This is a genomic window from Pseudomonas sp. KD5, assembly GCF_012932895.1.
Taxonomy (GTDB): Bacteria; Pseudomonadota; Gammaproteobacteria; order Pseudomonadales; family Pseudomonadaceae; genus Aquipseudomonas.
This window is the reverse complement of record NZ_JDWJ01000010.1, coordinates 230128-287140: the sequence shown is the minus strand read 5'-3', so window position 1 is coordinate 287140 and position 57013 is coordinate 230128. Positions and strand designations below refer to the sequence as shown.

Sequence of the window (57013 nt, the reverse complement as noted above, 5' to 3'; positions counted from 1 at the left end):
GCTGCGCTGGTGGGGCACACCGCGTTGCGCAGCAATCACCTGGATGATCTGTATCGCACCGCGACCGACGCTGAAATCAGCGCGATGCGCGAGCAACTGCGCGACAGTCTTGAGGTCGGTGCCTTGGGTTTATCCACAGGCCTGGCTTATGCCAGCGCCTTCTCGGCATCCACTGATGAGGTAATGCAGTTGACCGAAGAGTTGACGGCATTCGGCGCGGTCTACACCACCCATTTACGCAGTGAGTTCGAACCGGTGCTGGAGGCCATGGACGAGGCGTTCCGCATCGGACGCCACGCACAGTCGCCGGTGATCATTTCCCACCTCAAATGTGCCGGAGCCGGTAACTGGGGCCGTAGTCCGCAATTGCTGGCGTCCCTCGAACACGCCGCGAAAACCCACCCGGTGGCGTGCGATTGTTATCCCTACGCGGCGAGTTCTTCGACGCTGGACCTCAAGCAAGTCACCGACGCCCATCGCATCACCATCACCTGGTCCACGCCGCACCCGGAAATGGGGGGGCGGGATCTGATGGACATTGCTGCCGAGTGGGGCACTGCGCTGCTCGAAGCCGCCCGCCGACTGCAGCCGGCGGGGGCGGTGTATTACGGCATGGACGAGGCCGATGTACGAAGCATCCTCGCGCATCCGCTGTCGATGATCGGCTCCGACGGTTTGCCGGAAGACCCGTTTCCGCATCCACGCTTGTGGGGCGCCTTCCCACGAGTGCTCGGACATTTCAGTCGCGACGTCGGCCTGTTTCCGCTGCACACCGCCGTGCACAAGATGACTGGGTTGTCGGCGGCACGCTTTGGCTTGAAGGAACGTGGCGAGATTCGTGAAGGATATTGGGCGGATCTGGTGTTGTTCGATCCGGCGACGATTCGCGATGTGGCCGACTTCAACGATCCGCAACGGGCGGCGCAAGGGATTGATGGCGTATGGATCAATGGTGCCTTGAGTTATCGCGACGGGCAGGCGAACGGCAGAAGGGAAGGGCGATTTCTGGCGCGAGAGGGGGATTTGCGTAAAGGGTTTCATTGATCGCGCCTTCGTAGAAGCTGCCGAAGGTTCGGGCCGCGTTCGGACGATCTTTTGATCCAGGTCTCATGGTGGCACATTGCAGTTAAAGAAAGCCGTCGCCAAGCCGAAGCGCTGACATCCAGCCCAGCTACACTGGGCTCATTCAGTCAGGGAGTTACCCCATGAGTTTCGGCAAAACCACCCCGATCCTGCGGATTTTCGATGAAACCAAGGCTTTGGAGTTCTACGTCGAGTTCCTGGGGTTCAAGATTGATTGGCAGCACCGCTTCGAGGCGAACCTCCCGCTGTACCTGCAAATCTCCCGTGGCGAGTGCGTGCTGCACCTCTCCGAACACCATGGCGACGCGACACCGGGCTCGGCCCTGCGCATCGAGACCGATGAGCTGGAGGCGTTCCAGCAGCAATTGCTGGCCAAGGAATATAAGTTTGCGCACCCACAAATCCAGGCGATGCCGTGGGGCAGTCAGGACATGACCGTGGCCGATCCGTTTGGCAATCGGTTGGTGTTTACCAATGCGATTAGTGTCTAAGCGTTAGATAGCCTTCGCGGGCAAGCCTCGCTCCTTGTACAGGTTACTCACTGAACCTGTAGAAGCGAGGCTTGCCCGAGAAGGCGATTTATCATTCACCGCAAAGTGAATATCAAACCCGGAAGTGACTCACCATCATCTGTAACTGATTGCCCAACCGCGCCAGTTCAACACTGGACGCAGCGGTTTCGTCGCTGGCGGTGGCGGTCTGTTCGGACACGTCGCGTACGTTGATGATGCTGCGGCTGATCTCTTCGGCCACGGCGCTTTGTTGCTCGGCGGCGGCAGCGATCTGCTGGTTCATTGACTGAATGTTGGACACCGTGCGGGTGATGTTTTCCAGTGATACGCCGGCCTTGCGAGTCAGCGCCACGCTGCTGTCGGTCAGGGTACGGCTGTTGTTCATCACCGCCGCCACTTGTTGAGTGCCGTTCTGCAAGCCGGCCACCAGGCCTTCGATTTCCTCGGTGGATTTTTGCGTGCGCTGGGCCAGGCCACGAACTTCGTCAGCCACCACCGCAAAACCACGACCAGCCTCACCGGCACGGGCCGCTTCGATGGCAGCGTTGAGGGCCAGCAGGTTGGTCTGCTCTGCCACGGCCTTGATCACATCCATGACGCTGCCGATCTTGTCGCTTTCCTGCTGCAGTACGCTCATCGCTTCAGTGGAGCGCACCACTTCGCTGGCCAGCCGCTCGATCTGGGCGATGGCTTCGTTGACCACTTTGTCACCTTCGCGAGCTTCACCGTCAGCGGCGGCTGCGGCTTGGGAAGCTTCTTCGGCGTTGCGCGCGACTTCCTGCACGGTGGCCGTCATTTCGTGCATGGCGGTGGCGACCTGATCGGTTTCCACTTTTTGGCTGTTCACACCGGCGCTGGTCTGCTCGGTCACGGCCGACAGTTCTTCGGCGGCGCTGGCGATCTGAGTGACGCCGTCACGGATGCCACTGATCAAGTCCCGCAGGGTCACGCCCATGCGCGCAATGCCTTGCTGCAACACGCCGAGCTCGTCGCGGCGGGTGACTTTGATGTCTTGAGACAAGTCACCACCGGCGATGCGTTCGACCACTTTAAGGGTATCGCGCAACGGACCGGTGATCTGACGGGTGATGACCACGGCGGCGATGATGCCCACCAGCAACGCCAGCAAGGTGCTGATCAATTGCAGTGTGCGGGCCTGGGCGCTTTCGGCATCACGGCGGTCGAGCTGGAATTGATACAGCTTATCGCTCAGGGTCACGATGGCGGCGCCTTGATCGGTCATTTCCTTACGCGCCTGCACCGCATCGGTGTTGGCGGCTTTATAGGCTTGCAAGGCACTGCGGTAGTTGCTCAGGGCGGCTTCCAACTGACGCAGCGCGTCTTGTTGGGTTTCGGCGAAATGTGTGTTCAGTGATTTCAGGCTGGCGATGGCCGCATCCAGTTGGGAAACGGCTTTCTGCTCGGTCTCGGCATTGGTGTTGGCGGTGTAGCCGCGCACTTCATAGCGGGCAAGAATGAACGCTTCCTTGGCGGCGGTGATGGCCAGGAACTGTTCGAAGCGCTGATCGCTCAAGGGCATTTGCTGCACACGGATATTGATCGCATCGATCAGCTTGCTAGCGGTTTCGGCGTTGGCTGCCATGGCTTCGCGGGCGCTGTTGCCGGTGCGGTAGGCGCTGCGCATTTTGTTCAGCGACGTCTGATAAGCGGCGATGGTCGCGGCCTGCTCTTTGAGCATTTTGACGTTTTCAGGGTTTTTGAAGCTGCCCAGCAGAGCGGTTTGCTGAGCAACAAAACTGTCCAGGGTGGTTTGCACATTCTGTGCGGCGGTTTCGTCGCCGTTGGTCAGCATGTATTGCAGGCGAACCACGCGCAGCTTGGTCAGGCCGGCATTGAGCTGAGTGATGTCGCTCATCCAGTTGCTGCGGTCAATCAACCCGCCCAGGCTGGTCCAGCCGGTCAGGGCGAGGATGCAGGTCAGTGCCAGGACCAGGCCGAATCCCAGGCCCAGTTTCAGGTTCACGCTGATGTTGCCGAACCAGCTATTCATCAAATTCCTCCAGGAACGTTGCGCTTTTGATCGTCGGTTGGCTGGAAGATTTTTGTTTTTGGGAGCCAGCAAGGTGTGTAGCAGGTATGTATCGGCCGCAATCCCGGGAGCTGAAAGGATTTTGTCGGATGGATTCTGTAACAAGATTTTTACGCAGGTCTTAAGCTTTTTTTCACATGGGTTTCACCAGCAGCCGACGCAAGACTCTCTACTCTGGTGGCTTTGTATGATTGTGATGCATGCCGGCGAGGCGGCTAAACGTGGAATTGAGACTGAGTCTGTTCGGGATAAAACGCTCGATCGATCTGAGCCGTTTGGCCCGTTATCGAAACACCGCGGTCATCGTGGCCTCGCTGCTGCTGGTGATCCCGCTGACCGTGTGGCTGTTGCGGCCTGCGGCTGTGCCCGATCTGGCCCATGGCAATGTGGCGGGTGCCCGTGCGCTGGCTGCGGGTTGGGCCAAGGGCGACATGATCGTGCTGGTGCGTCACGTTGAGCGTTGCGATCACTCCACCGCCGCCTGTCTGATTGGCAATGATGGCATTACGGATCGCTCGCGTAGCGTGGCGGTGGGGGTCGGTGCACAGTTTGAACATCTGGGCCTGAACAAGGCCGATATCTACAACAGTCCGATCATCCGTGCGGTACAGACCTCCAGTTATATGTTCAACAAGGTCGGCGTCGGCGAAGACTGGTTGATCAACTGCAGAGGCAGCATGTTGCGCGATGCCCTGGCGCACAAAGTAGCCGGGCGCAACCTGATTCTGGTGACTCACAGCGAGTGCATGGATCAACTGGAAAAAGATCTCAAGCTGCCGACTGTTACTCTAGGCTATGGTGCTTCTCTGTTTATCTCCGCTGAAAAACCTCAGGAACCTCGCATGCTTGGTTCCATCGAAGCCTCTGACTGGCACTCGGTAACCACCGAGTGAGCTTCTTCTTCATCCCTCTGGATCTGGACGTACGATGCTGACTTCTTCCCGTTACCGCTTTTACTGGGTGAACTTTGGTATTCCGCTGGCCTGCGCGGTCGCGGTGTTCCTGATGTTTGACATGACCAAAATCGACATCGCTTTCAGCGATCTTTTTTATGACCCGGCAACCCGGCTGTTTCCGTTGGACCATGTCCGTCTCTTCGAGAAAATCACCCATAAATGGGCGCGAATCATCCCGAACTGGACCGGTGAGGTCGCGATCATCGGCGCCTTGCTGTCGTTTCTCTGGCCGCGATTGAAGGCTGAGAAACATTCGAAGATCATCGCCTTCCTGGAAAAAATCAAAGTCGCGCCCGTGCTTCGGTTCGCCAGTAAACACCGCCGGGACTTCCTGTATGTGGTGTTCGCGTTTTCCATCAGCACCGGTGTTATCCACTACCTCAAGAGCCACACCAGTGTGTATTGCCCGGTTGAAACCACTCAGTACGCCGGGAAAATCGAGCACAAGGAGTGGTACCAGAATTTTGACCTGCTGAAAGAAGCCGGTGACGGTCGCTGCTGGCCGGGTGGGCATGCGTCGGGTGGCTTCACCATGCTCGCGCTGTACTTCGTGGCTCGCCGCTACCGCTGGCGGCACGCCAAAGCGGTGATGTACGGCTCGCTGCTGCTCGGTTTCGTCTATGGCACGACACGAGTCCTGCAAGGCTGGCACTACATGTCCCACACCTTCTGGTCCGGGATCTTCGTGTGGCTGACGTGTTTGCTGACGGCATTGGCGTTCTATGGGCGGGCGCGGCTGGAACTGCCGTTGCTGCAGAAGGCTGCGGTACCCGTCGCCGAGCCGTTTACAGGGTCACAAAGTAGTAAGCCTGACGCCCCACCTTCATTGTCTTGATCACCTTTAAGGGCGCGGCGGGTTCATTTACACCAGACATGAGTGCCACATTAGCCGGTGAGGCACTCAAAAAGTCATGCAATTGCGCCTCGGTATCCAGGCCTTTGAGTACGCGCCGGGTGTAGAACACACTGGCGCCGCCCACCCGCTCGTTGGCCTGAAACAACGCGACCTGCTGCCCGCTGTCCTGAAATGCCTGAATCTGTTCAGTCAGCGGCAGGAAGGACAGTGTGCGATCAGAGTGAGGCAATGCCCATTGAGCCGCAGCGACGTAGCTGCCGATCACCAAGGCTAGTACACCAACACCTACACCACGACGATGCCGGACAATCAGCCCCGGCAAGGTCGACGCACCGGTGTAGGCTTGAAGTCGCTCGAACAGCACGCTCGCATATTCTGCGGCAATCACCGCCGCTGCCGGCGTCATGGACATCATGTATACCGTGCGTTTGCTCGACGCCAGGGTCAGCATGACGAACTGCGCCAGCAGCCACACCGTGAAAAACAACAGGTAACGATTGGCCATCAGGCTTTTGCGAAAGTGCCACAGCCCCAGGTACACCAGAATGTTCCAGGGCGCGAAGGCCTCCGGCAGCTTGGCCAGATAGTAGTAGAACGGCTCGTAATGGCCGGCCTCGACGAAGGAGCCGCTGAAGCGCCCGACGCTATTGGTCAGCAACACTTCTCCCACGGCATGCACACCATCGCGCTGATACAGCACCGCGAGCCAGATCATCAGCGGCACCAATCCCAACAGTGTCAACAGGCCGGGGCGCAGCCAGTCCGAGGGCTTCAGGCGCTTGTCCATCAAGGTTTCGGCCAGCAGATACGCGAAGATCACCACCCCCGGCATCGCCAGCCCCAGCACGCCTTTGCTCAAGGTCGCGATAGCGATTCCTGAAGCAAACAGCAGGGCATTGCCGACGGTCGAGTGCCGTTGACCATGAAAAAACGCCAGCAGCGCCATACTCACGCCGAAGGCCAGTAATGCGTCTTCGCCGACGCTGCGCGTATTACTCCAATAACTGGCCATGGTCGCCAGCAAAATCCCCGCCGTCCAGGCAACAACCTTGGGCCGGTTGAATCGCCGCAGCATCGTGTACAACAGCATCACACTGAACAGCCCGGCAAACGCGGACGTCAGTCGCACCGCCCACGGCGTACCACCGAATGTGCGAATCGCCCCGGCGTCGAGCCACAAGCTCAAGGGCGGTTTTTCAAGAAATGGCTCGCCGAACAAATGCGGGGTCACCCAGTCGTTATCCAGGTGCATCTCCATGGCAATTCCGGCGACCCGGGCCTCCGTGGAACCTTGTAATTGGTGATTGCTTAGCGCGAAGAAAAACAGCAGGACGGCGAGCAGAAACAGTGAAGAGACGGGGCGTGACATGAGTTTCTGGCTAACCGAGCAGGGGACCGGGAACCCCAAGCATACGAGTTGAATGCTTAACGAAACATGAACGGCCAGCGAGAGGTGACGGGTGACGTTGGGGCAGCATTGACGGGGGTGATCTGAGTAGCAGCGTCCTTCCAGGCGCTGTTATTGTCTGACGTCGTGGAGTTTGTCGTTAAGGATGATGCAATGGAGCTTGCGCTGACAGTTGGCACTCACACATTGAGATTGAGCGCCCTCGACCCCGAATGGTGTAAAGCGTTGCAGCATGCGCTGAACGCCAGTTTTACAGTCCACTCCAAATTTCTGCCCTGGGCCAAACCCTACACCACCGAGGACGAGGCTCGATCGTTCCTCGCGCGGGCAGTCGATGAATTCAAAAGCGAAACCGGTGAGCGGCGGCTGTTTATCGTCGACGATACCGCGCACGCGATCATCGGTTGCATTGGCTTGAAGCCCCGGCACCGTAACCGGTATGTGGTCGGCTATTGGGTCAATACCGAGTATTCGGGCAAAGGCTATATGCGCACGGCGCTTGAAGCGTTGATCAAAAGCATGCCCGGATTCACGTTTTACCTGACCATTGCCTCGGCCAATGTGGCGAGCCAGCGGCTGGCCGAAGCGGCCGGGTTTGGCTTGATCAGACGGTGTTATCAGAGGCCTTGTTTGCAGCCGCATGAGGCGCAGGATACGTATTTGTATCGGTTGAAATGATGGTGGGAGCAGTCGCTGGAACCGACCGCTAACCAAATCGCAGGCAAAAAAAAGCCCGCGGGAGGGCGGGCAAACCGTAGTTTCTTGAATGAGCGAGGGAAATGTACAGGTTGGAGGGAGGCGGTGGGGTGAAGAAAAATTCATGTGGATGGCTTCAGTCGTTCGTAGCTTCACCAAAGGTATGAAATGAAACTGCATTGTCTCGTATAAGTAACATTTAGCTTCAATTGTCACGCATACAGAACATCTCTACCCATTCAAAGCCCAAAAAGGCACCTGCGATATTCTCGTCAGGTACCTTTTTGTGTTGGGGGAGCGGTAAAGACTCCATTCGATCAACGAGCGCGATCACTCAGTGAAGAACGGGAGGCTCTCCCGCGGCCACCGACGCGTTCGGATCAAGGTTATCCTTCGCTCGGTTGACCAAAAGCTCGGTCAGCATCGTCAACTGCTGAAGCGCCAGTGCCACATTGCGTTGTGGGCCTTCGAGTCGGTCGGCAAAGTCCAGCGTCATGACGTTGAGGGACGCCAGGGTTTCGCTGGCGTGAGCGAGCAGGGTGGGCATGTCGACGTCGGGGCGGACGCTGAAGATGTTCCTGTTCACGTTGCGCCGGCGGGCGCTGACAGCGCGCTCGGTGGTTTTGGGCTGTTGGGTTGGGTCGAGAGTTTCAGGCTGTGAAGTGGCCGTATTTTTCAGTGGGATTCGGGTGATCTTTTTCATAAGGGCGTTCCATTGGTTTGGGGATCCTTACGTGATTTCGGCTTGTTAAAACCATCCGCAGGGTCGCAGCGAAGGGTGAAGACTATCTTTCAGAAATGTTGTTCACCAGTTCATGGCAGTCGCTACGGGTTGCAGGAAAATTCCCAGGATGACGTGGTTCTAATCTGTCAGAGAAATCCTTTTTCACTACTGTTGGCCCTGAGCAACTGCCGCGCCGTCTCAGTCGCTCAGTGTTGGTGCCTGTGATGGATATCGGGAAAGTGCGGATGACTGTGTTTAATGGGCGCGTGGTCGTGTAAATGGCTATGAGGTTCAGTGCCGTCCCACTCAAAGGCATGTTCATGTTGATGGTGCGCATCGTGAATATGCGGATGGTCATGTGTTTGCGGATCGTGTTGGTGCTCGTGAGAATGGCTCTCGGTCAGGTGTATCCAGACGCCAACCCCCATCAGGCCGGCAGCCACCCAAAACACCCACGTCACCGCTTCGCCTAACAACAGGATCGAAATAGCGGCCCCCAGGAACGGTGCAGTAGAGAAGTACGCACCTGTGCGCGCGGTGCCAAGCCCCCGCAAAGCCAAAACGAATAGCACCAGGCTAACGCCGTAGCCCAAAAAGCCTACGAGTAGCGTTGGCCCCAATAGAGATAACTCGGGGAGATGCATGCCAAGAGCAATCCCTATAGCGCAGTTGACGACCCCGGCGACCAATCCTTTGATGCCAGCGATGAACAATGCATCCGATGCGGAAACCTTCCGGGTAAGGTTGTTATCGATGGCCCAACAAAAACAGGCAATCACCACGGCGACCGGGCCAACCCAACCATGGATCTGTGCGGAAGTTTGAGGCCAACCCAAGAGCACACCACCGGCAACGATTGCGATCATTCCAGCGACGATCCGCCGGTCGGCGTTCTCCTTGAACACCATCCAGGCAAGCAGCGCGGTCAACACCGCCTCAAGGTTTAGCAACAGCGAAGCAGTGGTAGCTGATGTGAGGGTAAGGCCGAACATTAAAGACACCGGCCCCAGCACGCCGCCGAACGCGATAGCACCAATGAGCCATGGCCATTCGGAAAGGGTTAAACCGACAGGCTGCCAGCCGCGATCACGGATCAGCCGGGTGACCGTGAGACCCAAGCCACTTCCCAGGTAAAGCAAACCGGCGAGCAAGACGGGTGAAACGTTCAGCCCCAGGACCTTGGCAAGCGGTGTACTGGCACCAAACAGCGCTGCAGCACCCAAGGCGTATAAAACGCTTTTGTTCATCATCTGTTCCGTAGCAAAAGGCAATGTTGAGAAACACGATACTCGTCATGCATCGACAGCGCATTGAATCGAATCCACAAAAAAGGCACCTGCGATATTCTCGTCAGATGCCTTTCTGCGTTGGGCGCGCGGCAACGATGTCCTGTGCCGGATTCGTTAAGACGCAGAAACCTGCCTCTGCAACCGCCGCCCCACCACATCCAGCAAATCGCAACCATCGCGCAACGAAGTCACCAACACCCGCGCCAGCTCGCTGTGAACGCCTTCGTTCACAGCGAAACTCTCCAGCAACTGAGTCGCCGTGCGGATGCGGTAAGCCGCCGTTTCATGCAGAACATCCAGCGGCGCTTCGGTGTCGATCAGCAGCGACGCGATAGTGCAGTCGATGCCGGTGATCGGCATGTATCGATCCATGACAAAACCTCCATTCGATCAACGAGCGCGATTGCTCAGTGGCAGACGGGCTCGATCGTCGGCATGGGTGAATCGAGGTTATCCAGCGCTCGATTGATCAACATCTCGGCCAGCACCGCCAGTTGTTGCATCGCCAAGGCCACGTTGCGATGCGAGCCTTCGAGATGGTCAGCCAGATCGGTGGTCAGTTCATGGAAGCCGCTACGGGTTGCGGGAAATTTCCTAGGACGGTGAGTACGAATCTGTCAGGCAAAGAACTTCTCTCTATTACTTGCCCGTCAACTCACAACAATAATCTTCGAAACCAGCTCCGCGCTGTTCTTGGCCTGTAGCTTTCTCATTAGGCGTGCGCGATGGACTTCCACGGTTCTGTGGGAAATCGCCAGTTTTTTTGCCACTTCCTTGCAGGTCAGTCCATTGACGATGTGCATCGAGATTTCTCGTTCGCGGGGCGTGAGGTTTACCGTCGCGTAGTGCGGTCGGTCCATGCGTTCGAAGTGCCAGACCATCAGTTTGAACGGATCGTCCAGAGTCAGGGTATAGCCGTGGGACCTGGCCCAGAACACCTCGCCGTTTTTATGTTGCATGAAGCGTTCATCGGAGTAGGAGCCGCTCTGGCTGTTGAGCAACCAGTTCTGGCTGCGGTTGCCAATGGCCTTGTAGTCCGCCTGGGAGGGGTAGATCAGCAGGGTCAGATGACCCAGAAGCTCCTCGCGAGCGTAACCGAACAGCTCCAGAAATGCCTCGTTGCAGTCGAGCATCACGCGGTTGCCGGTGATGAGCTGCGGGGCGGGTGACACCTGGAACGCCAGACGTTCAAGGTCTTTGAGTTGCTTTGCGAAGACGGTCATTGGGCATCCTGCCTTGACTAACAATCCCTTACTAACGATACCGTGGGTCAGTGCGGTTACTTATGCGAGTACGTAGTTGTACGAACTAGCGAGTGATCCGGGCGGTAGGTCATTGTAATGAATACCTGATCCACGCACAGAAGAAAATCACCATGCCCCATTCCGTTTCCATCGTCGCTGCCGCTCACTCCCGTTTTGGTCGTCTGGACGGTTCTACGCTGGAAGACCTTATCGTGCAGGTTACCCGCGAAGCCCTGGCGGATGCCGCCATCGACGCCTCAGAAATTGACGCCCTGTTCCTCGGGCATTTCAATTCGGGGATGGTTGCGGATGGTTTTCCCGCTTCATTGATGCTGCAAGCCGACGAAGGCTTGCGCTTCAAGCCTGCCACACGCTGTGAAAACGCCTGCGCCTCGGGCTCGGCGGCGATTCACGCGGGGATCAACGCGATTCTCTCAGGCTCTGCTGAGCTGGTGTTGATCGTGGGCGCCGAGAAGATGACTTCCAACTCTACAGCCGAGGTCACCAAGGCCCTGGCCGGTGCCGGTTATCAGAACGACGCCCAAGAGGCCGGGCTCAGTTTTCCGCAGTTGTTCGGCCTGGCTGCGCAACAGTACCGTGACCGCTACCAGTGCCCGATGGCATCAATGGCCGCCATCGCCACCAAAAACCACTCCAACGCCATGGCCAATCCCTTGGCGCAGATGCACCGGGTCATGGATTTCGAACATTGCAACAATGTGTCCAAAACCAATCCGTATGTGGCGCAGGCGCTGCGTCTGACCGACTGTTCGCTGATCAGCGATGGGGCTGCCGCCATTGTGCTTGCCTCGTCCAGGCGAGCCAGCCAGTTTCGCCGTGAGGTGCTGATTCGCTCGGTGGCTCAAGTCAACGATTTCCTGCCGATTGCCCAGCGTGACATCATCGCGTTTGAAGGTCCTCGGCGTGCGATCCATTCGGCTTTGCGCGGGGCTAATGTCACCTTGGGCGATCTGAGTTTTGCCGAGGTCCATGACTGTTTCACCATTGCCGAACTGCTGATCTACGAAGCCATGGGTCTGGCCCCCAAAGGCGAGGGGCACCGAGCTCTGGATGACGGTACTGTGCGGGCGGGCGGGCGTTTGCCGGTGAACCTGTCTGGCGGGCTCAAGGCCAAGGGGCATCCAGTGGGCGCCACGGGGGTATCGATGCACGCTATGGCCTTTTGGCAGTTGACGGGCGAGCCTGTCGGCCTGGCCGTGCCGAACCCCGAGTTCGGTCTGTTGTTCAATATGGGTGGCATGGCGGTCGCCAATTATGCCTCGGTGCTTCAGGCTCACAGGGCTTGAGCATGAACATTGCCAACTGGCTGAACGACGCCGGCCGACGCTGGCCAGAACGTCCAGCGTTATTTGAGGGGCAGCGGCAAGTCGCCGACTACGCCACGTTTGCCGCTCATGTTCGTAGTCGTGCCGCGCAGCTCATAGGCGAGCACGGCATTGCGCCCGGCGACCGTGTGGCGCTGTTCATGAAGAACAGTTGCGAATACCTCGAATTACTCTATTGCATCTGGTGGATTGGCGCGGTCGCGGTGCCGATCAACTGCAAGCTGCACCCTGTTGAAGCTGGCTGGATCGCCAACGATGCGCAAGCCCGTCTGATCTTCACCGAGGGCGGTAAGGTGTTCCCGCCCGAGATGTTGCCGCAGGGCTGTTGTGAACTGAATGAAGCGGACAGTGTGGTGTGTGCTTCGTTCGATGCGACGACGTTGGAAGATCCTTGCTCTCGTGATGCCGATGACCTTGCCTGGCTGTTCTACACCTCCGGCACCACCGGGCGATCCAAGGGGGTGATGCTATCCCACGGCAACCTGACGGCCATGTCGCTGTGTTATCCGCTCGACGTTGATCCGGTCAGTCCGGATGATGCAGTGGTGTACGCGGCCCCGATGTCCCATGGCGCCGGCCTCTACAACTTTATCCATGTGCGTTGCGGGGCTCGTCATGTTGTCCCCGAATCCCGTGGTTTCAAGGCCGACGAGCTGTTCGAGCTGGCGAGCGGGCTGGGCGATCTCATGTTGTTCGCCGCGCCAACCATGGTCAAGCGCATGGTTGAACAGGCTCGGCGCCAAGGCTACGGCGGCGACGGGATCAAAACCATTGTCTACGGCGGCGCGCCGATGTACCTGAAGGATCTGCAAGAAGCGGTCGAGACCTTTGGCGCGCGGCTGGTGCAGATCTATGGTCAGGGGGAGAGCCCGATGACGATCAGCGCGTTGTCGCGTGAGTTGATCGCGGATCGAAACCGTCCCGACTGGGCGTCTCTGGCAGCTTCCGTGGGGCGGGCACATTCGTGCATGGAGATCAGGATTCTGGACCCTGAGCACCGGCCGTTGCCTCCCGGCCAGTCAGGGGAAATCGCCGTGCGTGGTCCCACCGTCATGCAAGGCTACTGGCGCAACGACGCGGCGACTCGCCAGACCTTGGTGGATGGCTGGCTGTTAACCGGCGACATTGGCTTTCTTGATCACGCGGGTTATCTGACGCTCACCGATCGCTCCAAGGATGTGATCATTTCCGGCGGCTGCAATGTGTACCCTCGGGAAGTAGAAGAAGTGTTGTCGCAGCACCCGGAAGTATTTGAAGTCTGTGTGGTTGGCGAGCCTGATGTGCAGTGGGGGGAAATGGTGGTAGCGTTCGTCGTTCCCCGTACAGCAGGATCGCTCGATGAATCTTTGCTCAACGCATGGTTCGTCGAACGCATGGCGTCATTCAAAAAACCGAAGAAGTACGTATTTTGCACGGAGCTGCCCAAGAACAGTTACGGCAAGATCCTCAAGACCGAGCTGCGCCTCTGGTTGAAGGAGGTCGCGAACGGCACTGCAGTTCCCTGAGTTGTGTTTCCCATGGATAAAATCAGACAGGAGTCCCTCACGTGGGCATTCAACAGAAAAACCCGGCCCGGCAACGGCGTCGGGCGTTTATCGGTGCAACGTCCGGCCACCTGATCGAGTGGTACGACTACGGCGTCTATGGTTTTCTCGCCGTCTATATCGGCAAGGCGTTCTTCGTCTCTGATGACCCGACTACCAGCCTGCTCGCCAGTTTTGCGGCTTTTGCCTTGAGCTTTTTCATCCGGCCTCTGGGAGGGCTGTTCTTCGGTCCGCTGGCGGACAAGATCGGTCGGCGCAAAACCCTGATCACCGTACTGGTGATGATGGCCGGTTCAACCTTCTTGCTGGGGTTGCTGCCGACCTATGCCTCGATAGGGATTGCAGCGCCGATCATTCTGGTGTTGATCCGCTGTGTACAGGGCTTCTCGGCCGGCGGCGAAATCGGCACCATCACCAGCTTCATCTCCGAGTACGCCGGGCCTGGGCGACGCGGCTTCGCCACATGCTGGTTGATGGTAACGGCGGTGCTCGGACTGTTACTGGGCGGTGCCGTGGCCAACGGCATGACTTGGGTCATGGGCGCTGACCTGATGCAAGCCTGGGGTTGGCGCATTCCGTTTTTGATTGCGGCGCCTCTGGGCCTGATCTCGATGTACATTCGCCTGAAGCTTGAAGACAGTCCCGAGTTCCTGGCATTGCAGCGCGCGGGGGAAACCTCCAAGGCGCCTCTGCGAGAAGTCTGGCAGTGGAAACGGGCGATTGCCCTGGTGTTCTTCATCATTACTCTGCACAGCTCGATCTTCTATCTGGTGCTGACCTTTGTCTCGACCTACATGTCGAGCATTCTCAAGTTCGACAGCGGCACGACCTTGCTCTACGTCTTCGTTGCCAGCTTATCGGCCGCAGTCGTCATGCCATTTGGCGGTGCGTTCACGGATAGAAACGGGCGTAAGCCGTTTCTGTTGGTGGTCGGCACCCTGGCCACCCTGGCGATGTACTGGCTCTTCAAATCGGCCCCCACGGCGACGCCTGCTTCGTTTATCTACCCGTTGATGTCGGTGGCCATCCTGTTCGGCCTGTATGCCTCGTCGACTTATGCATTAATGAGTGAGTTGTTGCCCACCCGAATCCGCTCCACCGGTATCGCGGTGGCGTACAACATTCCGGTGGCGGTATTCGGTGGTAGCGCACCGTTGATTTCTACCTGGCTGATCAAGGTGACCGGAGACATTACGTCGCCCTGGTACTTTTACATAGGCACGGGGGTGGTGTCGTTGATTGCGCTGGTGCTGTTACGCAAGGAGGATTTTGTCGCCTGTGCAAGTCCCGTCGAGGTGCCGGGCGTTGGGCGAGCTGATATGGCGTTGGCCCCCGCGCCTTGAGCATGCACGCGATAGACAAAATCCCAGATGCAACAAGGCCCGCGCAAGACGGGCTTTGTTAATGCTTGAGGATAGGCTCGCACAAGAGGGGCGAACCAGATTTCATTGATGGATTTCAGGCACAAAAAAAGACGTCCGTGGACGTCTTTTTTCGTTGAAGTGGTGGAGCCGGGGGGAATTGAACCCCCGTCCGCCAGTACTCCGCTGTCGGTACTACATGCGTAGCCGTGTCTATTAAGTTAACCCTCAGCGACCCGACGGGCAGGGTGCTTTGGGCGAGTTGTGTAAGTTTTAGCCGCTTCGTCCACAACGTACTGCACGGCGATTCTGTTCTATATGACAATCACTTTGGGTTTACAGACATCCCCTGATGATTGCTGGACCCGAAGGTACCAGGAGGGAAGGGCTAAGGCTGCTTACGCAGCGAGAGCGTATTCCCCGTAGGTTTCGTCATTGGCAACTATAGGAAGTTGCAACAGTGGATTTACGACTTCTGTTACCAAGTCGGCATGCACCTAAAGTTTCGCAACCGGCGTCGAATCCAAAGCGGCCCCGAACCTGCTGTGTGTAACCAGCAGGTAAGCGAAGTGTACGCCAATACGCGCGGCGAGTCGACCTTCTGTCCTTACCTGCATGTTATCTGGCCTGGCCCTAATGGCTATTCATGTGGCTTTGAATGTCCTGAAGCGCTTGCTGCGCCAGGGAAACACACTCTCTGTCGTTGTTGGAGGCGTGGGCGGCCTTGGCTTGTTCGGCTTTGGTGACGACGACACCTTTGGTGGCGGCGTCCAGCGTGGCTGCGCTGGACAGCTTACTGTTGACCTCCTGGAGCTTCATTACGCATTGATCGCTATCGTTTGAGGCGTATGCGGAGGAGGCCAGCATTGTTGCAGCGATGAGCAGTCCAGCCAGGGCGGAACGCTTCATGGGTATCTCCTGGAACGGGGGTGGGGATTGGGCCACGCTGATTGGGGCTTAACAAATGGACTGTGATGGCGTGCAAGGGTTCTGTTTTCGCTTGCGAGGGAGTGAAAGATTTTCCGGGAGGAGGGTGCGAAACAGGGGCAATGACGCCTAACGCACAATCCCTGTGGGAGCGGGTTTGTGCATTAGGCGTTAATGCCCCTTCTTTTTGTGCTTCGGTGTCAGACCGCTCTAGCCCGGGTCACTCGATCCACCAGATAAACCAGCCCGTGGTAGTCAATTCCACCGTGTCGTGTCAGACCAATCTCACAGGTGCGGCTGGTGGAGATCCCTTCGCTGCATTGCTGTACCGCGTCTTTCAGCGTGCGTAACGAATGAGCGTTCAGCTCTGGGTTAGTGAAACCCTTGTCACCGGCAAAACCACAGCAGTGAATGCCTTCCGGAATGACCACGTTTTTACTGCATTTGCGCGCCAGATCGATCAACGCCTGGCTCTCGCCTAGATGCTGCGTGCTGCACGTGACGTGCACCGCGATCGGCGCTTCCTGCGGGGTGAAGTCCAGTCGATCCATCAAGTGAGTGCGGATGAAACGCACCGGGTCGTACAGGTCCAGTCGTACGTCGCCCAGGTCCTGAACCAGCCGCAGCGTGCAGGGGCTGGTGTCGCAGTAGATCGGGTCGAGCCCGCCGCGGCTGGCGTGCAGCAGCGCGCCGATCAGTTCCTGACGTTTGTGTTCGGCCTGTTCGGCATAGCCCTTGGACGCGAATGGCTGGCCACAGCAGAGGTTGTCCTGATTGTCTGGGAAGACGACCTGGTAGCCGGCTTTTTCCAGCAGGCCACGGGTTTTGTCGTACAGCGACATTTGCTCTTTATCACCCGCCGCGGGGCCCATGACCCGCGACACGCAGGCCGCGAGGTACACCACCCGAGGGCGTTTGTCCGACACGCTCGGGCTGAAGCGAATGGCCTTTTCCGGTTGTGGCATGGCGTTGGTCCATTGCGGAACCTGGCCTTTGGACAAGCGGGTCAATGTTGCCGAAAGCTTCGCCAAACGTGGTGCCCCCAGCAGCATTCGTGCACCGTTGGCGACGTGCAGGGTGAAGCGCGCGCCTTGTAACGCAGTGGCGAAATTGCCTTCAATCCAGTTGGCGGTTTTCGTATGGCTCGCGTTACGGCTACGGAGCTTTTTCACCAGCTCGCCGGTGTTGATGCCTACAGGGCAACGTTGTGCACACAGGCCCGTGGCGGCGCAGGTATCGATGCCCTGATATTCGTAGGCTTGTTCCAGTTCGGCGGTGTCCATGCCGGCGCGTTTCTTCGCCTGGATGTCACGCCAGATCACGATGCGCTGGCGTGGGCTCAGCGTCAGGCCTTTCGACGGGCACACTGGTTCGCAGAAACCGCATTCGATGCACTTATCCACAATCTCATCGGCGGCGGGCAGCGGCTTCAGGTGTTTGAGGTGGATCTGCGGATCGTCGCTGAGCACCACGTCCGGGTTGAGGATGCCGTTGGGGTCGAGCAGGCGTTTGAGCTGCCACATCAACTGGTAGGCGTCGCTGCCCCATTCCAGTTCGACGAAGGGCGCCATGTTGCGCCCCGTGCCGTGTTCGGCTTTCAGCGAACCGCCGAATTCCACGGCCACCAACTGCGCTACGTCGTCCATGAACGCCTGGTAACGTGCGATTTCTTCCGCGCTGTTGAAGCCTTGGGTGAAGACGAAGTGCAGATTGCCTTCCAGAGCGTGTCCGAAAAGGATCGCTTCGTCGTAGTGATGTGTGTCGAACAGCTCGATCAAGCGGTTCACGCCGATGGCCAGTTGTTCGACCGGGAAGGTCACGTCTTCGATGATCACCGTGGTGCCGGTTTTGCGCACCGCGCCGACGGCGGGGAAGGTGTCCTTGCGGATCGCCCAGAGCCGGGCGTTTTCCACAGGGTCTTCGGTGAAGTCGACTTGTTTCTCTACCGGAAAGCCGGTCAACGACGCCATGATTTGCGCCAGTTGTTCCTGCAGCAACGTGGAAGAGGCGGCGCGGGATTCGATCAGCAGAGCGCAGGCATTAGACGACAGTTGTTGTACGAAAGCCGGCATGCCGGGTTTGTCCTGCACTGAGCGCAGGCTGCGACGGTCCAGCAGTTCCACGGCCGACACCGGTTGGCTTTTCAGGACGGTGACGGCGTTGCAGCAGGTTTCCACGTCCGGGAACACAATCAGCGCCGACGCCTTGTTCGGGTGGTCGATCACCGTGTCGTAGGTCACCGCGCTGATGAACCCCAGCGTGCCTTCGGAACCCACCAGCAAGTGGCTCAAGATATCCACAGGCTCGTCGAAATCCACCAGGGCATTGAGTGACAGCCCGGTGGTATTTTTCAGGCGGTATTTGTGGCGAATTTTCGCAGCCAGTTCGGCATTGGCGCGGGTCTCGCGGCCCAACGTCGCCAGGCGCTCCAGCAATTCGGCGTGACTCTTTCGGAACGCCGCAATACTGCTGGCGTCTTCGGTATCGAGTCGGCTGCCATCGGCCAGCACCAGACGAATCCCGGCCAGGGTGTGATAGGTATTTTGCGCTGTGCCGCAGCACATGCCGCTGGCATTGTTGGCGACGATGCCGCCGATTTTGCAGGCATTGATCGACGCCGGATCCGGGCCGATCTTGCGTCCGAACGGTGCCAGCCACGCATTGGCCTGCGCGCCGATCACGCCGGGTTGCAGGCGGATTTGCGTGCCCTGGCCACGGATCTCGCGACCGTTCCAGTTATCCCCCAGCACGATCAGCACCGAGTCACTGATGGCCTGGCCAGACAGGCTGGTGCCGGCGGCGCGGAAGGTCACCGGGACGTGGTCCCGTTGCGCCAGTTTGAGCAGCGCCACCACTTCATCTTCGGACTCGACGCGGATCACCAGTTTTGGAATCAGCCGGTAGAAACTGGCGTCGGTGCCGAAGGCCAGGGTCGACAGTGGATCGTCGAAACGTCGTACTTCAGGAATCAGTTGCTGCGCATCGCGCAGAAAAGCCGCCGGTAGACTCATTGGTCCTCCAGGATCAACACCACCAAGTCTTTCGGGCCGTGGGCACCGTAAGCCAGCACTTGCTCGATGTCGGCAGTCTTCGACGGGCCGGACACCAGCAAGGCGTTGGTCGGCATGCCTTGGGCCCATTCGAATTCCTGCTGCACCTGATAGAAGTTGTCGCGGATTTCACTGGCCTTGAGCAGGGCGAAATGCACCGGCGGCACCAGGCTCATCAAGCGCGGTTCTTCCCGCGTCGGCCAGAGAATCAGGCTACCGGTCGCGGCGATCGCACCGAGGGTGGTGGTCAGGCTGGCCGGGGTGTCGTTGAACAACTCGGCTTTCCATTCCTCGACCGGGCGGTTGTAGGCTTTGAGCGCTGGCAGGCCAGGGTTTTTCGCCCAATGCTCGGTGATGCGTTGCCCGTGGGGCGTCGTCGGCGCAATCAGCAGGCTCGGCAGCTGGCGAGTCTGCAGCAGTTGCGCCAGCAGTTCGGGCCAGCCTTCTTTGGACGTCAGATGGATTTCGGTGTGCACCGCTTCCATCAGTTTGCGCAGTTGCGAAATGCGTTGTTCCGGCGTGTAGGTGTAGGGCTCGGTCACCAGTTCGACATCGAAGTTGTCAGCCACCGGCGTGGTGCCCGTCAGACTGTTGCGCAACTTGGCGAGGATATTTTGCTTGGCGCTCATCAATGGTCCCCTTGTTTGGCCAGATGCTCGCGGGCCATGTCATGCAGTGAGCGGGCCGCGGGTTTCGGTGCGCTGTGGTTCTGGGTCCATGGGCCGACGTTGCTCGGTGTCAGCGCTCGCAGGCGAGTGGCGAAGAAGCCGAACAGGCGATAAAGCGTTGGCGAACTGTTGAGCCTGGCCCAGGCGTTCCAGATAAATCGTTCTTTGCGCGAATACTTGCTGCCCTGACCGCGCATCACTTGATGCGGGCTGTCCGGCGCTTTGACGTTTTCTTCCCGCAGGCGACGCAGCAATGCAGGGATCGGAATTTTTACCGGACAGACTTCACCGCAGGCGCCGCATAACGACGAGGCACTCGGGTGGTCGGGGACTTTCGCCAGACCGACCATGTGCGGGGTGATGATTTTTCCGATAGGCCCAGGGTAAACCTCGCCGTAGGCATGACCGCCGATTCGGGTGTAGACCGGGCAATGATTCATACAAGCGCCGCAGCGGATGCAGTTCAGGGTCTGGCGTAATTCGCTGTCGGCAAATGCCTGGCTGCGACCGTTGTCCAGCAGCACCAGGTGCACTTCCTGTGGGCCGTCGAGTTCATGTTCCTTGCGCGGGCCGGAGATCATGTTGACGTAGGTGGTGATCGGGATGCCCAGGGCCGAGCGGGTCAGCAGCGACAGGAGTGGGACCACGTCGCGCAGGTTTTCCACGACTTTTTCGATGCCGGTGACGGCGATGTGCACTGGCGGCACCGTGGTGGTCATCCGCCCGTTGCCTTCGTTTTCCACCAGCAGCAAGGTGCCGGTTTCGGCCACGGCGAAGTTGACGCCGGAGACGCCGATGTCGGCTTCGAAGAATTTCTGCCGCAAGACTTTGCGACCGATCTGAATGAGTTGGTCAACGTCCTTGGTGTACTCCACGCCAAGTTTGTCGTGGAACAAGGACGCGACCTGACCGGCATTCTTGTGGATCGCCGGCATAATGATGTGTGAAGGCTTCTCGTGGTCGAGCTGGACGATGTATTCACCCATGTCCGACTCCAGGCATTCAATGCCTTGAGCTTCGAGGACATGGTTCATCTCCATCTCTTCGCTGACCATCGATTTGCCCTTGATCACTTGCCGCCCCTCGTGAGCGCGGATGATCGACAAGACGATGCCATTGGCTTCGTCCACCGTTTCCGCCCAGTGCACTGTCACACCGTTGCGGGTCAGGTTCTGTTCAAGCTGCTCGAGCAGGTCGGGCAACTTGGATAACGCACGGGCGCGGACGGCATTGCCCAGCGCTCGCAAATGTTCTCTTTCATGGGCATCGCTGAAGGACGCTGCCCGTTTGTTCATCAGTGAATCCATCGCGCTGCGAAAGTTGTTTCGCAATTGCGTGTCAGCCAAAGCCTTGTGAGCCCGGCTGCGAAAATCTTCTTCTACGGCGACCGTAGGAATAATCGTGGAGCTGCTCATCGGGCACCTCCGGTTCGCTGCCAAAGGAAGCTGGCCAGATGCTGACCGCGCAACGCCTCCTGCTGTTTCTCCAACGAGCCGTTGATGTTCATCAGGCAGCCGCAGTCGGCACTGAGTACCTTGTGCGCGCCGGATTCCTTCAACGCACGGGTCTTGTCAGCCACCATCGCGCCGGAAATATCCGGCATACGGACGCTGAAAGTCCCACCAAAGCCACAGCATTCACTTTCGTGGCTGTGGTCGACGCGCTCCACGTTGCTCAGCTGCGCCAACAACTCACGGCCATGCAAGTGGGTGTTCATTTCACGGCGTGCCGAGCACGACGTGTGCAACGCCACTTTCACCGGTTCGCCGCTGTCCTTGAGCTGCACCTTGCAGACAAACAGCAGGAACTCGGCGAGTTCGTAAGTCCGTGCCGCGAGGGCTTGAACCTGTTTCAGCGTTTGCGGCTCGTCCTTGAACAGGTCGGCATAGTGTTCGCGCAACATGCCCGCGCAAGAGCCCGACGGCACCACCACCGGATAATCCCCGGCAAACAACGCCAGTTGCGAACGCGCCACGGTCCGGGCCTGTTCGGTGTAACCCGAGGTGTAGGCCGGTTGCCCGCAGCAGCTTTGCCCTTGCGGGTATTCGACACGAATGCCCTCGCGTTCCAGCAGGTGGATCGCGTCCATCCCGGCTTCGGGGTAGAACAGATCCACCACGCAGGTCCCGAACAGGTACACCCGTGACGGTTTTTCGCTGGGGTATTGCCGAGGTTCAGGCAGTGGCGGGGCGACGCGGGTCGCGTTCGGCACAGCGTTGTAAAAAAGCTCGCTCATCAGGCGTGTCTCCGGGTGGTCCCGGTTATCCGTCCGCTGAGGCTGCTGAATATAGAGAGAGAAGCTTTCAGCAGCCTTGCAGACCCGGTTGTGAATAGCTGACGCCGGGGGCGTAACCCAGCGTCGGTTTTTTCCGTGTGGCGTGTAGTGCTTAGTGCACCAGCATGCCGGTGAACCAGTAAGCCTGAGCCAAGGTGATCAGGCCGACGATCGTTGCAAAGAATAGGCTGTGCTTGAGGGTGAAGCGGAACAGATCCGATTCTTTGCCCACCAGCCCGGTCGCGGCGCAGGCCACGGCGATCGATTGCGGCGAGATCATTTTGCCGGTCACCCCGCCGCTGGTGTTCGCCGCCACCAACAGGGTGTCGTTGACGCCGATCTGGTGCGCGGTGGTGGCTTGCAGCGAACTGAACAGCGCGTTAGACGAGGTATCGGAACCGGTCAGGAACACACCGAGCCAGCCGAGGAATGGCGAGAAGAACGGGAACGCCGCACCGGTGCCTGCCAATACCAGAGCCATGGTGGACGACATGCCTGAGTAGTTGGTGACGAAGGCGAAGGCCAGCACCATGCCGATGGACAAAATCGGCCAGCGCAGTTCGTAGAACGTCTCCTTTAAAGTGGTCAGACTAGTTTTAATGTTGACCTTCAGCACCAGCATCGAGATCAGCGCGGAGAAGAAAATCGCCGTGCCGGTCGCGGAAACCGGATCGAGTTTGAACACTGCCGGAATCGCTGTCGGGTTGGTTACGATCGGCGCGACCTTGATCACCATTTGATCCAGGTGCGGGATCGCGAAGTTGAACACCCAGCCATACATCGAGCCACCGGCAGCGAACATGGCTTTGAACGGTTTCAGCGTCCAGATGGTGACCAATACGGTGAGGATCAGGAACGGCGACCAGGCTTTGAAAATTTCCCCCAGGCTGTAAGGCGAAGCCACGGTGGTGCGCGGTTGGCCGAAACCACCGGTGCTGGCCACCACGGAAGCCGAGACTGCGCCGACGATGTGCGCGCCCGCAGCGCGTTTTGGCTGCCAGATTTTCAGGAACAGCGTCAGGGAAATCAGGCTGACCAGCGCCGAGGTGATGTCCGGCAGTTCCGGGCCAATGAAGTTCGAGGTGAAGTATTGGGTGATGGCAAAACTCAAACCGGCCACCAGCGCAGCTGGCCAGGTTTCCCGAACGCCGCGCAGGCCGTCCATCATGAACACCAGCCAGAACGGCACGAACAGCGACAGCAACGGCAGCTGGCGACCGGTCATGGCGCCGATCTTGAACGCGTCGATGCCGGTGACTTGCCCGGCGACGATGATCGGAATCCCCAAGGCGCCGAAGGCCACCGGCGCGGTGTTGGCGATCAGGCACAGGCCGGCGGCGTACAGCGGGTTGAAGCCCAGTCCAACCAGCAATGCGGCGGTAATCGCTACCGGTGCGCCGAAACCGGCGGCACCTTCCAGGAACGCGCCGAAGCAGAAGCCGATCAGCAGCACTTGCAGGCGCTGGTCGTCGGTGATCGACAGCACCGAGCTGCGGATCACTTCGAACTGGCCACTCTTGACCGTCAGTTTGTAGAGGAACACCGCTGCCACGATGATCCACGCAATCGGCCACAGCCCGTAGGCAAAGCCATATCCAGCGGCGGCGAAAGCCATATCGACCGGCATCTGGAAAGCGAAGATTGCCACGGCAATGGACAACGCCAGGGTGATGCTGCCGGCCACATGGCCTTTGAGGCGGAACACGGCCAAGGCCAGGAAGAAAAATACGATGGGAATGACGGCCGCGAGTGCGGACACGCCGAGACTGCCGAGCGGGCTGTAGAGCTGTTGCCAGGTTTGCATATGGGGTGGCCCCTAATTGTTGTTGGTCAGGCACTGGTCAGCGTTCTTGGATAATTGGTAAGACCAATTTACAATCGCTGTTGGCTAGGGTAAAAGCCTTGGAGGCGGTGTGTCAATTTGCCGCCCTAAAACTTTTGTCGAATGAGCGGTGCAGAATGCATCTGATCTGTTCGATCAAGCGTCGTCTGGTAGGTGCTGGCGCAGCGCCGATAGGCCAGAATAGAGAGCCCGGCGAGCCGCCGGGATCGTGGAGAATTGAGTGATGGGGTTTGATCAGATTCGGCAACGCCGTTTGTCTGACGATATTGTCGAGCAACTCGAGGGGATGATTCTCGAGGGCACCTTGAAGGCTGGCGAACGCCTGCCGGCAGAGCGTGCGTTGGCCGAGCAGTTCGGCGTGTCACGCCCTTCGTTGCGTGAGGCGATTCAGAAACTGGTGGCCAAAGGGCTGCTGGTCAGTCGTCAGGGCGGCGGCAACTATGTGGTGGAATCCCTGGGCTCGACGTTCAGCGATCCATTGCTGCACCTGCTGGAGAGCAACCCCGAGGCCCAGCGCGATTTGCTGGAGTTTCGCCATACCCTGGAAGCATCCTGCGCTTACTACGCGGCACTGCGTGCCACCGATGTGGATCGTGAGCGGCTGACGGCGGCGTTTGACGAATTGCAGGACTGCTATTCGCGCCACGATGAAGTGAGTCGGGCGGAAGAGGGCGCGGCGGATGCGAATTTCCACTTGGCGATCGCCGAGGCCAGCCATAACGCAGTGTTGCTGCACACCATTCGCGGGCTGTTCGACCTGCTCAAGCGCAACGTGGTGACCAACATTGGCGGCATGTACAAACAGCGCGTCGAAACCCGTGACATGCTGATTGCGCAGCACCGGGAGTTGTACCAGGCGATTATTGAGGGGCGGGCGGAGGAGGCGCGAGAAGTGTCCAGTCGGCACATTTTGTATGTGCAGGAAGTGCTGGAAGAGGTGCGTCAGGAAGTGCAGCGCATGGCTCGGGCGGAGCGACGCAAGGGGATGTAGTGACAGGCGATTCAGTGTGGCGAGGGAGCTTGCTCCCGTTCGGCTGCACAGCAGTCGCCAGCAGGCTTGATGCCGCCAAACCAGGGGGCGCTTCGCACCCCGGCGGGAGCAAGCTCCCTCGCCACTATGCCGCGGTCTGGCGGAGAACTACTCTTCCTTGCCCTTGTTCCGCACCGCACGCTGCAATTCACGGCCGGCGTCGCGTTCGCGTTCGGTATCACGCTTGTCGTATTCCTTCTTACCCTTGCCCAGAGCAATCTCGCACTTGACCATGTGCTTGCTCCAGTACCAGGACAGGCATACGCAGGCGTAACCTTTTTGCTGCACGGCAGCGGCCAGCTTTTCCAGCTCGCGCCGATTGAGCAGCAATTTTCGGGTGCGGGTCGGATCAGCGATAACGTGGGTGCTGGCCGTCGTCAGAGGCGTAATGTGGCTGCCGAGCAGCCAGGCTTCGCCATCTTTGAGCAGTACGTAACTGTCAACCAGTTGCAGCTTGCTTGCCCGCAGACTTTTTACTTCCCAGCCGGCCAGGACCAGACCAGCCTCGAACCGATGTTCGATGAAGTAATCGTGTCGCGCCTTTTTATTTTGCGCGATGGTCCCTGTTGGGTGTTTCTTCTGTTTAGCCATAGGGGCGGCATTATAGGGAGTTGCGCGCGAGTCGGCTACGGTGACGCTACGTGCTTGAGCAGGTTGATTGAATCCCGGACAATGCGGCCTCTTTTTTGAACGCTTGGGCGTGATAACGATGTCGACAGACAAGGTTTCTGTCCACGGCAGTTGGGCTAGCCGCTGGGTCTTCATACTCGCCGCGACCGGTTCGGCCGTGGGTTTGGGGAGTATCTGGAAATTCCCTTATATGGTTGGCGTCTATGGCGGCGGGGCCTTCGTGCTGATGTTCCTGGCCTGTATCGCGCTGATCGGTATGCCCGTCATGCTGGCCGAAACCCTGATCGGCCGGCGCGCGCGGCAGAGCCCGGCCAATGCCTTGAAGGTCCTGGCGCTGGACGCGGGGCATTCGGCGAAGTGGTCCTGGGGCGCCTTTGCCGGGATGATCACGGCGTTGCTGATTCTGTCTTTCTATAGTGTGGTTGGCGGTTGGTCGCTGGATTACATCATCGACATGGGCCGTGGCGACTTTCGGGGCGTGACGGCTGATCAGGTCGGCGCATACTTCGGTAATGTGATCGCCGACCCATGGCGCCTGACACTTTGGCACACGATTTTCATGCTGTTGTCGGCAGTGGTGATCGCCAAGGGTGTGGTCGCCGGGCTGGAGCGCAGCCTGCGGATCATGATGCCGTTGCTGTTCGTGATGGTGATTGTCCTGCTGGGTTACAGCATGACCACCGGCCACTTCATGGAGGGCGTGCATTTCATGTTCGACTTCCACCCGGACAAGGTGCTTGATGGCTTGCTGCCGGCCATGGGGCACGCGTTCTTCTCTCTGAGCGTGGGTGTCGGCTCGATCATGATCTACGGCGCCTACATGCCGAAGCACTCGTCGATTTCCGGAACCGTCGTCGGTGTGGCGTTGCTCGATACCTTCGTTTCGCTGTTGGCCGGTCTGGCATTGTTTCCGATTGTATTCGCTGCCGGCCTGAACCCGAGCGAAGGCCCAGGCCTGATGTTCGTCAGCCTGCCATTCGCCTTCGGTAACGTGGCGTTCGGCCAGTTGATGGGCGTAGTGTTCTTCGTACTGGTGGCGATTGCGGCCTGGAGTTCGGCGATTTCCCTGCTCGAACCGATGGTGGCTTACCTGGTTGAGCGCACGAAAATCAGCCGCGCCTGGGTCACCTTCTGGCTGGCATTCACCTGCTGGTTCGTCGGCCTGGGTACCGTGTTTTCTTTCAATATCTGGAAGGAAGCCAAGTTTTTCGTGAACGAAGGCGGGATGTTCCATCTCTACCAATGGGGGGCGGCCGGTGGCCTGGACTTCTTTGGTGTGATCGACTTCTTCACCTCGCGGATCATGCTGCCACTCGGTGGTTTGTGTTTCGTGGTGTTTGCGGGCTGGGTGATGGGGCGTGAAGCGGTGCGCGACGAGTTGTCGATCCGTAGCCCGGTATTGTTCGCCCTGTCCCTGTTTTTGATGCGCTATGTGGCGCCCATCGGCATTCTTGTAGTGTTTGCCGCCCAGCTGTGGAAGTAACGCTGACATGACGACACACATTCAACGTTCGGCCCTGCTGCCGTATCCGGCGCAAGCGCTTTACGACCTGGTCAACGACGTGGCCCGCTATCCGGAATTCCTGCCGTGGTGCTCATCGACCGAAATTCTGGAAAGCTCTCCTGAGTTCATGCGCGCCAGCGTCGGCGTGGCCAAGGGGGGGCTTAGTCAGCATTTCGTAACGCGTAATACCCTGGTGCCCGGGCGTTCGATCGAAATGAACCTCGAGGAAGGTCCGTTCAGCCAGTTGCACGGCGTCTGGGTGTTCAAACCGTTGGGCGAGAAGGCCTGCAAGATCAGTCTGGACCTGTCGTTCGACTACTCCGGGCCGCTGGTGCGTGCGACGTTGGGGCCTTTGTTTAATCAGGCGGCGAATACGTTGATGGACGCATTCTGCCAGCGCGCGAAGCAAATGCATGGTTGAGGCCGTGATCAAGGTCGAGGTGGTGTATGCCGCCGTTGATCGTCAGGTGCTGCTGAGCGTGACGGTGCCGGTGGGCGCGACGGTGCGGGATGCGCTGTTCAAATCGGGCCTGAATGACGAATTCCCGGAGCTGGATCTGGGCAGTTGTCCGGTCGGGATCTTTGGCAAAGTGGTCGCTGATCCGGCCACTCGCCAGGTTCAGGAAGGGGATCGCATCGAGGTTTACCGGCCGTTGCTCGCCGATCCAAAAGAAGTTCGGCGGTTGCGTGCAGCCAAAGCGGCCGAGGCCAAAGCCCGGAATCAGTGATTCGATTAAACGCCAGACAATAAAAACCCCGGACATGCCGGGGTTTTTATTGCGTCGCAAATTATTGCGGCGAGGTTTCCAGCGGTTCTGGAGTCGGGACCGGGACAGTTTCTACGTTGTCCACGTCCTTCTGGATCTGGTCCAGCAACGAGCCTGGCTTGACCGGTTTTTCTGGCTTCGGCTTCTCGGCGTTTCCTGCCGGCGCGGTCACGGTAGTGCCGCTGTCCTTGCCGAGAATGGCCTCGTCGCGGCTCACGCCTGGCATGAAATCGCCAGAGAGGCTGACAAGTTGGTCATTTGGGTTGAAGATAACGCTAATGCGTTCCTGTTGGCGTTCACCGCCACCGGGTTGCAGGCTATACAGGTAATCCCAGCGATCGGCATGGAACGTGTCGGTCAACAGAGGGTTGCCCATGATAAACCGTACTTGCCGACGGGTCATTCCCGGGCGCAACTGGTCTATCATGTCCTGCGTGACGACATTGCCCTGCTGGATGTCGATTTTGTAAACCCCGGGGAATGAACAACCGGCGAGTGCGAGCAGTCCCACAAAGGTGAAACTGGTTAGCAAGAGCTTGGTGTTTTGCATCGGTGGGCGACTTCCACTATCTTGGCTGGGACAACGTAAACGCCGATCATACCCGCATTAAGAGAAGCTGCGAAGCAGCATCGCGAGAAAGCTGACCATGGTTGAAAATAGCGAACTACGCAAAGCCGGCCTCAAAGTGACCCTTCCACGGGTCAAAATTCTGCAAATGCTCGATTCCGCCGAGCAACGCCACATGAGTGCCGAGGACGTCTACAAGGCACTGATGGAGGCTGGTGAGGACGTCGGTCTGGCCACGGTTTACCGTGTTCTGACCCAGTTCGAGGCAGCTGGCCTTGTGGTGCGGCACAACTTCGACGGAGGCCATGCGGTCTTCGAGCTGGACGACGGCAAGCATCACGACCATATGGTCAACGTCGAGACCAGTGAAGTGATCGAATTCTTCGACGAAGAAATCGAGCGGCTGCAGAAAGCAATCGTCGACAAGTATGGCTTCGAGATGGTCGATCACAATCTTGTACTGTACGTGCGCAAGAAAAAGTAAGCATGTCGCGCGAACTTCAGGTTCGCGAAACGAACGAAGGCGACCTCAGGGTCGCCTTCGTGCTTTCTGTCCTTCTTAGATTTTCGCGGTAACAACCATTTTCTTCGCGTGAGCCAGGGACTCCTTGGTGAGATCGATGCCGCCGAGCATCCGTGCCACTTCTTCGACACGATCATTCTTGCTCAGCTTGGAGACGGCCGTGTGCGTGGCATCTTCACCGCGGACCTTGTGCACAAATAGATGTTGATGCCCCTGCGCCGCCACTTGCGGTAAGTGCGTCACGGTCAGAACCTGCCCGCGTTCCCCGAGGCGTCGCAGCAACTGGCCGACAATCTCGGCGGTCGGGCCGCCAATGCCTACGTCCACTTCGTCGAACACCAGCGTCGGTACGCGGGAGGTCTGTGCGGTGATCACCTGAATCGCCAGACTGATGCGCGATAGCTCGCCCCCCGATGCCACTTTTGCCAGGGCTTTCAACGGTTGCCCCGGGTTGGCGCTCACCAGCAGTTCCACTTGTTCGAGCCCGTTGGGCAGCAGTTCGTCGCTGCTGTTGGGGCGCAGCTCGATGGTGAAGCGGCCACCGGGCATGCCCAGGCGCTGGATTTCCTGTTCCACGGCGCTGGCCAGGCTGCTCGACGCTTGATGGCGCAAGTCGCTCAATTCCCGAGCCTTCTCCTGATAATGACGGGCGTAGGAGGCCAGCTCATCGCCCAGTCGTTCGATGGATTCATCGTTGGCATTCAGGGTTTCGATTTCGTCGAGTAGCTTCTGTTGCATCTCGGCGACCTCGGTCGGCTGGATGCGGTGTTTGCGCGCCAGGGTGTAGATCGCATCGAGGCGTTCTTCCAGGTATTGAAGGCGTGCCGGGTCAGCGTCGAAATTGTCGAGAAAACGGTTCAATTCGCCCACGGCTTCTTCAACCTGAATCTGCGCGCTGGTCAGCAGGTTGCTGGCTTCACCCAGGGCGCCGATCGAATTGTTCACGCTCGATAGGCGATTGAGGCTGGCGGTCAGTGCGTTCAATACATTGCCGGAATCACTTTCGCTGCATTGTTCGACCACTTGCCGACAAATGCCCAGCAGGGTTTCGGCGTTGGTCAGGTTCTTGTGTTCCTGCTCCAGTTGCTCCAGCTCGCTTTCGCCGAGGCCGAGGTTTTCCAGTTCTTCGAGTTGATAGCTGAGCAACTGATGGCGAGCGCGCTGTTCGTCGCCGGAGTTGGAGAGGCGTTCCAGCTCCTGACGGGTCTGGCGCCAGCGTTGGGCGGCCAGTTGCACCTGACGGGCAAGGTCCGTGGCGCCGGCGTACTCGTCGAGCAGGCGGCGATGGGTATCGGTTTTGAGCAGGGATTGGTGTTCGTGCTGGCTGTGGATATCGATCAGCAACTCGCCCAGGGCCTTCAGGTCGCCGAGAGGGCAGGGGGTGCCATTGATATAGCCGCGCGAACGCCCTTCAGCGGTGATCACGCGGCGTAGAATGCACGGGCCGTCGTTCTCGAGGTCGCGTTCGGCCAGCCAGGCGCTGGCTTCAGGGATGTCGATCAGGTCGAAGGTGGCCAGGATGTCGGCCTTGTCGGCCCCCGGGCGGACTACGCCGCTGTCGGCGCGATCACCCAGGGTCAGGCCGAGGGCGTCGAGCATGATCGACTTGCCGGCGCCGGTTTCCCCTGTGATCACGCTCATCCCGCGATCGAGTTCGAGATCGAGATGTTCAACGATGGCGTAGTTGTGTACGGACAGGTGCACCAGCATAAAGGCCGCTCCCAGGCTTTAGGTCTGGTTATTTATACAGTGTTTTGTTTCTGGCTGACAATGCCCTCTCTTAGGTCGATTTGCTTGACTGAAAGAAATTCTTAGCGCGCCAGGGAATGACAAAGCAGTTGTTTTTTGTAGGGTTAATCATCAAACAGCCCTTGAAGCTGAATTTTGCGGCCCCATATACCGGGGCAGAAGCGCGAGTTGAGCTCGCGGACGATATTGGAAGGAGAAATCTATGGCTGACGAACAGACAGTGGATACGCAAAATCTAGACGCCAACCAGACCCCCGAGGCTTCGGGTGAAGACCTGGCGGCTCGTGTACAAGTGCTCGAAGAGCAATTGGCTGGTGCGCAGGATCAGGCTTTGCGTGTAGCCGCCGATCTGCAGAACGTCCGCCGTCGTGCCGATCAGGACGTTGAAAAGGCTCACAAGTTCGCCCTGGAAAAATTCGCAGGCGACCTGCTGCCGATCATTGACAGCCTGGAGCGCGGCCTGGAGCTGTCCAGCCCTGACGACGAAAACATTCGTTCGATGCGCGAAGGGATCGAGCTGACCCTGAAAATGTTCCAGGACACCCTGAAACGCTATCACCTGGAAGCTATCGATCCTGAAGGTGAACCTTTCAATGCCTCGCATCATCAGGCAATGGCCATGCAGGAAAGCGCCGACGTCGAGCCAAACAGCGTGCTCAAGGTGTTTCAGAAGGGCTATCAGCTCCACGGTCGCCTGCTGCGCCCGGCCATGGTCGTGGTCAGCAAGGCACCTGCACCGGTTTCGCCTTCGATTGACGAGCAGGCTTGAAATTAGCCGCAAGGCCCCCATTTAGAAGTCAAGCGTTTAAGTGCTACCGCAGTCAGCCACCACTACTGCGGCATCCAAATCCAAAGTTTCGGGAGAGTGAACATGGGCAAAATTATCGGTATCGACTTGGGGACTACCAACTCCTGCGTCTCCGTGCTGGAAAACGGCAAGGCCAAAGTTATTGAAAACGCTGAAGGCGCGCGTACCACGCCGTCGATCATCGCTTATGCCAACGATGGCGAAATCCTGGTTGGCCAGTCGGCTAAGCGTCAGGCAGTGACCAATCCGCATAACACCCTGTACGCGGTGAAGCGTCTGATTGGTCGTCGTTTCGACGAAGAAGTCGTACAGAAAGACATCCAGATGGTCCCTTACAAGATCGTCAAGGCTGACAACAGCGACGCCTGGGTTGAAGTGAACGGCCAGAAAATGGCACCGCCACAAATCTCGGCTGAAATTCTGAAGAAAATGAAGAAGACTGCCGAAGACTACCTCGGCGAGCCTGTGACCGAAGCGGTAATCACCGTTCCGGCCTACTTCAACGACAGCCAGCGTCAAGCCACCAAAGACGCCGGCCGCATCGCGGGCCTGGACGTAAAACGCATCATCAACGAACCAACCGCAGCCGCACTGGCCTACGGTATGGACAAGGCCAAGGGCGATCACACTGTGATCGTTTACGACCTGGGTGGCGGTACTTTCGACGTTTCCGTTATCGAAATCGCTGAAGTCGATGGCGAGCACCAGTTCGAAGTGTTGGCCACCAACGGTGATACCTTCCTGGGCGGCGAAGACTTTGACATTCGTCTGATCGACTACCTCGTCGACGAATTCAAGAAAGAAAGCGGCATGAACCTCAAGGGTGACCCGCTGGCCATGCAGCGCCTGAAAGAAGCCGCTGAGAAAGCCAAGATCGAACTGTCCTCGAGCCAGTCGACCGACGTGAATCTGCCGTACATCACTGCAGACGCTACCGGTCCTAAGCACTTGAACGTGAAAATCTCCCGCGCCAAGCTCGAAGCGCTGGTGGAAGACCTGGTTCAGCGCACCATCGAACCTTGCCGCATTGCGATGAAAGACGCCGGTATCGATGTCAGCAAGATCGACGACGTGATTCTGGTCGGCGGTCAGACCCGTATGCCAATGGTGCAGAAAGCTGTTTCCGACTTCTTCGGTAAAGAAGCTCGTAAAGACGTTAACCCGGACGAAGCTGTTGCCATGGGCGCCGCTATCCAGGGCGCAGTATTGGCCGGCGACGTGAAAGACGTTCTGCTGCTCGACGTCAGCCCGCTGACCCTGGGTATCGAAACCATGGGTGGCGTGATGACCGCGCTGATCGAGAAAAACACCACGATTCCTACCAAGAAATCGCAAGTGTTCTCGACTGCTGACGACAACCAGGGCGCCGTGACCATTCACGTGCTGCAAGGTGAGCGTAAGCAGGCTGCACAGAACAAGTCCCTGGGCAAGTTCGATCTGGCCGAGATTCCACCGGCTCCACGTGGCGTGCCACAAATCGAAGTGACCTTCGACATCGACGCCAACGGCATTCTGCACGTAGGCGCCAAAGACAAGGCTACCGGCAAGACTCAGTCGATCGTGATCAAGGCCAACTCCGGTCTGTCCGAGGACGAAATTCAGCAGATGGTTCGCGACGCTGAGCTGAATGCTGAAGAAGACCGCAAGTTCGAAGAGCTGGCGAGCGCTCGCAACCAGGGTGACGCACTGGTTCACTCGACTCGCAAAATGATCGCTGATGCTGGCGACAAAGTGAGCGCTGAAGAGAAGACTGCAATCGAAGCGGCAGTAGTTGCCCTGGAAGCCGCTGTTAAAGGCGACGACAAGGCTGCGATCGAAGCCAAGGTTGAAGAGCTGTCCAAGGTCTCCGCGCCAGTGGCTCAGAAAATGTACGCCGAGCAGGCTCAGCCAGCTGAAGGCGCGGCACCGCACGACGAAAAAGCTGAAAAAGCGGACGACGTTGTCGATGCCGAGTTCGAAGAAGTCAAAGACCACAAGTAAGTTGTTGGTCGCCCGGTTGACTGCCTTCAGGCGGTGACTGGTAGGATGTCGCCGCGCGGGAGCTTGCTCCCGCGTTGGCGTGTCTGGAGTTAGCGAATTTTTACAGCATGCGACAACGCTCGCGTGTTGGTGGCATGGCCGGGGATGCTCCTGCTTTCCGCGCCGAAAGTGCTGCATCGAATCAAAGACCAGGATCGTTGAATTGACGTGAGTTGGGTCCGGGCCTGTATTGGGGCTCAACGAGTTTGACGAGGCTCAGGAGAGGTTTGTCGAACGTCCTTAAGAGTGCAAAGACTTATGGCAAAGCGTGACTATTACGAAGTATTGGGTGTTGAGCGTGGCTCAAGCGAAGCAGACCTGAAAAAGGCCTACCGCCGCCTGGCGATGAAGCACCACCCGGACCGTAATCCCGATGACAAAGCGTCGGAAGATATGTTCAAGGAGGCCAACGAGGCCTACGAAGTGCTGTCCGATTCCAGCAAGCGCGCGGCCTATGACCAATACGGTCATGCCGGTGTCGACCCGAGCATGGGTGGCGGCGGTGCCGGTTTTGGCGGCCAGAACTTCTCCGATATCTTTGGCGATGTCTTCAGTGACTTCTTCGGTGGCGGTCGCGGCGGCTCCCGTGGCGGCGCTCAGCGTGGCAGCGACCTGCGTTACACGCTGGAGTTGAACCTGGAAGAAGCGGTGCGTGGCACAACCGTGAATATCCGTGTTCCGACACTGGTCAACTGCAAGCCGTGTGACGGCTCGGGTGCCAAGAAAGGCTCCTCGCCGGTCACCTGCCCGACGTGTGGCGGTATCGGTCAGGTACGCATGCAGCAAGGCTTCTTCTCGGTGCAGCAGACCTGCCCGCGCTGCCATGGCCAGGGCAAGATCATTTCCGATCCGTGCGATTCCTGCCACGGCGAAGGTCGTGTCGAAGAGTACAAGACGCTTTCCGTCAAAGTGCCGGCCGGTGTCGATACCGGTGACCGTATTCGTCTGTCCGGCGAAGGCGAAGCGGGCGCGCAGGGTGGGCCGACCGGCGATCTGTACGTGGTGATCAATGTGCGTGAGCACGCGATCTTTCAGCGTGATGGCAAACACCTGTTCTGCGAAGTGCCGATCAGCTTCGTCGATGCAGCGTTGGGCGGCGAGCTGGAGATTCCGACCCTTGATGGTCGGGTCAAGCTGAAGATCCCTGAGGGGACTCAGACCGGCAAGCAGTTCCGTGTTCGCGGCAAAGGCGTTGCGCCGGTTCGTGGCGGCGGCGCTGGCGACCTGATGTGCCGTGTGGCGGTCGAAACCCCGGTCAACCTGGGTCGTCGCCAGCGCGAATTGCTGGAAGAGTTCCGCAGCTCCTTGGCGGACGACAACAGTCATTCGCCGAAAACCACTGGTTGGTTCGAAGGCGTGAAGCGCTTCTTCGGCGATTTGTAAGGAGTGAGCATGCGACGTATAGCTGTGATGGGTGCCGCCGGCCGCATGGGCAAGATTTTGATCGAGGCGGTGCAGCAGCGCGCGCCGCTGACCGGTCTGACCGCCGCCATCGTGCGCCCTGGCAGTACGCTGATTGGCGTGGATGCCGGTGAGCTGGCCTCATTGGGGCGTATTGGTGTGCCGCTGTCCGGTAGTCTGGATTCGGTGGCTGATGAGTTCGACGTGCTGATCGACTTCACGCTCCCGGAAGTCATGCTGAAAAACCTGGCTTTCTGCCGTAAGGCGGGCAAGGCCATGGTGATCGGCACGACAGGATTGGATGCCGCGCAGAAGCAATTGCTGGCCGAGGCGGGCAAGGATATTCCTATCGTGTTCGCGGCCAATTTCAGTGTCGGTGTAAATCTGTCGCTGAAGCTTCTCGACATGGCTGCGCGCGTGCTGGGTGATGATGCGGATATCGAAATCATCGAGGCTCACCATCGGCACAAGATCGATGCGCCTTCGGGCACGGCGCTGCGTATGGGCGAAGTAATCGCCAATGCGCTGGATCGTGATCTGCAGAAGGTTGCGGTCTATGGGCGTGAAGGTCACACCGGTGCGCGCGAGCGTGAAACGATCGGCTTTGCGACTGTTCGCGGTGGTGATGTGGTTGGTGATCATACGGTGCTGTTCGCCTGCGAGGGCGAGCGACTGGAAATCACGCACAAGGCATCGAGTCGCATGACCTTCGCCAAGGGTGCTGTACGTGCGGCTTTGTGGCTGGACGGTCGTGAACCAGGCCTCTACGACATGCAAGACGTGCTCGACCTGCGTTAAGATGTAGCCGAAACCGGGTTCAAACATAGCCTTTGAGCCCGGTTTTAAACCGCCAAGCGACGTCCTGTCGCATTCTCCGGCCTTTAGGGCTCATTGGCGGTAGACCAAAAATGCCTTTTTCTGTAAGCTACAGCTTTAGTGTGTCCACTAAAAGCGCGCAGAATAATTCGATGAAGAAGCGGGGTGACGTGTCCATACGTCACTCCGCTTTTTTACAACCTGCGATCGCCCTTTCAGGCTTTATTTACGGGAGGTCTTCTTGACTAAGCCAGCCATACTCGCCCTTGCTGATGGCAGCATTTTTCGCGGCGAAGCCATTGGAGCCGACGGTCAAACCGTTGGTGAGGTGGTGTTCAACACCGCAATGACCGGCTATCAGGAAATCCTTACCGATCCTTCCTACGCCCAACAGATCGTTACCCTGACTTACCCGCACATCGGCAACACCGGTACCACGCCGGAAGACGCCGAGTCCGATCGCGTCTGGTCCGCTGGCCTGGTCATCCGTGACCTGCCACTGGTTGCGAGCAACTGGCGCAACACGATGTCTCTGTCCGACTACCTGAAAGCCAACAACGTCGTGGCTATCGCCGGTATCGACACTCGCCGCCTGACACGCATCCTGCGTGAGAAAGGCGCGCAGAACGGCTGCATCATGGCCGGTGACAACATTTCCGAAGAAGCCGCCATCGCCGCTGCCCAGGGCTTCCCTGGCCTCAAAGGCATGGACCTGGCGAAAGTCGTCAGCACCAAAGAGAAGTACGAGTGGCGCTCGACTGTCTGGGACTTGAAGACCGACAGCCACGCGACCATCGACGCTTCCGATCTGCCATACCACGTGGTTGCCTACGACTACGGCGTCAAGCTGAACATCCTGCGCATGCTGGTCGAGCGCGGTTGCCGCGTGACTGTGGTGCCAGCTCAAACGCCGGCGGCTGACGTTCTGGCTCTGAAGCCGGACGGCGTGTTCCTGTCCAACGGCCCGGGTGACCCTGAGCCATGCGACTACGCGATCCAGGCCATTAAAGACGTGCTGGAAACCGAGATCCCGGTATTCGGTATCTGCCTCGGCCACCAACTGCTGGCTCTGGCCTCCGGTGCCAAGACCCTGAAAATGGGCCACGGCCACCACGGTGCCAACCACCCGGTTCAGGATCTGGACAGCGGTGTGGTGATGATCACCAGCCAGAACCACGGTTTCGCGGTAGACGAAGCGACCCTGCCAGGCAACGTTCGGGCGATCCACAAATCGCTGTTCGACGGCACCCTGCAAGGCATCGAGCGTACCGACAAGAGCGCCTTCAGCTTCCAGGGTCACCCTGAAGCCAGCCCTGGCCCGAACGACGTAGCGCCACTGTTTGATCGCTTCATCAACGAAATGGCCAAGCGACGCTAATCGCTCGCCCTGATGTAGCGAAGCCTGGGGGCGGTCCCGAAACCGGCGGCCCCCTCAAGGCTTCAGAGATTGAACAAGACGGCTTGCCGACTGACCTGCGGATTTGAGTGACGACCCATGCCAAAACGTACAGACATTAAAAGCATCCTGATTCTCGGCGCTGGCCCGATCGTGATCGGCCAGGCCTGCGAATTCGACTACTCCGGCGCCCAGGCCTGTAAAGCCCTGCGCGAGGAGGGTTACCGCGTCATCCTGGTGAACTCCAACCCGGCGACCATCATGACCGACCCGGCCATGGCCGACGCCACCTACATCGAACCGATCAAGTGGCAGACCGTTGCCAAGATCATCGAGAAAGAGCGTCCGGACGCGCTGCTGCCGACCATGGGCGGCCAGACCGCCCTGAACTGCGCCCTGGACCTGGAGCGCGAAGGCGTTCTGGAGAAGTTCGGCGTAGAGATGATCGGTGCCAATGCTGACACCATCGACAAGGCTGAAGACCGTTCGCGTTTCGACAAGGCGATGAAATCCATCGGTCTGGACTGCCCGCGTTCGGGTATTGCCCATAGCATGGAAGAGGCCAACGCGGTTCTCGATCGTCTGGGCTTCCCGTGCATCATTCGTCCGTCCTTCACCATGGGCGGCACCGGTGGCGGTATCGCTTACAACCGTGAAGAATTCGAAGAAATCTGCGCCCGCGGTCTGGATCTGTCGCCGACCAAAGAGCTGCTGATCGACGAATCGCTGATCGGCTGGAAAGAATACGAGATGGAAGTTGTCCGCGATAAAAAGGACAACTGCATCATCGTCTGCTCCATCGAAAACTTCGACCCGATGGGCGTGCACACCGGTGACTCGATCACGGTTGCACCCGCACAGACCCTGACCGACAAGGAATACCAGATCCTGCGTAACGCCTCCCTGGCGGTACTGCGCGAGATCGGCGTGGAAACCGGCGGCTCCAACGTCCAGTTCGGCATCTGCCCGAACACTGGCCGCATGGTGGTCATCGAGATGAACCCGCGGGTATCCCGTTCCTCGGCCCTGGCATCGAAAGCCACCGGTTTCCCGATCGCCAAGGTCGCGGCGAAACTGGCCGTCGGTTACACCCTCGACGAACTGTCGAACGACATCACCGGCGGCAAGACTCCGGCGTCCTTCGAACCGTCCATCGACTACGTCGTCACCAAACTGCCACGCTTTGCCTTCGAGAAATTCCCGAAAGCCGACGCACGCCTGACCACTCAAATGAAGTCGGTCGGTGAAGTCATGGCCATCGGCCGGACCTTCCAGGAATCCCTGCAGAAAGCTCTGCGCGGTCTGGAAGTGGGTGTTTGCGGCCTGGACGAGAAGCTCGACCTGAGCAACCCGGAAAGCATGAGCATCCTCAAGCGCGAACTGACTGTGCCGGGTGCCGAGCGTATCTGGTACGTGGCTGACGCGTTCCGCGCGGGCCTGTCAGTCGAAGATATCTTCGGCATGAACATGATCGACCCGTGGTTCCTGGTGCAGATCGAAGATCTGATCAAGGAAGAAGAGAAGGTCAAGACCCTGGGTCTGTCCGCTATCGACCGCGACCTGATGTTCCGCCTCAAGCGTAAAGGCTTCTCCGATCAACGTCTGGCCAAGCTGCTGGGCGTCACCGAGAAGAACCTGCGTACCCATCGTCACAAGCTGGAAGTGTTCCCGGTCTACAAGCGCGTCGACACCTGCGCCGCCGAGTTCGCCACCGACACCGCGTACCTGTACTCGACTTACGAGGAAGAGTGCGAAGCCGCGCCGTCGGGTCGCGACAAGATCATGATCCTGGGTGGCGGTCCAAACCGCATCGGCCAGGGCATCGAGTTCGACTATTGCTGCGTACACGCAGCACTGGCCCTGCGCGATGACGGGTACGAGACCATCATGGTCAACTGCAACCCGGAAACCGTTTCCACCGACTACGACACCTCCGATCGTCTGTACTTCGAGCCGGTGACCCTGGAAGACGTGCTGGAAATCGTCCGCGTTGAGAAGCCAAAAGGCGTGATCGTTCAGTACGGCGGTCAAACCCCGCTGAAACTGGCCCGTGCCCTGGAAGCCGCCGGCGTGCCGATCATCGGCACCAGTCCTGACGCCATCGACCGCGCCGAAGACCGTGAGCGCTTCCAGCAGATGGTTGAGCGTCTGAACCTGCGTCAGCCGCCTAACGCCACCGTGCGCAGCGAAGATGAAGCGATTCGTGCCGCCGCCAAAATCGGTTACCCGCTGGTGGTTCGTCCGTCCTACGTACTGGGCGGCCGTGCGATGGAAATCGTTTACGAAGAGGAAGAACTCAAGCGCTACCTGCGTGAAGCGGTTCAAGTGTCCAACGACAGCCCGGTGCTGCTGGACCACTTCCTCAACTGCGCGATCGAAATGGACGTGGATGCGGTCTGCGACGGCACCGACGTGGTGATCGGCGCGATCATGCAGCACATTGAGCAGGCCGGCGTTCACTCCGGTGACTCCGCGTGCTCCCTGCCGCCGTATTCGCTGCCTGCACATATCCAGGACGAGATGCGCGAACAGGTTAAGAAAATGGCCCTGGAACTGGGCGTGGTCGGCCTGATGAACGTTCAGTTGGCGCTGCAAGGCGAAGACATCTACGTCATCGAAGTCAACCCGCGCGCATCCCGTACCGTACCGTTCGTCTCCAAGTGCATCGGTGTGTCCCTGGCGATGGTCGCGGCTCGCGTGATGGCCGGTAAAACCCTGAAGGAAATCGGCTTCACCAAAGAAATCATTCCGAACTTCTACAGCGTGAAAGAGGCGGTGTTCCCATTCGCCAAATTCCCTGGCGTGGACCCGATCCTGGGCCCAGAGATGAAGTCCACCGGTGAAGTGATGGGCGTGGGCGACACCTTCGGCGAAGCCTTTGCCAAGGCTCAGATGGGCGCAAGTGAAGTGCTGCCAACCGGTGGTACTGCGTTCATCAGCGTGCGCGACGATGACAAGCCGCTGGTTGCAGGCGTGGCCCGTGATCTGATCAACTTGGGCTTCGAAGTGGTCGCCACTGCCGGTACTGCCAAGCTGATCGAGGCTGCAGGCCTGAAAGTGCGTCGTGTGAACAAGGTGACCGAGGGTCGTCCGCACGTGGTCGACATGATCAAGAATGACGAAGTCACTCTGATCATCAACACCACCGAAGGTCGTCAGTCGATCGCTGATTCCTACTCCATTCGTCGTAATGCCTTGCAGCACAAGATCTACTGCACCACTACTATTGCTGCTGGCGAAGCTATCTGCGAAGCGCTGAAGTTCGGTCCTGAGAAGACCGTGCGCCGCTTGCAGGATCTACACGCAGGATTGAAGGCATGATCAAATACCCAATGACCGTCAAGGGCGCTAAAGCCCTGGAAGAAGAACACGCTCATCTGACCAAGGTCGTTCGTCCGAAACTCAGTCAGGACATCGGTACGGCCCGCGAGTTGGGTGACTTGAAGGAAAACGCCGAATACCACGCTGCTCGCGAGCAGCAGGGGATGGTCGAGGCGCGGATTCGTGACATTGAAGGCCGCATGCAAAACGCTGTGGTCATCGACGTAACGACCATCGAGCACACCGGCAAGGTGATTTTCGGCACCACCGTCGAAATCGCCAATGTCGAGACCGATGAAAGCGTGACTTACCAGATCGTTGGTGAGGATGAAGCAGACATCAAACTCGGCAAGATCTCCGTCGGTTCGCCGATCGCCCGTGCCTTGATCGCCAAGGAAGAGGGTGATGTGGTGGCGGTCAAAACGCCGGGTGGCGTTATCGAGTATGAGATTGTCGAAGTTCGCCACATCTGAAAGAAGGCGCCCGCTACGTGCGGGTGCCATGCTTTGGCAGCTGACCCAGATGCTCTGGGTTGGCGGTTTGTGGTTGTTGCACATCGGTCTGCTGCCGGTGCTGGGGCAAATAGGCCTGGCGCCGCTGCTGATCGACGAAATTGCAGGTGCGCTGAATACGCTGATGGTGGGATTCGCCACAGCGAGTGTGATTTTTCAGGCTTTGGTGCTGGTACAGGCTGAGGGCCTTGCCAGTCTATGGCGGGATATTCGCGGGCAACTGCTGCTGATGGCGCTGTATGGGTGTGCGATGTATTTCGCAGTACGCTTCGGTTGGCCGCAGGCGCTGCATTGGCAGTTGTTCAGCTATCTTGTCCTGGGCTTTTCCGGGCTGGTGCTGGTGATGCAGCCGGTGCCTGGATGGAGTGTCAGGGTGCGCGAAGCACACCCTTGACCCTTGCCATCACTTGAAGCGATGGACGTTCGACAACTGCTTGTTGACGCTGAAGTTCTTGCGATAAATCAGTGCCATCTTGCCGATGACCTGAACCAGATCGGCTTTGCCGGCCTTGCAGAGTTCTGCAATGGCTGCCAGGCGCGATTCGCGATCGAGGATGTTGAGCTTGATTTTGATCAGCTCGTGATCCGCCAAAGCGCGTTCAAGTTCGGCTAATACACCTTCAGTCAGGCCGTTGTCAGCCACAATCAAAACTGGTTTCAGATGGTGGCCAATGGACTTGTACTGTTTCTTCTGCTCTTGAGTGAGCGGCATAATCTGACCCTTTCGTCTGGATTCTGTAAAATGGCGGCCATTTTACCCGAGGGCTCGTGGATCCGCCCAATTAATCACGACCCTTATCATCGAGGTGCCCAATGGCGCGTTCCAAGACAAGCCTTGGTTGGCTGAAAAGACATGTCAACGATCCCTATGTGAAGCAGGCGCAGAAGGATGGCTACCGCTCGCGTGCGAGTTACAAACTTCTGGAGGTCCAGGAGAAATACAAGCTGATCCGTCCCGGCATGAGCGTTGTCGACCTGGGTGCGGCGCCCGGGGGGTGGTCGCAGGTGACTAGCCGTTTGATTGGTGGTCAGGGGCGTCTGATCGCCTCGGACATTCTGGAAATGGACAGCATTCCGGACGTGACTTTCATTCAGGGGGACTTCACCGAGGACGAAGTGCTCACGCGGATCCTTGAAGCTGTGGGTAATTCGCAGGTGGACCTTGTGATTTCCGATATGGCCCCCAATATGAGTGGTACGCCTGAAGTGGACATGCCAAAAGCCATGTTTCTTTGCGAGCTGGCGCTTGATTTGGCGGAACGGATACTCAAGCCGGGTGGTAATTTTGTGATCAAGATTTTTCAGGGCGAAGGGTTTGATGTTTACCTGAAGGATGCTCGTCGGAAATTCGACAAGATCCAGATGATCAAGCCAGACTCTTCCCGTGACAGTTCCCGCGAGCAATACATGTTGGCTTGGGGTTACCGCGGGCGTAGTGAGTAAAACGAGTTTTTTTGGCGGGGTGATAGGTTTTTCATATTTCGCCCCGCGTGCATTAGCGAATATCGTGTAGAAAGTGTTTCACAAAGGGTTACAGACGGCGCCTGCCAGAGCCGTAGGTAATGTAGTAAGTTAGGCCGGTGAATATCATGCGAAGCGCGCGCCATTAGCGGAGCTTGCTTCAGAGGGTAGTTAATTGAACGATATGGCAAAGAATCTGATCCTGTGGTTGATCATCGCGGCTGTCCTGGTGACGGTGATGAACAACTTCTCCAGCCCTAACGAGCCGCAGACCCTCAACTATTCCGACTTCATCCAGCAGGTCAAGGATGGCAAGGTCGAGCGCGTAGCGGTTGATGGCTACGTGATTACCGGCAAGCGCAACGATGGCGACAGCTTCAAGACCATTCGTCCGGCAATCCAGGACAACGGTCTGATCGGCGATCTCGTGGATAACCACGTTGTGGTCGAAGGCAAGCAGCCTGAGCAGCAAAGCATCTGGACTCAACTCCTGGTCGCAAGCTTCCCGATCCTGGTGATCATCGCCGTCTTCATGTTTTTCATGCGGCAGATGCAGGGCGGTGCCGGTGGCAAGGGTGGGCCGATGAGTTTCGGCAAGAGCAAGGCGCGCCTGCTCTCCGAAGATCAGGTGAAAACCACCCTGGCTGACGTTGCAGGTTGTGACGAAGCCAAGGAAGAGGTCGGCGAGCTGGTCGAGTTCCTGCGTGATCCGGGCAAGTTCCAGCGCCTGGGCGGTCGCATTCCTCGCGGCGTACTGATGGTTGGTCCTCCGGGTACCGGTAAAACCTTGCTGGCCAAGGCGATTGCCGGCGAAGCCAAAGTACCGTTCTTTACTATTTCCGGTTCCGATTTCGTCGAAATGTTCGTCGGCGTCGGTGCCAGCCGTGTCCGTGACATGTTCGAGCAGGCGAAGAAACATGCGCCATGCATCATCTTCATCGATGAAATCGACGCCGTTGGTCGCCACCGTGGTGCCGGCATGGGTGGTGGTCACGATGAGCGCGAGCAGACCCTCAACCAGTTGCTGGTGGAGATGGACGGCTTCGAAATGAATGACGGCATCATCGTCATCGCCGCGACCAACCGTCCGGACGTACTGGACCCTGCGTTGCTGCGTCCGGGCCGCTTCGACCGCCAGGTCGTGGTTGGCCTGCCGGACATCCGTGGTCGCGAGCAGATTCTCAAAGTCCATATGCGCAAAGTGCCGATGGGTGACGACGTCGCTCCGGCCGTGATCGCTCGTGGTACTCCTGGTTTCTCCGGTGCTGACCTGGCCAACCTGGTGAACGAGGCTTCGTTGTTTGCAGCTCGTGCCGGCAAGCGCATCGTCGAGATGAAAGAGTTCGAACTGGCTAAAGACAAGATCATGATGGGTGCCGAGCGCAAATCCATGGTCATGTCCGAGAAAGAAAAGCAGAACACCGCTTATCACGAAGCCGGCCACGCTATCGTCGGTCGCGTCGTGCCTGAGCATGACCCGGTCTACAAGGTGTCGATCATTCCGCGCGGTCGCGCACTTGGTGTGACCATGTTCCTGCCGGAAGAAGATCGTTACAGTCTGTCCAAGCGTGCACTGATCAGCCAGATCTGCTCGCTGTACGGCGGTCGTATCGCTGAAGAAATGACCCTGGGCTTCGATGGCGTCACCACCGGTGCGTCCAACGACATCATGCGTGCCAGCCAGATAGCACGAAACATGGTGACCAAGTGGGGGTTGTCGGAAAAACTCGGTCCATTGATGTACGCCGAAGAAGAGGGCGAAGTGTTCCTCGGTCGTGGCGGCGGTGGTCAGCATGCCAGTTTCTCTGGCGAGACGGCCAAGCTGATCGACTCCGAAGTGCGCAGCATCATTGATCAGTGCTACGGCACGGCCAAGCAGATCCTCACGGATAACCGTGACAAGCTTGATGCGATGGCGGATGCCTTGATGAAGTACGAGACGATCGATGCCGATCAGATCGATGACATCATGGCGGGTCGTACGCCTCGCGAACCTCGCGACTGGTCTGGCGGCAACGACACTTCCGGCACGCCTCCGGTGGTGCAGGATGGGCGTCCGGAAACACCTATCGGTGGCCCGGCTGCTGACGTTTAAGGTTTGAAATGACTTCTGTTCAGTCCTCGACCCGGTTGCCTTGCGGCAACCGGGTTCTTGATTTGGCCCAGACGCATGTCATGGGCATTCTCAATGTCACTCCCGATTCCTTTTCCGATGGCGGCCGATACAGCCAGCTGGACGCGGCCCTGCGCCACGCCGAGGCGATGGTGGCGGCCGGTGCGACGCTGATCGACGTCGGTGGTGAATCGACCCGGCCCGGTGCCAGGGCCGTTTCGCCGCTTGAAGAGCTCGAGCGCGTAGCGCCTATCGTTGAGCGCATCAGTCGCGAACTGGATGTGATTATCTCGGTCGATACCTCCACGCCTGCCGTCATGCGTGAAACCGCAAGGTTGGGGGCAGGGTTGATCAATGACGTGCGCTCGTTGCGTCGAGATGGTGCTCTGGATGCAGCGGCGGCCACCGGTTTGCCGGTGTGCCTGATGCATATGCTCGGCGAGCCGGGCGACATGCAGGACAACCCTCAGTACCAGGATGTTACGAAAGAGGTCGGCGAGTTTCTTGCAGAACGCATGGTTCAGTGTGCATCGGTAGGTATCCCTGCTGAGCGGATCATTCTTGATCCGGGCTTCGGCTTCGCGAAAACCCTGCAGCACAATCTAAGTTTGTTTAAGCATATGGAGGCCCTGCATGCCTTGGGGCGGCCTCTGTTGGTCGGTGTTTCGCGAAAGAGCATGATCGGCCAGGCCTTGAAACGACCTGTGGGAGAGCGTCTGCATGGTGGTCTGGCACTTGCGGCGCTGGCTTCGGTCAAAGGTGCGCGTATATTGCGCGTCCATGATGTAGCGGAAACGGTCGACGTAGTGCGGATGATTGCCGCCGTAGAATCAGCTGAATAAGAAAGATGGAGTACTTATGAGTAAGAAATACTTTGGCACCGACGGCATTCGTGGTCGGGTCGGTCAATACCCGATCACTCCTGATTTCATGCTCAAGCTTGGCTGGGCGGCAGGCATGGCATTTCGCAGCATGGGCGCCTGCAAGGTGCTCGTGGGCAAGGACACCCGTATCTCCGGTTACATGTTCGAGTCGGCGCTTGAGGCTGGGCTGACCTCGGCCGGTGCTGATGTGATGCTGTTGGGGCCAATGCCGACTCCGGCCATCGCCTATTTGACGCGGACCTTTCATGCCGAAGCCGGCATCGTGATCAGCGCTTCGCATAACCCTCATGACGACAACGGCATCAAGTTTTTCTCTGGTAAGGGCACCAAGCTCCCGGATGAAGTCGAGCTGATGATCGAAGAGCTGCTAGACACCCCGATGACCGTGGTTGAGTCGAGCAAGATCGGCAAAGTGTCGCGAATCAACGATGCCTCGGGCCGTTATATCGAATTCTGCAAGAGCAGCGTTCCCACCGGCACCAGTTTTGCCGGCCTGAAGATCGTGCTCGATTGTGCTCACGGCGCGACTTATAAAGTGGCGCCTAGCGTGTTCCGTGAGTTGGGGGCTGATGTCGTTGTGCTTTCTGCCCATCCCAACGGCCTGAACATCAATGATAATTGCGGTTCGACCCATATGGCGCCGCTGCAAGCGGCCGTACTGGCCGAGCACGCCGATTTGGGTATTGCCTTCGACGGTGATGGTGATCGGGTGCAGATGGTTGATCACACCGGTGCTGTCGTCGATGGTGACGAGCTGCTGTTCATCATCGCTCGCGATCTGCAAGAGCGTGGCAAGTTGCAGGGCGGTGTGGTCGGTACGCTGATGAGTAACCTGGGGCTGGAGTTGGCCCTGGCGGATCTGGCGATTCCTTTTGTGCGGGCCAACGTTGGTGACCGTTACGTCATCTCCGAGTTGCTGGAGCGCGATTGGCTGGTGGGCGGTGAAAACTCGGGGCACATTGTCTGCTTCAGTCACACCACTACCGGTGATGCGATCATTGCTGCATTGCAGGTCTTGATGGCGTTGAAGCGGCGCGCAGAAGGCCTGGCTCAGTCGCGTCAGGCGTTGCGCAAGTGCCCTCAGGTGTTGATCAATGTGCGGTTTGGCGGTGGTGTGAGCCCGCTTGAGCATCCGACTGTCAAGGAGGCCAGTGATCGTGTCACTCAAGCGATGGCGGGTCGCGGGCGCGTGTTGTTGCGCAAGTCCGGGACAGAGCCGCTGGTGCGTGTCATGGTCGAAGGCGAGGACGAAACGCAGGTTCGCGATTACGCCGAAGAGCTGGCAAAACTGGTAACTGAAGTTTCTGCCTGATTTCGGCTTGCCAGCCATGATTGTGTTGGGTAACATCTGCGCCCACTTTGACCGACGAGGTACAGCATGCGTCGCCCTATGGTAGCTGGTAACTGGAAGATGCACGGTACCCGCGCCAGCGTCGCTGAGCTGATCGACGGCCTTCGTCATCTGGCCTTGCCGAGCGGTGTTGATGTTGCGGTGTTCCCGCCTTGCTTGTATATCAATCAAGTGATTGATGGTTTGCAAGGGAAGTCGATTTCGGTCGGCGCGCAGAACTCTGCGATTGAATCCGGGCAGGGTGCGTTGACAGGTGAAATTTCACCGAGTCAGTTAGTGGATGCAGGTTGTTCCCTGGTGCTTGTCGGGCACTCCGAGCGCCGCCAGATAATGGGCGAGCTCGACGGGACGCTGAATCGCAAATTTGCGGCAGCACAGGCGTGTGGCTTGATTCCGGTGTTGTGTGTAGGGGAAACCCTCGAGCAGCGCGAAGCTGGAAAAACTCTTGAGGTTGTCGGGCGTCAGCTGGGCAGCATCATCGAGGAGCTGGGTGTTGGTGCTTTTGCAAAGGCAGTAATTGCTTACGAGCCGGTCTGGGCCATTGGTACCGGGCTGACTGCTTCGCCGCAACAAGCGCAGGATGTGCACGCAGCCATTCGCGCCCAGTTGGCGGCAGAGAATTCTGAGGTCGCACAAGGTGTGCGGCTTCTATACGGCGGCAGCGTGAAGGCGGCCAATGCGGCCGAACTGTTCGGCATGCCGGATATCGATGGGGGGCTCATTGGTGGAGCTTCCCTGAATGCAGATGAGTTCGGTGCGATTTGTCGCGCCGCGGGAAACTGAAAAAATGCTGGAAACAGTCGTAGTCGTTTTTCATCTGCTGGGTGCGTTGGGCGTAGTTGCTCTGGTATTGCTGCAGCAGGGTAAAGGTGCGGACGCTGGTGCATCTTTCGGAGCAGGTGCTTCAAATACTGTGTTCGGAAGCCAAGGTACCTCTACCTTTCTTAGTAAGTTTACTGCTATACTTGCCGCCGGTTTCTTCATGACCAGCTTGGGGTTAGGTTACTTTGCTAAAGAGAAAGCTCACCAGCTGACTCAAGTAGGTTTGCCAAACCCAGCAGTGTTGGAAGTTCCAAAGCAAAAACCGGCTTCTGATGATGTCCCGGTGCTTCAAGAGCAAAAGTCGGCTACTCCAGCGACTGACGTGCCTCCAGCTCAAGAGCAGAAGTAAGAAGAGTTTCAAACGTAGTATTGCCGAGGTGGTGGAATTGGTAGACACGCAACCTTGAGGTGGTTGTGCCCATAGGGTGTAGGGGTTCGAGTCCCCTTCTCGGTACCAATTATCAGGAGAGCCCGCTGTTGCGGGCTTTCTTGTAGGTGGAAGGTTACATTGACCCTGTCAGGGATCGGTCGTATACTTCCGCCCCAGCTTTGTCGCGGGGTGGAGCAGTCTGGTAGCTCGTCGGGCTCATAACCCGAAGGTCGTCGGTTCAAATCCGGCCCCCGCAACCAGTTTAAGGAGCCCCTTTTCAGGGGCTTTTTGTTAGCTGGACACTTTCAACGCCGCTATTCGGCGGCGTTTCAAGGATGGGCGTTTCGCCCATTTTTTTATTTTGCATAGCATGCACATACATGCACGAGGGGGTTCAGGTGTCGAGCAAGCTAGAAGAGTTGCAGGCCTTGCTGGCCCCGGTGGTCGTGGCCCTAGGCTATGAATGCTGGGGTATTGAGTTTTCGGCTCAAGGTCGCCACTCAATGTTGCGCGTTTATATCGATAAAGAAGGCGGCGTGCTGGTGGACGATTGTGCCATCGTCAGTCGCCAGATCAGCGGTGTGCTGGATGTTGAAGATCCAATCTCCGTTGAATACACCCTTGAAGTTTCCTCGCCTGGCATGGAACGCCCACTGTTCACTCTTGAGCAGTTTGCAAAATTTGCCGGTGAACAAGTGAAGATCAAGCTGCGCTCGCCTTTTGAAGGTCGACGCAACTTTCAGGGCCTTCTGCGCGGTGTAGAAGAGCAGGACGTCGTGGTGCAGGTTGAAGACCATGAGTTCCTGTTGCCGATCGATATGATCGACAAGGCCAACATTATTCCCAGTTTTGACTGAGACGCGGATCCCGCGGATCCAATGGCTTGCGAAAGGCGAGGCGTACGATGAGCAAAGAAGTACTGCTGGTTGTTGAGTCGGTATCCAATGAAAAGGGCGTACCGGCAAACGTAATTTTTGAAGCGCTGGAGCTGGCTCTGGCCACTGCTACCAAAAAGCGTTTCGAGGACGAAGTCGATCTGCGTGTGGAAATCAATCGCCACACCGGTGCTTACGAGACATTCCGTCGCTGGACGGTCGTCGAAGAAGCAGATCTGGACGATCCGGCTATCGAAACCTGGCCGAGCAAGGTTGCGCAAACGCATCCTGGCGCCAAGGTCGGTGACGTTGTCGAAGAAAAAATCGAATCCATCGAGTTCGGCCGCATTGCTGCACAGACTGCCAAGCAAGTCATCGTGCAGAAAGTTCGCGAAGCCGAGCGTGCTCAAGTCGTTGATGCCTATCGCGAGCGTCTGGGGGAAATCATCTCCGGCACCGTGAAGAAAGTCACCCGCGACAACGTGATCGTCGACCTGGGCAATAACGCGGAAGCGTTGCTGGCCCGTGAAGACATCATCTCTCGCGAAACCTTCCGGGTTGGCGTGCGTCTGCGTGCGCTGCTCAAGGAAATCCGCACCGAGAACCGCGGCCCGCAGCTGATCCTGTCGCGTACCGCGCCGGAAATGCTGATCGAGCTGTTCCGCATCGAAGTGCCGGAAATCGCTGAAGGCCTGATCGAAGTAATGGCTGCATCCCGTGACCCGGGTTCGCGTGCCAAGATCGCGGTCCGCTCCAAAGACAAACGCATCGATCCGCAAGGCGCTTGCATCGGTATGCGCGGTTCGCGCGTCCAGGCAGTGTCCGGCGAGTTGGGCGGTGAGCGTGTGGACATCGTCCTGTGGGACGATAACCCTGCTCAGTTCGTGATCAATGCAATGTCGCCGGCTGAAGTGGCGGCAATTATCGTTGACGAAGATGCCCATGCAATGGACATCGCCGTTGGCGCAGACAATCTGGCTCAGGCCATCGGTCGCGGTGGTCAGAACGTGCGTCTGGCTAGCCAGTTGACTGGCTGGACCCTGAACGTGATGACCGAATCGGACATCCAGGCTAAGCAACAAGCAGAAACCGGCGACATCCTGCGCAACTTCATCGACGAGCTGGAAGTCGACGAAGACCTGGCACAGGTGCTGGTAGATGAAGGTTTCACCAGCCTGGAAGAGATTGCCTACGTACCGTTGGAAGAAATGCTCAACATCGACGGCTTTGACGAAGAAACCGTCAACGAGCTTCGCGCTCGCGCCAAGGATCGTTTGTTGACCAAAGCCATCGCTACTGAGGAAAAGCTGGCAGACGCCCATCCGGCCGAAGACCTGCTCTCGCTTGAGGGCATGGACAAGGATTTGGCGATGGAACTGGCGGTGCGCGGCGTAATTACCCGCGAAGACCTGGCCGAGCAGTCTATTGACGACCTGCTCGACATCGACGGCATTGACGATGATCGTGCCGGCAAGTTGATCATGGCCGCCCGAGCCCACTGGTTCGAGTAATTAGGCGCGGCCTGAGGAGAGAAGTGCATGACGCAAGTCACGGTGAAACAACTGGCCGATGAGGTCAAAACACCGGTAGAGCGCCTGTTGCAGCAGATGCGTGAGGCAGGTCTGCCGCACACCGCCGCCGAAGAACATGTGACTGACAGTGAGAAGCAATCTTTGCTGACTCACTTGAAAAGCAGCCACAAGGCGAAAGTGGAAGAACCACGCAAGATCACGCTGCAGCGTAAAACCACCAGCACCCTGCGTGTTGCTGGCAGCAAAAGCATCAGCGTTGAAGTACGCAAGAAGAAAGTCTTCGTGCAGCGCAGCCCGGAAGAAATCGAAGCCGAGCGCAAACGCGAACTGGAAGAACGTCGCGCAGTAGAAAATGCTGCACGTCAGAAGGCTGAAGAAGAAGCCAAGCGTCGCGCCGAAGAAGAAGCGCGTCGCCAGCCTGCTGCTGCGCAAACCGCTCCTGTCGAAGCTGTCGCAGCGCCTGTTGCAGTTGCCGAACCTGTGCGTGAAAGCGCCCCGGTCGTGGCCGCTGCACCTGCAGCCGACACTCGCAAGCGCGACGAGCAGCGTCGTCCGGACAAACCACGTGCCGACGATAGCAATCGTCGTGGCAGTGGCGATGGCGAGCGCAAAAACGCTCCGCATCGTGCTTCGGTCAAGGAAAAAGCGCCTGCTCCACGCGTTGCCCCACGTACTACCGACGAAGAAAGCGATGGCTTCCGTCGTGGTGGTCGCGGCAAGGCCAAGCTGAAGAAGCGCAACGCCCACGGTTTCCAGAGCCCAACCGGCCCTGTTGTGCGCGAAGTGAAGATCGGCGAGACCATCACTGTTGGCGATCTTGCCCAGCAGATGTCGGTCAAGGCTGCTGAAATCATCAAGTTCATGTTCAAACTGGGTACCCCAGCGACCATCAACCAGGTACTGGATCAGGAAACTGCCCAACTGGTTGCCGAAGAGCTGGGCCACAAAGTGACCCTGGTCAGCGACACCGCCCTGGAAGACTCCCTGGCCGAGTCCCTGAAGTTTGAAGGTGAGACGTTCTCCCGTGCACCAGTTGTGACCGTAATGGGTCACGTTGACCACGGTAAGACCTCGCTGCTCGACTACATCCGTCGTGCCAAGGTAGCTGCTGGCGAAGCCGGTGGTATTACCCAGCACATCGGTGCGTACCACGTTGAAACCGAACGCGGCATGGTCACCTTCCTCGACACCCCTGGTCACGCCGCGTTTACCGCCATGCGTGCCCGTGGTGCCAAGGCGACCGACATCGTGATCCTGGTGGTTGCAGCGGACGACGGCGTAATGCCGCAGACCGTTGAAGCTGTTCAGCACGCTCAGGCGGCTGGCGTACCTCTGGTTGTTGCAGTGAACAAAATCGACAAGCCGGGCGCCGATCTCGATCGCATCCGTAGCGAATTGTCGGTTCACGGCGTGACTTCGGAAGAGTGGGGCGGCGACACCCCGTTCGTATCGGTTTCGGCGAAAGTCGGTACCGGCGTGGACGAGTTGCTCGAAGCTGTTCTGCTGCAAGCTGAAGTTCTCGAACTGAAAGCAACCCCATCGGCCCCTGGTCGTGGTGTTGTGGTTGAATCGCGTCTCGACAAAGGTCGTGGTCCGGTTGCAACCGTTCTGGTTCAAGACGGTACCTTGCGCCAGGGCGACATGGTGCTGGTCGGTTCGAACTATGGCCGCGTTCGCGCCATGCTCGACGAGAACGGCAAGCCAATCAAGGAAGCCGGTCCTTCCATCCCTGTCGAGATCCTCGGCCTGGACGGTACTCCGGACGCTGGCGACGAGATGAGCGTAGTTGCTGACGAGAAGAAAGCCCGTGAAGTGGCTCTGTTCCGTCAAGGCAAGTTCCGCGAAGTCAAACTGGCCCGTGCTCACGCCGGCAAGCTTGAAAACATCTTCGAGAACATGGGTCAGGAAGAGAAGAAGACGCTCAACATCGTCCTCAAATCCGACGTCCGTGGTTCGCTGGAAGCGTTGAACGGTGCCTTGAATGGCCTGGGTAACGACGAAGTGCAAGTGCGTGTGGTCGGTGGCGGTGTCGGTGGTATCACCGAATCCGACGCCAACCTGGCACTGGCCTCCAACGCTGTACTGTTCGGCTTCAACGTGCGTGCCGATGCCGGCGCTCGCAAGATCGTCGAGCAGGAAGGTCTGGATATGCGTTACTACAACGTGATCTACGACATCATCGAAGACGTCAAGAAAGCCCTTACCGGTATGCTGGGCAGCGATGTTCGCGAGAACATCCTGGGTACCGCTGAAGTGCGTGACGTGTTCCGTTCGCCGAAGTTTGGCGCGATCGCCGGTTGCATGGTTATCGAAGGTGTTGTTCACCGTAACCGTCCAATCCGTGTACTGCGTGAAGACATCGTTATCTTCGAAGGCGAGCTGGAATCCCTGCGCCGCTTCAAGGATGACGCTTCCGAAGTACGTGCCGGCATGGAATGTGGTATCGGCGTGAAGAGCTACAACGACGTCAAGGTCGGTGACAAGATCGAAGTATTCGAGAAGGTCCAGGTTGCTCGCAGCCTCTAACTCGCGCACTTCAAGAGCCATGATGGCCAGCCGCATGCAATTGCGCGGCGCATCAGTCGGACTCTAAACGCAACGCCCGGTCTGGCTTTTGTCAGGCCGGGCGTTTGCCGCTTTCAGACCCTTCGGGTTTCACCGTGGGGCAGTAACAGGTAACAAGACATGGCAAAAGAATATAGCCGTACCCAACGTATCGGCGATCAGATGCAGCGTGAGCTGGCACAGCTGATCCGTCGTGAAGTCAAAGACCCGCGCGTCGGGCTGGTCACCATTACCGCTGTTGAAGTCAGCCGTGACGTCGGCCACGCCAAGATCTTCATCACTGTGATGGGGCAGGACAGCCGCGACGACATCGCGCAAAGCATCAAGGTGCTCAACTCCGCCGCCGGTTTCCTGCGCATGCAGTTGGCTCGCGAGATGAAATTGCGCAGCGTTCCACAGTTGCACTTCCATTACGACGAAAGTGTCGTGCGTGGTGCGCACCTGTCGGCCCTGATCGAACGCGCGGTGGCTGAAGACAGTCAGCACCCGGTAGCGGCTGAACCCGAAGACGCCAAGGAGTAATCGGTGGCTCAGGTCAAACGTATCCGTCGTAACGTCAGCGGTATCATCCTGCTCGACAAGCCGTTGGGGTTCACTTCCAACGCGGCGTTGCAGAAGGTCCGCTGGTTGCTCAATGCCGAGAAGGCCGGGCACACCGGCAGTCTCGATCCGCTGGCCACCGGCGTGTTGCCGTTGTGCTTCGGCGAGGCCACCAAGTTCTCGCAATACCTGCTCGATTCCGACAAAGGTTATGAAACCCTGGCGCAACTGGGCAAGACCACCACCACGGCGGATGCCGAAGGTGAGGTTTTGCTGGAACGTCCGGTGACCGTTGGTCGTGCCGATATCGAAGCTGTGTTGCCGAAATTTCGTGGGCAAATCAGTCAGATACCGCCGATGTACTCGGCACTCAAGCGCGATGGGCAGCCGCTGTACAAGCTGGCCCGTGCAGGTGAAGTAGTGGAGCGCGAACCGCGTTCTGTTACTATTGCGCGCTTGGAATTACTGGCCTTTGAGGGTGATACTGCGCGGCTTGCGGTGGATTGCAGCAAAGGCACCTATATCCGTACCCTGGTGGAGGATATCGGTGAGCAACTCGGTTGTGGCGCTTACGTGGCTGAATTGCGACGTACCCAGGCCGGGCCTTTCACGCTTGCACAGACCGTCACTCTGGAAGAGCTGGAAGCGGTACATGCCGAAGGCGGCAACGAAGCGGTCGACCGCTTCCTGATGCCATCGGACAGCGGCCTGCTGGATTGGCCACTGTTGCAGTTCTCGGAAGCGAGCGCGTTCTACTGGCTCAACGGCCAGCCGGTACGTGCCCCGGATGCACCGAAATTTGGCATGGTGCGGGTACAGGATCACAATGGTCGCTTCATCGGTATCGGTGAAGTGAGCGAAGACGGGCGCATCGCGCCACGTCGACTGATTCGGTCAGAATGACCGAACGAGGGTGGCTGTTAACAGGCACGGTCACTACTCATTTTTAGATACAGGGATTTGTCCCTGGCCTGTTGAAACTGTTTTTCTGAAACAGTTTCCTGATAAAAGGATTGCCTCATGGCTCTCGACGTTCAAGAAAAAGCTCAAATCGTAGCTGACTACCAGCAAGCTGTTGGTGACACTGGTTCGCCAGAAGTGCAAGTTGCACTGCTGACCGCCAACATCAACAAACTGCAAGGTCACTTCAAGGCCAACGGTAAAGATCACCACTCCCGTCGTGGTCTGATCCGCATGGTTAACCAGCGTCGTAAGCTGCTGGACTACCTGAAAGGCAAGGACGTGAGCCGTTACAGCGCTCTGATCGCTCGCCTGGGTCTGCGTCGCTAATAAGCGATTGCGCTAGAGGTTGGTTGTTTGCTGTGTGCCAGCGGGTTTCCCGCAGGTACATGGCAGGCTCCCAGCCTCAAGTTTTATCTGGACAATAGTTTTACCCTGGACAATGACAGTCGGGCCGATTCCCGGCGTTGCCCACGAATTTCGCAAGAAGACAAGTTCCCCCAAGAGCCACAAAGAAGGTAGGACACCGTGAACCCGGTAATCAAAAAATTCCAGTTCGGTCAGTCGACCGTTACCCTCGAGACTGGCCGTATCGCCCGTCAGGCCTCCGGCGCAGTATTGGTCACCGTTGACGACGACGTCAGCGTATTGGTGACCGTAGTCGGTGCCAAACAAGCCGATCCAGGCAAGGGCTTCTTCCCTCTGTCTGTTCACTACCAGGAAAAGACTTACGCCGCCGGCAAGATCCCTGGCGGTTTCTTCAAGCGTGAAGGCCGTCCTTCCGAGAAAGAAACCCTGACTTCCCGACTGATCGACCGTCCGATCCGTCCACTGTTCCCTGAAGGTTTCATGAACGAAGTGCAGGTTGTCTGCACCGTCGTTTCCACCAGCAAGAAGACCGATCCGGACATCGCTGCGATGATCGGTACCTCGGCTGCGCTGGCTATCTCCGGCATTCCTTTCGATGGCCCGATCGGCGCTGCCCGCGTTGCGTTCCACGAAAGCACCGGCTACCTGCTGAACCCGACTTACGAGCAACTGAAAGCTTCGAGCCTGGACATGGTCGTTGCCGGTACTTCGGAAGCCGTGTTGATGGTTGAATCGGAAGCCAAAGAGCTGACCGAAGACCAGATGCTGGGCGCGGTACTGTTTGCTCACGACGAGTTCCAGGTGGTGATCAACGCCGTTAAAGAACTGGCCGCTGAAGCTGCCAAGCCGACCTGGGCCTGGGCTCCTCAGCCAGAAGCCACTGCTCTGCTGGGTGCTATCCGTGCCGAGTTCGGCGAAGCGATCTCCCAGGCTTACACCATCACCATCAAGGCCGACCGTTACGCTCGCTTGGGCGAACTGAAAGACCAAGTGGTTGCCAAGCTGTCCGGTGAAGAAGGCCAGCCTTCCGCTGCTGACGTCAAAGCTGCTTTCGGCGAAATCGAATACCGCACCGTTCGCGAAAACATCGTTAACGGCAAGCCACGTATCGACGGCCGCGACACCCGCACCGTACGTCCGCTGAACATCGAAGTGGGTGTTCTGCCGAAGACCCACGGTTCGGCACTGTTCACCCGTGGCGAAACCCAGGCTCTGGTCGTCGCGACACTGGGCACCGCCCGTGACGCACAGCTGCTGGACACCCTGGAAGGCGAGAAAAAAGACCCGTTCATGCTGCACTACAACTTCCCTCCGTTCTCGGTAGGCGAGTGTGGTCGCATGGGTGGCGCTGGTCGTCGCGAAATCGGTCACGGCCGTCTGGCCCGTCGTTCGGTTCAGGCCATGCTGCCTGCTGCCGACGTGTTCCCGTACACCATCCGTGTCGTATCGGAAATCACTGAGTCCAACGGTTCGAGCTCCATGGCTTCGGTCTGCGGCGCTTCCCTGGCGCTGATGGACGCCGGTGTACCGATGAAGGCACCGGTTGCCGGTATCGCCATGGGTCTGGTTAAAGAAGGCGAGAAATTCGCCGTCCTGACTGACATCCTGGGTGACGAAGACCACCTGGGCGACATGGACTTCAAAGTAGCCGGTACCGCCAAAGGTGTTACCGCGCTGCAGATGGACATCAAGATCAAGGGCATCACCGAAGAAATCATGGAAATCGCTCTGGGCCAAGCCCTGGAAGCGCGCCTGAACATCCTCGGTCAGATGAACCAGATCATTGGCCAGTCGCGTACCGAACTGTCGGAAAACGCTCCGACCATGATCGCGATGAAAATCGACACCGACAAAATCCGTGATGTCATCGGTAAAGGCGGCGCGACCATTCGTGCGATCTGTGAAGAGACCAAGGCTTCGATCGACATCGAAGACGACGGCTCGATCAAGATCTTCGGCGAAACCAAGGAAGCGGCTGAAGCTGCACGTCAGCGCGTTCTGGGCATCACCGCTGAAGCTGAAATCGGCAAGATCTACGTAGGTAAGGTTGAGCGCATCGTCGACTTCGGCGCATTCGTTAACATCCTGCCAGGCAAGGACGGTCTGGTTCACATCTCGATGCTGAGCGATGCTCGTGTAGAGAAAGTGACCGACATCCTGAAAGAAGGCCAGGAAGTGGAAGTTCTGGTACTGGACGTGGACAACCGCGGCCGTATCAAGCTGTCCATCAAAGACGTAGCAGCGGCCAAGGCTTCGGGCGTTTAATTACCCCCGCGCCAACCGCTTCAACGTTAT

General features: G+C 58.2%; 50 protein-coding genes, 2 tRNA genes, 1 other RNA gene and 1 pseudogene (1 of these 54 cut by a window edge). 36 read left to right on the top strand and 18 right to left on the bottom strand.

Features of this window, described 5'->3' with window-relative positions:
* Together AF70_RS22600 and AF70_RS22595 are read left to right on the top strand one after the other, a co-directional pair.
* Positions 1-1044, top strand: partial view of an amidohydrolase family protein gene (locus AF70_RS22600; RefSeq protein WP_028939930.1) — the 3' portion only. Its footprint begins 414 nt before the window's first position; only the last 1044 of its 1458 coding nucleotides appear in the window; the start codon falls outside the window, past its left edge; its stop codon occupies positions 1042-1044.
* 161 nt (positions 1045-1205) lie between these two features.
* A complete protein-coding gene (locus AF70_RS22595; protein ID WP_018929431.1) occupies positions 1206-1574 on the top strand; it encodes a glyoxalase superfamily protein in 369 nt (122 codons plus the stop codon).
* 112 nt (positions 1575-1686) lie between these two features.
* Here the strand turns inward: AF70_RS22595 and AF70_RS22590 are convergent, their stop codons facing one another.
* A complete protein-coding gene (locus tag AF70_RS22590) occupies positions 1687-3606 on the bottom strand; it encodes a methyl-accepting chemotaxis protein (RefSeq protein ID WP_028939929.1) in 1920 nt (639 codons plus the stop codon).
* 260 nt (positions 3607-3866) lie between these two features.
* On the opposite strand from AF70_RS22590, the gene AF70_RS22585 reads away from it, so the two are divergent.
* Both AF70_RS22585 and AF70_RS22580 read left to right on the top strand, forming a co-directional pair.
* Positions 3867-4538 carry a phosphoglycerate kinase gene (locus AF70_RS22585; RefSeq protein ID WP_026331955.1) on the top strand — a complete coding sequence of 224 codons (672 nt, stop codon included), beginning with the start codon at positions 3867-3869 and terminating at the stop codon, positions 4536-4538.
* A gap of 34 nt (positions 4539-4572) precedes the next feature.
* Positions 4573-5436 (top strand): phosphatase PAP2 family protein, encoded by an 864-nt coding sequence (locus AF70_RS22580; RefSeq protein ID WP_019582631.1) that lies wholly within the window; start codon positions 4573-4575, stop codon positions 5434-5436.
* On the opposite strand, the gene AF70_RS22575 is transcribed toward AF70_RS22580, so the two are convergent.
* Complete coding sequence (locus AF70_RS22575) at positions 5387-6826, bottom strand: glycosyltransferase family 39 protein (protein ID WP_028939928.1); 1440 nt, start codon at positions 6824-6826, stop codon at positions 5387-5389. The two genes, AF70_RS22580 and AF70_RS22575, sit on opposite strands and share 50 nt — an antisense overlap.
* A gap of 192 nt (positions 6827-7018) precedes the next feature.
* On the opposite strand from AF70_RS22575, the gene AF70_RS22570 reads away from it, so the two are divergent.
* Positions 7019-7543: a GNAT family N-acetyltransferase gene (locus tag AF70_RS22570; protein ID WP_028939927.1), complete on the top strand. Its 525-nt coding sequence runs from the start codon at positions 7019-7021 to the stop codon at positions 7541-7543.
* Between the two features lie 352 nt (positions 7544-7895).
* Here the strand turns inward: AF70_RS22570 and AF70_RS22565 are convergent, their stop codons facing one another.
* The 5 genes and pseudogenes from AF70_RS22565 to AF70_RS22550 form a co-directional block, all read right to left on the bottom strand.
* On the bottom strand, positions 7896-8264 hold the full coding sequence (locus tag AF70_RS22565; RefSeq protein WP_028939926.1) for a DUF6124 family protein: 369 nt from the start codon (positions 8262-8264) through the stop codon (positions 7896-7898).
* Positions 8265-8491: 227 nt separating this feature from the next.
* Positions 8492-9532: a DMT family transporter gene (locus AF70_RS22560; protein ID WP_028939925.1), complete on the bottom strand. Its 1041-nt coding sequence runs from the start codon at positions 9530-9532 to the stop codon at positions 8492-8494.
* A 156-nt stretch (positions 9533-9688) separates the two neighbouring features.
* Positions 9689-9946: a hypothetical protein gene (locus AF70_RS22555; protein WP_028939924.1), complete on the bottom strand. Its 258-nt coding sequence runs from the start codon at positions 9944-9946 to the stop codon at positions 9689-9691.
* A 35-nt stretch (positions 9947-9981) separates the two neighbouring features.
* A pseudogene (locus tag AF70_RS29900) lies at positions 9982-10134 on the bottom strand (DUF6124 family protein); the annotation flags it as partial.
* Between the two features lie 90 nt (positions 10135-10224).
* Positions 10225-10797, bottom strand: coding sequence for a LuxR C-terminal-related transcriptional regulator (locus tag AF70_RS22550; RefSeq protein ID WP_019582637.1), 573 nt, complete (start codon positions 10795-10797; stop codon positions 10225-10227).
* Positions 10798-10949: 152 nt separating this feature from the next.
* Between AF70_RS22550 and AF70_RS22545 the strand changes: the two genes are divergently transcribed.
* From AF70_RS22545 to AF70_RS22535, 3 genes are read left to right on the top strand one after another with little or no spacing between them, the layout of a single operon-like run.
* The gene (locus tag AF70_RS22545) at positions 10950-12125 is read left to right on the top strand and encodes an acetyl-CoA acetyltransferase (protein WP_028939923.1); all 1176 of its coding nucleotides are present in this window, start codon (positions 10950-10952) and stop codon (positions 12123-12125) included.
* Positions 12126-12127: 2 nt separating this feature from the next.
* Positions 12128-13669, top strand: a complete 1542-nt coding sequence (locus AF70_RS22540; protein WP_028939922.1) for a class I adenylate-forming enzyme family protein — start codon at positions 12128-12130, stop codon at positions 13667-13669.
* 41 nt (positions 13670-13710) lie between these two features.
* Positions 13711-15051: an MFS transporter gene (locus tag AF70_RS22535; RefSeq protein ID WP_028939921.1), complete on the top strand. Its 1341-nt coding sequence runs from the start codon at positions 13711-13713 to the stop codon at positions 15049-15051.
* 160 nt (positions 15052-15211) lie between these two features.
* Here AF70_RS22535 and ssrA read toward each other — a convergent pair.
* The 7 genes from ssrA to AF70_RS22500 form a co-directional block, all read right to left on the bottom strand.
* Positions 15212-15605, bottom strand: a transfer-messenger RNA (tmRNA) gene (gene ssrA, locus AF70_RS22530).
* A gap of 97 nt (positions 15606-15702) precedes the next feature.
* A complete protein-coding gene (locus tag AF70_RS22525) occupies positions 15703-15978 on the bottom strand; it encodes a hypothetical protein (RefSeq protein WP_019582464.1) in 276 nt (91 codons plus the stop codon).
* A gap of 218 nt (positions 15979-16196) precedes the next feature.
* Positions 16197-19007: an FAD-binding and (Fe-S)-binding domain-containing protein gene (locus AF70_RS22520; protein WP_028939920.1), complete on the bottom strand. Its 2811-nt coding sequence runs from the start codon at positions 19005-19007 to the stop codon at positions 16197-16199.
* Positions 19004-19675 (bottom strand): lactate utilization protein, encoded by a 672-nt coding sequence (locus AF70_RS22515; RefSeq protein ID WP_019582462.1) that lies wholly within the window; start codon positions 19673-19675, stop codon positions 19004-19006. The genes AF70_RS22520 and AF70_RS22515 overlap by 4 nt, the downstream gene beginning before the upstream one ends.
* Positions 19675-21129, bottom strand: a complete 1455-nt coding sequence (locus AF70_RS22510; RefSeq protein WP_028939919.1) for a LutB/LldF family L-lactate oxidation iron-sulfur protein — start codon at positions 21127-21129, stop codon at positions 19675-19677. Before AF70_RS22510 ends, AF70_RS22515 begins: the two co-directional genes overlap by 1 nt.
* Positions 21126-21950 (bottom strand): (Fe-S)-binding protein, encoded by an 825-nt coding sequence (locus AF70_RS22505; protein WP_018929467.1) that lies wholly within the window; start codon positions 21948-21950, stop codon positions 21126-21128. The genes AF70_RS22510 and AF70_RS22505 overlap by 4 nt, the downstream gene beginning before the upstream one ends.
* A gap of 151 nt (positions 21951-22101) precedes the next feature.
* A complete protein-coding gene (locus AF70_RS22500) occupies positions 22102-23793 on the bottom strand; it encodes a lactate permease LctP family transporter (RefSeq protein ID WP_028939918.1) in 1692 nt (563 codons plus the stop codon).
* Between the two features lie 262 nt (positions 23794-24055).
* On the opposite strand from AF70_RS22500, the gene AF70_RS22495 reads away from it, so the two are divergent.
* Entirely contained in the window at positions 24056-24823 is a 768-nt protein-coding gene (locus tag AF70_RS22495) for an FCD domain-containing protein (protein ID WP_018929469.1), read from the top strand.
* Between the two features lie 147 nt (positions 24824-24970).
* On the opposite strand, the gene smpB is transcribed toward AF70_RS22495, so the two are convergent.
* Complete coding sequence (smpB, locus tag AF70_RS22490) at positions 24971-25453, bottom strand: SsrA-binding protein SmpB (RefSeq protein WP_008029800.1); 483 nt, start codon at positions 25451-25453, stop codon at positions 24971-24973.
* Positions 25454-25571: 118 nt separating this feature from the next.
* On the opposite strand from smpB, the gene AF70_RS22485 reads away from it, so the two are divergent.
* Genes AF70_RS22485 through AF70_RS22475 form a run of 3 tightly spaced genes read left to right on the top strand, consistent with a single transcriptional unit; the run spans position 25572 to position 27724 of the window.
* A complete protein-coding gene (locus AF70_RS22485; protein ID WP_019582460.1) occupies positions 25572-26975 on the top strand; it encodes a sodium-dependent transporter in 1404 nt (467 codons plus the stop codon).
* 7 nt (positions 26976-26982) lie between these two features.
* Positions 26983-27417: a type II toxin-antitoxin system RatA family toxin gene (locus AF70_RS22480; RefSeq protein WP_007933502.1), complete on the top strand. Its 435-nt coding sequence runs from the start codon at positions 26983-26985 to the stop codon at positions 27415-27417.
* Entirely contained in the window at positions 27410-27724 is a 315-nt protein-coding gene (locus AF70_RS22475) for an RnfH family protein (RefSeq protein ID WP_028939917.1), read from the top strand. The genes AF70_RS22480 and AF70_RS22475 overlap by 8 nt, the downstream gene beginning before the upstream one ends.
* A gap of 61 nt (positions 27725-27785) precedes the next feature.
* Here AF70_RS22475 and AF70_RS22470 read toward each other — a convergent pair whose 3' ends face one another.
* Positions 27786-28313: an outer membrane protein assembly factor BamE gene (locus AF70_RS22470; protein ID WP_018929473.1), complete on the bottom strand. Its 528-nt coding sequence runs from the start codon at positions 28311-28313 to the stop codon at positions 27786-27788.
* Positions 28314-28410: 97 nt separating this feature from the next.
* Between AF70_RS22470 and fur the strand changes: the two genes are divergently transcribed.
* Complete coding sequence (fur, locus tag AF70_RS22465; protein WP_003197684.1) at positions 28411-28815, top strand: ferric iron uptake transcriptional regulator; 405 nt, start codon at positions 28411-28413, stop codon at positions 28813-28815.
* A 75-nt stretch (positions 28816-28890) separates the two neighbouring features.
* Here fur and recN read toward each other — a convergent pair whose 3' ends face one another.
* Positions 28891-30564 (bottom strand): DNA repair protein RecN, encoded by a 1674-nt coding sequence (gene recN / locus AF70_RS22460; RefSeq protein ID WP_018929474.1) that lies wholly within the window; start codon positions 30562-30564, stop codon positions 28891-28893.
* A gap of 241 nt (positions 30565-30805) precedes the next feature.
* Here recN and grpE point away from each other — a divergent pair, with 241 nt between their 5' ends.
* From grpE to AF70_RS22420, 8 genes are all read left to right on the top strand, one after another.
* A complete protein-coding gene (grpE, locus tag AF70_RS22455; RefSeq protein WP_018929475.1) occupies positions 30806-31372 on the top strand; it encodes a nucleotide exchange factor GrpE in 567 nt (188 codons plus the stop codon).
* Between the two features lie 102 nt (positions 31373-31474).
* On the top strand, positions 31475-33391 hold the full coding sequence (gene dnaK / locus AF70_RS22450) for a molecular chaperone DnaK (RefSeq protein WP_019582458.1): 1917 nt from the start codon (positions 31475-31477) through the stop codon (positions 33389-33391).
* Positions 33392-33688: 297 nt separating this feature from the next.
* Positions 33689-34813 carry a molecular chaperone DnaJ gene (gene dnaJ, locus AF70_RS22445; RefSeq protein WP_018929477.1) on the top strand — a complete coding sequence of 375 codons (1125 nt, stop codon included), beginning with the start codon at positions 33689-33691 and terminating at the stop codon, positions 34811-34813.
* A 9-nt stretch (positions 34814-34822) separates the two neighbouring features.
* Positions 34823-35629, top strand: coding sequence for a 4-hydroxy-tetrahydrodipicolinate reductase (gene dapB, locus AF70_RS22440; protein ID WP_028939916.1), 807 nt, complete (start codon positions 34823-34825; stop codon positions 35627-35629).
* Positions 35630-35888: 259 nt separating this feature from the next.
* Complete coding sequence (carA, locus tag AF70_RS22435) at positions 35889-37025, top strand: glutamine-hydrolyzing carbamoyl-phosphate synthase small subunit (RefSeq protein WP_018929479.1); 1137 nt, start codon at positions 35889-35891, stop codon at positions 37023-37025.
* Between the two features lie 117 nt (positions 37026-37142).
* A complete protein-coding gene (gene carB / locus AF70_RS22430) occupies positions 37143-40364 on the top strand; it encodes a carbamoyl-phosphate synthase large subunit (protein WP_018929480.1) in 3222 nt (1073 codons plus the stop codon).
* Positions 40361-40837, top strand: coding sequence for a transcription elongation factor GreA (greA, locus tag AF70_RS22425; protein WP_018929481.1), 477 nt, complete (start codon positions 40361-40363; stop codon positions 40835-40837). The genes carB and greA overlap by 4 nt, the downstream gene beginning before the upstream one ends.
* 28 nt (positions 40838-40865) lie before the next feature.
* Positions 40866-41270, top strand: coding sequence for a hypothetical protein (locus AF70_RS22420; RefSeq protein WP_007933533.1), 405 nt, complete (start codon positions 40866-40868; stop codon positions 41268-41270).
* Positions 41271-41279: 9 nt separating this feature from the next.
* Here the strand turns inward: AF70_RS22420 and AF70_RS22415 are convergent, their stop codons facing one another.
* Positions 41280-41588 (bottom strand): YhbY family RNA-binding protein, encoded by a 309-nt coding sequence (locus AF70_RS22415; RefSeq protein ID WP_007900503.1) that lies wholly within the window; start codon positions 41586-41588, stop codon positions 41280-41282.
* Between the two features lie 101 nt (positions 41589-41689).
* On the opposite strand from AF70_RS22415, the gene rlmE reads away from it, so the two are divergent.
* From rlmE to pnp, 15 genes are all read left to right on the top strand, one after another.
* Positions 41690-42319: a 23S rRNA (uridine(2552)-2'-O)-methyltransferase RlmE gene (rlmE, locus tag AF70_RS22410; protein ID WP_007933535.1), complete on the top strand. Its 630-nt coding sequence runs from the start codon at positions 41690-41692 to the stop codon at positions 42317-42319.
* Between the two features lie 202 nt (positions 42320-42521).
* On the top strand, positions 42522-44432 hold the full coding sequence (gene ftsH, locus AF70_RS22405; protein ID WP_018929483.1) for an ATP-dependent zinc metalloprotease FtsH: 1911 nt from the start codon (positions 42522-42524) through the stop codon (positions 44430-44432).
* Positions 44433-44440: 8 nt separating this feature from the next.
* Complete coding sequence (gene folP, locus AF70_RS22400; RefSeq protein WP_028939915.1) at positions 44441-45292, top strand: dihydropteroate synthase; 852 nt, start codon at positions 44441-44443, stop codon at positions 45290-45292.
* Between the two features lie 16 nt (positions 45293-45308).
* Positions 45309-46646, top strand: coding sequence for a phosphoglucosamine mutase (glmM, locus tag AF70_RS22395; protein WP_019582453.1), 1338 nt, complete (start codon positions 45309-45311; stop codon positions 46644-46646).
* Positions 46647-46712: 66 nt separating this feature from the next.
* Positions 46713-47468, top strand: coding sequence for a triose-phosphate isomerase (tpiA, locus tag AF70_RS22390; protein WP_007933541.1), 756 nt, complete (start codon positions 46713-46715; stop codon positions 47466-47468).
* Between the two features lie 4 nt (positions 47469-47472).
* Entirely contained in the window at positions 47473-47856 is a 384-nt protein-coding gene (gene secG, locus AF70_RS22385) for a preprotein translocase subunit SecG (RefSeq protein WP_018929487.1), read from the top strand.
* A gap of 22 nt (positions 47857-47878) precedes the next feature.
* A tRNA-Leu gene (locus AF70_RS22380) sits at positions 47879-47964 on the top strand.
* 96 nt (positions 47965-48060) lie between these two features.
* Positions 48061-48137, top strand: a tRNA-Met gene (locus AF70_RS22375).
* Positions 48138-48275: 138 nt separating this feature from the next.
* Positions 48276-48734, top strand: a complete 459-nt coding sequence (gene rimP, locus AF70_RS22370) for a ribosome maturation factor RimP (RefSeq protein ID WP_007973115.1) — start codon at positions 48276-48278, stop codon at positions 48732-48734.
* Between the two features lie 47 nt (positions 48735-48781).
* On the top strand, positions 48782-50263 hold the full coding sequence (gene nusA / locus AF70_RS22365; RefSeq protein WP_007933547.1) for a transcription termination factor NusA: 1482 nt from the start codon (positions 48782-48784) through the stop codon (positions 50261-50263).
* A 27-nt stretch (positions 50264-50290) separates the two neighbouring features.
* Positions 50291-52810 carry a translation initiation factor IF-2 gene (infB, locus tag AF70_RS22360; RefSeq protein WP_019582451.1) on the top strand — a complete coding sequence of 840 codons (2520 nt, stop codon included), beginning with the start codon at positions 50291-50293 and terminating at the stop codon, positions 52808-52810.
* Between the two features lie 159 nt (positions 52811-52969).
* Positions 52970-53371 carry a 30S ribosome-binding factor RbfA gene (rbfA, locus tag AF70_RS22355; protein WP_028939914.1) on the top strand — a complete coding sequence of 134 codons (402 nt, stop codon included), beginning with the start codon at positions 52970-52972 and terminating at the stop codon, positions 53369-53371.
* 3 nt (positions 53372-53374) lie between these two features.
* A complete protein-coding gene (gene truB / locus AF70_RS22350) occupies positions 53375-54292 on the top strand; it encodes a tRNA pseudouridine(55) synthase TruB (protein ID WP_007933551.1) in 918 nt (305 codons plus the stop codon).
* 117 nt (positions 54293-54409) lie between these two features.
* Entirely contained in the window at positions 54410-54679 is a 270-nt protein-coding gene (rpsO, locus tag AF70_RS22345) for a 30S ribosomal protein S15 (protein WP_011332409.1), read from the top strand.
* Between the two features lie 198 nt (positions 54680-54877).
* Positions 54878-56983, top strand: coding sequence for a polyribonucleotide nucleotidyltransferase (gene pnp, locus AF70_RS22340; RefSeq protein WP_018929489.1), 2106 nt, complete (start codon positions 54878-54880; stop codon positions 56981-56983).
* The last annotated feature ends 30 nt before the right edge of the window (positions 56984-57013 follow it).

Bases quoted from the DNA above. Each gene is read 5' to 3' on its own strand.
- AF70_RS22595 (WP_018929431.1), top strand. From the start codon at position 1,206: ATGAGTTTCGGCAAAACCACCCCGATCCTGCGGATTTTCGATGAAACC.
- AF70_RS22590 (WP_028939929.1), bottom strand. From the start codon at position 3,606: ATGAATAGCTGGTTCGGCAACATCAGCGTGAACCTGAAACTGGGCCTG.
- AF70_RS22580 (WP_019582631.1), top strand. From the start codon at position 4,573: ATGCTGACTTCTTCCCGTTACCGCTTTTACTGGGTGAACTTTGGTATT.
- AF70_RS22575 (WP_028939928.1), bottom strand. From the start codon at position 6,826: ATGTCACGCCCCGTCTCTTCACTGTTTCTGCTCGCCGTCCTGCTGTTT.
- AF70_RS22570 (WP_028939927.1), top strand. From the start codon at position 7,019: ATGGAGCTTGCGCTGACAGTTGGCACTCACACATTGAGATTGAGCGCC.
- AF70_RS22565 (WP_028939926.1), bottom strand. From the start codon at position 8,264: ATGAAAAAGATCACCCGAATCCCACTGAAAAATACGGCCACTTCACAG.
- AF70_RS22560 (WP_028939925.1), bottom strand. From the start codon at position 9,532: ATGAACAAAAGCGTTTTATACGCCTTGGGTGCTGCAGCGCTGTTTGGT.
- AF70_RS22555 (WP_028939924.1), bottom strand. From the start codon at position 9,946: ATGGATCGATACATGCCGATCACCGGCATCGACTGCACTATCGCGTCG.
- AF70_RS22550 (WP_019582637.1), bottom strand. From the start codon at position 10,797: ATGACCGTCTTCGCAAAGCAACTCAAAGACCTTGAACGTCTGGCGTTC.
- AF70_RS22545 (WP_028939923.1), top strand. From the start codon at position 10,950: ATGCCCCATTCCGTTTCCATCGTCGCTGCCGCTCACTCCCGTTTTGGT.
- AF70_RS22540 (WP_028939922.1), top strand. From the start codon at position 12,128: ATGAACATTGCCAACTGGCTGAACGACGCCGGCCGACGCTGGCCAGAA.
- AF70_RS22525 (WP_019582464.1), bottom strand. From the start codon at position 15,978: ATGAAGCGTTCCGCCCTGGCTGGACTGCTCATCGCTGCAACAATGCTG.
- AF70_RS22520 (WP_028939920.1), bottom strand. From the start codon at position 19,007: ATGAGTCTACCGGCGGCTTTTCTGCGCGATGCGCAGCAACTGATTCCT.
- AF70_RS22515 (WP_019582462.1), bottom strand. From the start codon at position 19,675: ATGAGCGCCAAGCAAAATATCCTCGCCAAGTTGCGCAACAGTCTGACG.
- AF70_RS22510 (WP_028939919.1), bottom strand. From the start codon at position 21,129: ATGAGCAGCTCCACGATTATTCCTACGGTCGCCGTAGAAGAAGATTTT.
- AF70_RS22505 (WP_018929467.1), bottom strand. From the start codon at position 21,950: ATGAGCGAGCTTTTTTACAACGCTGTGCCGAACGCGACCCGCGTCGCC.
- AF70_RS22500 (WP_028939918.1), bottom strand. From the start codon at position 23,793: ATGCAAACCTGGCAACAGCTCTACAGCCCGCTCGGCAGTCTCGGCGTG.
- AF70_RS22495 (WP_018929469.1), top strand. From the start codon at position 24,056: ATGGGGTTTGATCAGATTCGGCAACGCCGTTTGTCTGACGATATTGTC.
- smpB (WP_008029800.1), bottom strand. From the start codon at position 25,453: ATGGCTAAACAGAAGAAACACCCAACAGGGACCATCGCGCAAAATAAA.
- AF70_RS22485 (WP_019582460.1), top strand. From the start codon at position 25,572: ATGTCGACAGACAAGGTTTCTGTCCACGGCAGTTGGGCTAGCCGCTGG.
- AF70_RS22480 (WP_007933502.1), top strand. From the start codon at position 26,983: ATGACGACACACATTCAACGTTCGGCCCTGCTGCCGTATCCGGCGCAA.
- AF70_RS22475 (WP_028939917.1), top strand. From the start codon at position 27,410: ATGGTTGAGGCCGTGATCAAGGTCGAGGTGGTGTATGCCGCCGTTGAT.
- AF70_RS22470 (WP_018929473.1), bottom strand. From the start codon at position 28,313: ATGCAAAACACCAAGCTCTTGCTAACCAGTTTCACCTTTGTGGGACTG.
- fur (WP_003197684.1), top strand. From the start codon at position 28,411: ATGGTTGAAAATAGCGAACTACGCAAAGCCGGCCTCAAAGTGACCCTT.
- recN (WP_018929474.1), bottom strand. From the start codon at position 30,564: ATGCTGGTGCACCTGTCCGTACACAACTACGCCATCGTTGAACATCTC.
- grpE (WP_018929475.1), top strand. From the start codon at position 30,806: ATGGCTGACGAACAGACAGTGGATACGCAAAATCTAGACGCCAACCAG.
- dnaK (WP_019582458.1), top strand. From the start codon at position 31,475: ATGGGCAAAATTATCGGTATCGACTTGGGGACTACCAACTCCTGCGTC.
- dnaJ (WP_018929477.1), top strand. From the start codon at position 33,689: ATGGCAAAGCGTGACTATTACGAAGTATTGGGTGTTGAGCGTGGCTCA.
- dapB (WP_028939916.1), top strand. From the start codon at position 34,823: ATGCGACGTATAGCTGTGATGGGTGCCGCCGGCCGCATGGGCAAGATT.
- carB (WP_018929480.1), top strand. From the start codon at position 37,143: ATGCCAAAACGTACAGACATTAAAAGCATCCTGATTCTCGGCGCTGGC.
- greA (WP_018929481.1), top strand. From the start codon at position 40,361: ATGATCAAATACCCAATGACCGTCAAGGGCGCTAAAGCCCTGGAAGAA.
- AF70_RS22420 (WP_007933533.1), top strand. From the start codon at position 40,866: ATGCTTTGGCAGCTGACCCAGATGCTCTGGGTTGGCGGTTTGTGGTTG.
- AF70_RS22415 (WP_007900503.1), bottom strand. From the start codon at position 41,588: ATGCCGCTCACTCAAGAGCAGAAGAAACAGTACAAGTCCATTGGCCAC.
- rlmE (WP_007933535.1), top strand. From the start codon at position 41,690: ATGGCGCGTTCCAAGACAAGCCTTGGTTGGCTGAAAAGACATGTCAAC.
- ftsH (WP_018929483.1), top strand. From the start codon at position 42,522: ATGGCAAAGAATCTGATCCTGTGGTTGATCATCGCGGCTGTCCTGGTG.
- folP (WP_028939915.1), top strand. From the start codon at position 44,441: ATGACTTCTGTTCAGTCCTCGACCCGGTTGCCTTGCGGCAACCGGGTT.
- glmM (WP_019582453.1), top strand. From the start codon at position 45,309: ATGAGTAAGAAATACTTTGGCACCGACGGCATTCGTGGTCGGGTCGGT.
- tpiA (WP_007933541.1), top strand. From the start codon at position 46,713: ATGCGTCGCCCTATGGTAGCTGGTAACTGGAAGATGCACGGTACCCGC.
- secG (WP_018929487.1), top strand. From the start codon at position 47,473: ATGCTGGAAACAGTCGTAGTCGTTTTTCATCTGCTGGGTGCGTTGGGC.
- nusA (WP_007933547.1), top strand. From the start codon at position 48,782: ATGAGCAAAGAAGTACTGCTGGTTGTTGAGTCGGTATCCAATGAAAAG.
- infB (WP_019582451.1), top strand. From the start codon at position 50,291: ATGACGCAAGTCACGGTGAAACAACTGGCCGATGAGGTCAAAACACCG.
- rbfA (WP_028939914.1), top strand. From the start codon at position 52,970: ATGGCAAAAGAATATAGCCGTACCCAACGTATCGGCGATCAGATGCAG.
- rpsO (WP_011332409.1), top strand. From the start codon at position 54,410: ATGGCTCTCGACGTTCAAGAAAAAGCTCAAATCGTAGCTGACTACCAG.